The 43,211-nt window shown below is 57.4% G+C and carries 39 protein-coding genes; 29 read left to right on the plus strand and 10 right to left on the minus strand.

Translation table 11 applies throughout. The features are described 5' to 3' along the window. Positions 1-127: 127 nt before the first annotated feature. Positions 128-1,621, minus strand: coding sequence for an aldehyde dehydrogenase (locus AO068_RS20370; protein WP_058409295.1), 1,494 nt, complete (start codon positions 1,619-1,621; stop codon positions 128-130). A 239-nt stretch (positions 1,622-1,860) separates the two neighbouring features. Here AO068_RS20370 and AO068_RS20375 point away from each other — a divergent pair, with 239 nt between their 5' ends. After that, on the plus strand, positions 1,861-2,229 hold the full coding sequence (locus AO068_RS20375) for a cupin domain-containing protein (RefSeq protein ID WP_058402729.1): 369 nt from the start codon (positions 1,861-1,863) through the stop codon (positions 2,227-2,229). 81 nt (positions 2,230-2,310) lie between these two features. On the opposite strand, the gene rpmG is transcribed toward AO068_RS20375, so the two are convergent. Further along, a complete protein-coding gene (rpmG, locus tag AO068_RS20380) occupies positions 2,311-2,466 on the minus strand; it encodes a 50S ribosomal protein L33 (RefSeq protein ID WP_002551515.1) in 156 nt (51 codons plus the stop codon). An 11-nt stretch (positions 2,467-2,477) separates the two neighbouring features. Then, positions 2,478-2,711, minus strand: coding sequence for a 50S ribosomal protein L28 (gene rpmB / locus AO068_RS20385; RefSeq protein ID WP_002551514.1), 234 nt, complete (start codon positions 2,709-2,711; stop codon positions 2,478-2,480). Between the two features lie 364 nt (positions 2,712-3,075). Between rpmB and AO068_RS20390 the strand changes: the two genes are divergently transcribed. Then, the gene (locus tag AO068_RS20390) at positions 3,076-4,662 is read left to right on the plus strand and encodes an ABC transporter substrate-binding protein (protein ID WP_058409284.1); all 1,587 of its coding nucleotides are present in this window, start codon (positions 3,076-3,078) and stop codon (positions 4,660-4,662) included. Positions 4,663-4,819: 157 nt separating this feature from the next. Here AO068_RS20390 and radC read toward each other — a convergent pair whose 3' ends face one another. Beyond that, positions 4,820-5,494, minus strand: a complete 675-nt coding sequence (gene radC, locus AO068_RS20395; RefSeq protein WP_058402727.1) for a RadC family protein — start codon at positions 5,492-5,494, stop codon at positions 4,820-4,822. 135 nt (positions 5,495-5,629) lie between these two features. Here radC and coaBC point away from each other — a divergent pair, with 135 nt between their 5' ends. The 4 genes from coaBC to argB are packed head-to-tail and all read left to right on the plus strand — an operon-like array spanning position 5,630 to position 10,871. Next, positions 5,630-6,838 carry a bifunctional phosphopantothenoylcysteine decarboxylase/phosphopantothenate--cysteine ligase CoaBC gene (coaBC, locus tag AO068_RS20400; RefSeq protein ID WP_058402726.1) on the plus strand — a complete coding sequence of 403 codons (1,209 nt, stop codon included), beginning with the start codon at positions 5,630-5,632 and terminating at the stop codon, positions 6,836-6,838. A gap of 6 nt (positions 6,839-6,844) precedes the next feature. Beyond that, a complete protein-coding gene (gene dut / locus AO068_RS20405) occupies positions 6,845-7,300 on the plus strand; it encodes a dUTP diphosphatase (protein ID WP_005731629.1) in 456 nt (151 codons plus the stop codon). Between the two features lie 51 nt (positions 7,301-7,351). After that, entirely contained in the window at positions 7,352-9,937 is a 2,586-nt protein-coding gene (locus AO068_RS29520; RefSeq protein WP_058409285.1) for a phosphomannomutase/phosphoglucomutase, read from the plus strand. A 28-nt stretch (positions 9,938-9,965) separates the two neighbouring features. Further along, positions 9,966-10,871 (plus strand): acetylglutamate kinase, encoded by a 906-nt coding sequence (gene argB, locus AO068_RS20415; RefSeq protein WP_002551508.1) that lies wholly within the window; start codon positions 9,966-9,968, stop codon positions 10,869-10,871. Between the two features lie 313 nt (positions 10,872-11,184). Here the strand turns inward: argB and AO068_RS20420 are convergent, their stop codons facing one another. After that, a complete protein-coding gene (locus AO068_RS20420; protein ID WP_058402723.1) occupies positions 11,185-11,817 on the minus strand; it encodes a hypothetical protein in 633 nt (210 codons plus the stop codon). Positions 11,818-11,827: 10 nt separating this feature from the next. Next, positions 11,828-12,469, minus strand: a complete 642-nt coding sequence (gene pyrE, locus AO068_RS20425; protein ID WP_005744851.1) for an orotate phosphoribosyltransferase — start codon at positions 12,467-12,469, stop codon at positions 11,828-11,830. An 82-nt stretch (positions 12,470-12,551) separates the two neighbouring features. On the opposite strand from pyrE, the gene AO068_RS20430 reads away from it, so the two are divergent. Next, positions 12,552-13,331 carry an exodeoxyribonuclease III gene (locus AO068_RS20430; RefSeq protein WP_002551505.1) on the plus strand — a complete coding sequence of 260 codons (780 nt, stop codon included), beginning with the start codon at positions 12,552-12,554 and terminating at the stop codon, positions 13,329-13,331. A gap of 69 nt (positions 13,332-13,400) precedes the next feature. Here AO068_RS20430 and AO068_RS20435 read toward each other — a convergent pair whose 3' ends face one another. Together AO068_RS20435 and rph are read right to left on the minus strand one after the other, a co-directional pair. Then, positions 13,401-13,769, minus strand: coding sequence for a DUF4870 domain-containing protein (locus tag AO068_RS20435; RefSeq protein WP_044344530.1), 369 nt, complete (start codon positions 13,767-13,769; stop codon positions 13,401-13,403). Positions 13,770-13,789: 20 nt separating this feature from the next. After that, complete coding sequence (gene rph / locus AO068_RS20440) at positions 13,790-14,512, minus strand: ribonuclease PH (protein ID WP_002551503.1); 723 nt, start codon at positions 14,510-14,512, stop codon at positions 13,790-13,792. 311 nt (positions 14,513-14,823) lie between these two features. Between rph and AO068_RS20445 the strand changes: the two genes are divergently transcribed. The 6 genes from AO068_RS20445 (at position 14,824) to AO068_RS20470 (ending at position 20,120) form a co-directional block, all read left to right on the plus strand. After that, positions 14,824-15,687, plus strand: coding sequence for a YicC/YloC family endoribonuclease (locus AO068_RS20445; RefSeq protein WP_002551502.1), 864 nt, complete (start codon positions 14,824-14,826; stop codon positions 15,685-15,687). Between the two features lie 13 nt (positions 15,688-15,700). After that, on the plus strand, positions 15,701-16,345 hold the full coding sequence (gmk, locus tag AO068_RS20450; protein WP_002551501.1) for a guanylate kinase: 645 nt from the start codon (positions 15,701-15,703) through the stop codon (positions 16,343-16,345). 147 nt (positions 16,346-16,492) lie between these two features. Beyond that, positions 16,493-16,756, plus strand: coding sequence for a DNA-directed RNA polymerase subunit omega (gene rpoZ / locus AO068_RS20455; RefSeq protein WP_002551500.1), 264 nt, complete (start codon positions 16,493-16,495; stop codon positions 16,754-16,756). A gap of 60 nt (positions 16,757-16,816) precedes the next feature. Further along, positions 16,817-18,922, plus strand: a complete 2,106-nt coding sequence (gene spoT / locus AO068_RS20460; RefSeq protein ID WP_002551499.1) for a bifunctional GTP diphosphokinase/guanosine-3',5'-bis pyrophosphate 3'-pyrophosphohydrolase — start codon at positions 16,817-16,819, stop codon at positions 18,920-18,922. 24 nt (positions 18,923-18,946) lie between these two features. Continuing rightward, positions 18,947-19,327, plus strand: a complete 381-nt coding sequence (locus AO068_RS20465) for a RidA family protein (RefSeq protein ID WP_044319282.1) — start codon at positions 18,947-18,949, stop codon at positions 19,325-19,327. A 55-nt stretch (positions 19,328-19,382) separates the two neighbouring features. After that, on the plus strand, positions 19,383-20,120 hold the full coding sequence (locus tag AO068_RS20470) for a hypothetical protein (RefSeq protein WP_057402761.1): 738 nt from the start codon (positions 19,383-19,385) through the stop codon (positions 20,118-20,120). A 51-nt stretch (positions 20,121-20,171) separates the two neighbouring features. Here AO068_RS20470 and AO068_RS20475 read toward each other — a convergent pair whose 3' ends face one another. Further along, positions 20,172-21,017, minus strand: a complete 846-nt coding sequence (locus AO068_RS20475; protein ID WP_058409286.1) for an SDR family oxidoreductase — start codon at positions 21,015-21,017, stop codon at positions 20,172-20,174. Between the two features lie 272 nt (positions 21,018-21,289). Here AO068_RS20475 and AO068_RS20480 point away from each other — a divergent pair, with 272 nt between their 5' ends. The 14 genes from AO068_RS20480 (at position 21,290) to AO068_RS20545 (ending at position 39,742) form a co-directional block, all read left to right on the plus strand. Next, entirely contained in the window at positions 21,290-21,730 is a 441-nt protein-coding gene (locus AO068_RS20480; RefSeq protein WP_058409287.1) for a hypothetical protein, read from the plus strand. 471 nt (positions 21,731-22,201) lie between these two features. Next, complete coding sequence (gene exbB, locus AO068_RS20485) at positions 22,202-23,155, plus strand: tonB-system energizer ExbB (RefSeq protein ID WP_005731620.1); 954 nt, start codon at positions 22,202-22,204, stop codon at positions 23,153-23,155. Between the two features lie 3 nt (positions 23,156-23,158). After that, positions 23,159-23,584, plus strand: coding sequence for a TonB system transport protein ExbD (gene exbD / locus AO068_RS20490; RefSeq protein ID WP_002551495.1), 426 nt, complete (start codon positions 23,159-23,161; stop codon positions 23,582-23,584). Then, entirely contained in the window at positions 23,581-24,327 is a 747-nt protein-coding gene (locus AO068_RS20495) for an energy transducer TonB (protein ID WP_058402720.1), read from the plus strand. The genes exbD and AO068_RS20495 overlap by 4 nt, the downstream gene beginning before the upstream one ends. Positions 24,328-24,419: 92 nt before the next feature. Next, positions 24,420-25,343 (plus strand): hydrogen peroxide-inducible genes activator, encoded by a 924-nt coding sequence (locus tag AO068_RS20500; RefSeq protein WP_002551493.1) that lies wholly within the window; start codon positions 24,420-24,422, stop codon positions 25,341-25,343. An 11-nt stretch (positions 25,344-25,354) separates the two neighbouring features. Further along, positions 25,355-27,430 (plus strand): ATP-dependent DNA helicase RecG, encoded by a 2,076-nt coding sequence (recG, locus tag AO068_RS20505; RefSeq protein ID WP_058402719.1) that lies wholly within the window; start codon positions 25,355-25,357, stop codon positions 27,428-27,430. An 86-nt stretch (positions 27,431-27,516) separates the two neighbouring features. Further along, the gene (locus AO068_RS20510) at positions 27,517-28,914 is read left to right on the plus strand and encodes an aminoacyl-tRNA deacylase and HDOD domain-containing protein (protein ID WP_044324611.1); all 1,398 of its coding nucleotides are present in this window, start codon (positions 27,517-27,519) and stop codon (positions 28,912-28,914) included. Between the two features lie 423 nt (positions 28,915-29,337). Then, positions 29,338-30,645 (plus strand): CitMHS family transporter, encoded by a 1,308-nt coding sequence (locus tag AO068_RS20515; protein ID WP_057402756.1) that lies wholly within the window; start codon positions 29,338-29,340, stop codon positions 30,643-30,645. Positions 30,646-31,322: 677 nt separating this feature from the next. Continuing rightward, a complete protein-coding gene (locus AO068_RS20520) occupies positions 31,323-32,486 on the plus strand; it encodes an ATP-grasp domain-containing protein (protein ID WP_058409288.1) in 1,164 nt (387 codons plus the stop codon). 26 nt (positions 32,487-32,512) lie between these two features. Then, positions 32,513-33,598: a cupin domain-containing protein gene (locus AO068_RS20525; RefSeq protein WP_005744863.1), complete on the plus strand. Its 1,086-nt coding sequence runs from the start codon at positions 32,513-32,515 to the stop codon at positions 33,596-33,598. Between the two features lie 5 nt (positions 33,599-33,603). Further along, the gene (locus AO068_RS20530) at positions 33,604-36,972 is read left to right on the plus strand and encodes an ATP-binding cassette domain-containing protein (protein ID WP_058409289.1); all 3,369 of its coding nucleotides are present in this window, start codon (positions 33,604-33,606) and stop codon (positions 36,970-36,972) included. A gap of 37 nt (positions 36,973-37,009) precedes the next feature. Beyond that, positions 37,010-37,945 (plus strand): hypothetical protein, encoded by a 936-nt coding sequence (locus AO068_RS20535; protein ID WP_057402752.1) that lies wholly within the window; start codon positions 37,010-37,012, stop codon positions 37,943-37,945. A gap of 12 nt (positions 37,946-37,957) precedes the next feature. Next, on the plus strand, positions 37,958-38,845 hold the full coding sequence (locus AO068_RS20540; protein WP_058409290.1) for a hypothetical protein: 888 nt from the start codon (positions 37,958-37,960) through the stop codon (positions 38,843-38,845). 48 nt (positions 38,846-38,893) lie between these two features. After that, on the plus strand, positions 38,894-39,742 hold the full coding sequence (locus tag AO068_RS20545) for an aminotransferase class IV (RefSeq protein WP_058409291.1): 849 nt from the start codon (positions 38,894-38,896) through the stop codon (positions 39,740-39,742). A gap of 60 nt (positions 39,743-39,802) precedes the next feature. Here the strand turns inward: AO068_RS20545 and AO068_RS20550 are convergent, their stop codons facing one another. Next, complete coding sequence (locus AO068_RS20550) at positions 39,803-41,296, minus strand: YifB family Mg chelatase-like AAA ATPase (protein ID WP_058409292.1); 1,494 nt, start codon at positions 41,294-41,296, stop codon at positions 39,803-39,805. A 177-nt stretch (positions 41,297-41,473) separates the two neighbouring features. On the opposite strand from AO068_RS20550, the gene AO068_RS20555 reads away from it, so the two are divergent. Both AO068_RS20555 and AO068_RS20560 read left to right on the plus strand, forming a co-directional pair. Then, the gene (locus tag AO068_RS20555; protein WP_058409293.1) at positions 41,474-42,016 is read left to right on the plus strand and encodes a GNAT family N-acetyltransferase; all 543 of its coding nucleotides are present in this window, start codon (positions 41,474-41,476) and stop codon (positions 42,014-42,016) included. Between the two features lie 321 nt (positions 42,017-42,337). Beyond that, the coding region (locus AO068_RS20560; protein WP_058409294.1) for a toxin VasX at positions 42,338-43,211 on the plus strand (874 nt) is incomplete at its 3' end.

The following is a 43,211-nucleotide window of genomic DNA, read 5'->3' on the forward strand; positions in this document are numbered from 1 at the left end:
CCAGCGTGGGAATGCCGTGCGTGACGCTCCGCGTCACAAATCTGCGCCGCACTGCAAACGCAAGCCAGGACGCGGAGCGTCCCAGAACTACACGCCCACGCAGAGCGTGGGTGCGATAAGCAAATGACTACAGCTTGATCCAGGTGGATTTCAGCTCGGTATATTTGTCGAAGGCATGCAGCGATTTATCACGACCGTTGCCTGACTGCTTGAAGCCACCGAACGGGGCAGTCATATCGCCGCCGTCGTACTGATTGACCCATACGCTGCCTGCGCGCAGTGCTTTGGAGGTCAGGTGTGCTCTGGAGATATTTGCAGTCCACACGGCAGCAGCCAGGCCATAAGGCGTGTCGTTGGCTATCTGTATCGCTTCTTCGTCGCTGTCGAACGTCAGCACTGAAAGCACCGGGCCGAAGATTTCTTCCTGAGCGATTTTCATCGCGTTGTTCACACCGTCGAAAATGGTCGGCTCAACGTAGGTGCCGCCGGTCTCCTGCAGAATGCGCTTGCCACCCGCAACCAGCTTGGCACCATCGGCGTGGCCCGCTTCGATGTAGGACAACACGGTATTCATCTGCTGGGTATCGACCAGCGCGCCCACGTTGGTCGCAGGGTCCAGCGGGTTGCCGGGCTTCCAGGTGGCCAATGCCTCAATCACCATCGGCAGGAAGCGCTCCTTGATGGAGCGCTCGACCAGCAGCCGCGAGCCGGCAGTGCAGACCTCGCCCTGGTTGAAGGCAATTGCGCTGGCGGCTGCTTCGGCGGCGGCCTGCAAATCCGGCGCGTCGGCAAAGACGATATTCGGGCTCTTGCCACCGGCTTCCAGCCAGACGCGTTTCATATTCGACTCGCCTGCGTAAATCATCAGTTGCTTGGCGATTTTGCTCGAACCGGTAAACACCACGGTATCCACGTCCATATGCAGCGCCAGCGCCTTGCCGACGGTATGACCGTAACCCGGCAATACGTTGAGCACGCCCGCAGGAATGCCTGCCTCGATGGCCAGTTGCGCAATACGAATGGCAGTCAGCGGAGATTTCTCCGACGGCTTCAGGATCACTGAGTTGCCGGTGGACAATGCAGGACCAAGCTTCCAGCAAGCCATCATCAACGGGAAGTTCCACGGCACGATGGCGGCGACGACACCCACCGGCTCGCGCGTTACCAGACCCAGTTGGTCATGAGGCGTTGCCGCGACTTCGTCATACAGTTTATCGATGGCCTCGCCGCTCCAGCTCAGGGCTCTGGCGGCACCGGGAATGTCGACGCCGAACGAGTCGCCAATCGGCTTGCCCATGTCCAGAGTCTCAAGCAGGGCCAGCTCTTCGGCATTTTGCTTGAGCAGCCCGGCGAAACGGATCATGGTTTCCTTGCGTCTGGCCGGAGCCAGTCGCGACCAGGCACCCGAGTTGAAGGCGCTGCGCGCACTGTCGACAGCGCGTTGCGCGTCAGCGGTGTCGCAACTGGCGACCTTGGCAAGCATCCGGCCATCGACCGGGCTGATGCAATCAAACGTCTCGCCGGAGGAGGCTGCGGTGTATTCACCTTGAATGAAGGCACGGCCTTCGATCTTCAAATTCTGGGCGCGTTGCTCCCAGTCAGCACGAGTCAGGGTGGTCATTTGCATGTCCTCCTCTTGTTGAATGTGGGTGTGTCATGGTTGATTAAAGACACAATCTGAAATTTTTCAGGAAGGCCGTTACCCTAAACCAGCGGCCCGACAAAACCAATATATTTGACAAAAATAGCCGCTACGGCGCTTTTATGTTGATTTTATTAAACAGCTCCGCACGCGCGCCGAGGCACTAACGCACAGCACGCACGTCAAACCCTCAACGCATTCAGGACAAGGGGCCCATTATGAGCATCGAAAGCATCGTCGACTTCAGTGAAGCCAGCACCGCCGCCGAGCACTATCGCCCTGCACCGGAAAAGGTCTTCAAGGGTGATCCGGCACAAACCCTCTACAACCACTACAACAGCCCCTGCGGACAGATGAGCGCGGGCGTCTGGAATGGCGAGCCCGGGCAGTGGCAGGTCAGTTACTCGGAGCATGAGTATTGCGAGATTGTGCAGGGTGTTTCAGTCCTGCGCGACGAGCAGGGCAACGCGAAAACCCTGCGCGCAGGCGACCGCTTCGTGATTCCGGCCGGCTTCAAGGGCACCTGGGAGGTGCTGGAAACATGCCGCAAGATTTATGTGGTGTTTGAACCCACTGCAGATAAATAAGTACCGCCCTTGCAGCCGCGCCAAGAGCGCAGACACAAAAAAACCCGCCGAAGCGGGTTTTTTTGTAGCCGACAGAATCAATTACTTGATTTTGCCTTCTTTGTAGATCACGTGCTTGCGTACAACCGGATCGAATTTTTTGATTTCGATTTTATCCGGGGTAGTACGTTTGTTCTTGTCGGTGGTGTAGAAATGGCCTGTACCAGCGCTCGACACCAAACGGATCAATTCACGCATGATTCTCTCCCTTAAATTTTGCCGTCGCGACGCAGTTCAGCGAGCACAACTTCAATGCCACGCTTGTCGATGATACGCATGCCTTTAGCAGATACGCGCAGACGAACAAAACGCTTCTCGCCTTCAACCCAGAAGCGGTGATGCTGCAGGTTTGGCAGGAAACGACGACGGGTTTTGTTGTTTGCGTGGGAAATGTTATTCCCAGTCACCGGACCCTTACCGGTAACTTGACATACTCTCGACATGCCTCAGCCCTCTAAAACCACATGCCCAACCCGGCATGGGTTGGCCGCTTAATCTCTCAGTCATTTGGCGCCAGGCGCCGCGTTTCTTTAAGGGTCTTACCGGCTACACCTACAGTGAAGGAACCGGGCCCCTAGAAAAGAGCGCTGCTTTATACCAGAAACCCTTGGACGCAACAACAGGCAAAGCACTTTGACCCGAATGAATCCGCTCTGCGCGGCGGTATGCTCAAGCAATGCGGGGGCACAGGCAAATCGACCGCTCGTCGCACCGTGACGATTGTTCTACGCCAGTACATGGTCTAGGGTTAGTCCCTCACCAGACTGCGCCGGCAGATGGGGCCCTTTCTGAATAGGAAATAACGCCATGCGCCTAGCTGCACTCCCTTTTTTGCTTGTTCCGTTGCTGCTTCCGATTGCTGCCCAGGCATCGAGCCTTGTGGTCTGTACCGAAGCCAGCCCCGAAGGCTTCGACGTTGTGCAGTACAACTCCCTGACCACCACCAACGCATCGGCCGACGTGCTGATGAACCGTCTGGTGGACTTCGATGCCCAGAGCGGCAAGCTGGTACCGAGCCTGGCAGAAAGCTGGACGGTCTCCGCTGATGGCCTGACTTACGACTTCAAGCTGCGCTCCGGAGTGAAATTCCATACAACCGACTATTTCAAGCCGACCCGCGAGCTGAGCGCCGATGATGTGCTGTTCAGCTTCCAGCGCATGCTCGACCCGCAGAACCCGTGGCACAAGATCGCCCAGAGCGGCTTCCCGCATGCGCAATCGATGCAGTTGCCCGCGCTGATCAAGAGCATCGAAGCGCCCGATGCACACACCGTACGCTTTACGCTCAACCATGCGGACTCGACCTTCCTGGCCACGCTGAGCATGGGGTTTGCGTCGATCTACTCGGCCGAATATACCGCGCAACTCCTGAAAGCCGGCACACCGGAAAAACTCAACAGCCAGCCGATCGGCACCGGGCCGTTCGTATTCAAGCGCTTCCAGAAAGATGCCGTGGTGCGTTATGAGGCGTTCAAGGATTATTTCGCCGGCAAGTCTGATGTCGACACCTTGGTGTATGCCATCACAGCGGACGCCAATGTGCGTCTGCAGAAAGTCCGTCAGAACGAATGCCAGATAGCGCTTTCGCCCAAGCCTCTGGACATTAAAGCGGCTAGCGAGGATGACTCGCTCAAGGTCGAGAAGACTGAAGCATTCATGACCGCGTTTGTCGCGATCAACAGCCAGCACCCGCCGTTCGACAAGCCGGAAGTTCGCCAGGCCATCAACCTGGCGTTTGACAAGGACAACTACCTGAAAGCCGTGTTCGAAGGCACCGCTGAGGCGGCCAATGGCCCTTACCCGCCCAACACCTGGAGTTACGCCAAGGACCTGCCCGGCTATCAGCACGATGTCGCCAAGGCCAAGGCTTTGCTGGCTAAAGCCGGTGTGAAAGACGGCTTCAAGACCACTATCTGGACCCGGCCTTCCGGCAGCCTGCTGAACCCGAATCCGAGTCTGGGCGCTCAACTGCTGCAGTCTGACTTGAAACAGATAGGTATTGATGCCGAGATCAAGATCATTGAATGGGGCGAATTGATTCGCCGCGCCAAGGCCGGTGAACATGATCTGCTGTTCATGGGCTGGGCGGGCGACAATGGCGACCCGGATAACTTCCTGACCCCGCAGTTCTCGTGTGCAGCCGTGCAGTCGGGCACCAACTTCGCCCGTTATTGCGACAAGACACTGGACAAGCTGATCGCAGACGGTAAATCAGTCAGTGATCAGGCCGAGCGCAGCAAACTGTATCACCAGGCGCAGCAGCAGATTCAGCAGCAGGCACTGTGGATCCCCCTCGCCCACCCGACGGCCGCAGCCCTGGTACGCAAGGATGTCACGGGCTATCAAGTCAGCCCGTTTGGCAGGCAGGATTTCTACAAGGTGCAGGTCAAGTAAGTCGCCAGAGTGACCCAAGCCTGTCTGTGTGATGTCGTGCCAATGTTTGCATTGGCACGACCTCTCTGAAGACCGAACGCAGAGCGTCCCGAACGGCATTACCACGCAGAGCGTGGGAACGATAAGCCGAATCCCGCCCTATCGCTCCGCGTGAGCGCTACATCAACCCGCGCTCGACCATCGACAATGGCTCGCCGTCGCCCACGATCACGTGGTCCAGCACATGAACATCCACCAGCATCAGTGCTTCCTTGAGGCGCTTGGTCAGGTCGATGTCGGAACGGCTGGGCGTGGTGATACCCGAAGGATGGTTGTGGCAGAGGATCAGGCTGGCGGCGTTGTGAGCCATCGCTCGCTTCACCACCTGGCGCGGATGCACATAGGAGGCGTTGATCGTCCCGCGAAACAGTATCTCGAAGGTCATGACCCGGTGCTTGTTGTCCAGAAACAGGCAGGCGAAAACTTCATGTTGTTCATGTCTGAGCTGAGCCTTCAGGTAGTTGCGCACCTGAGTGGGGTTTTCCAGCGCCGAGTCACGGCGCAAGGACTCGGCCATGTGCCGGCGCGCCATCTCCATGACTGCCTGCAACTGAGCAAATTTGGCAGGCCCCAGCCCGAGCTGGGAGGTAAACGTGGGCAGGTCAGCATCCAGTAACGATCTGAGCCCGTCGAATTGATTCAGAAGATGACGGGCAAGGTCTACGGCGCTTTTTCCGGCCACCCCGGTGCGTAAAAAGATAGCCAGCAACTCTGCGTCGGAAAGGCTCCCCGCCCCCAACTCCAACAAGCGTTCCCGCGGGCGTTCGGCCGCGGGCCAACTGCGAATACTCATAGCACCTCCATGTGTTTGGGCACCGCTGTTGCGGTGCAGTCGCTGTGCTATCTTAGCCCATCTTTTTTGCGCGACGACCTGGCCTGGGGAGGCGTCATGGGCATCGCGTATTCACTCGACCAAAAAGGCAGGTCTATGCAGCGGCTGTATCGAAAACGCATCGTTCTTGGCGTCGGCGGCGGCATCGCGGCCTACAAGAGCGCCGAGCTGGTCCGCCGCCTGCGCGATCAGGGCGCTGAAGTGCGTGTTGTCATGACCAAAGGCGGAGCGGAGTTCATCACGCCGCTGACCATGCAGGCCCTGTCCGGGCACCCTGTGCATCTGGATCTTCTCGACCCGGCCGCAGAGGCTGCGATGGGCCATATCGAACTGGCCAAATGGGCCGACCTGATCCTGATCGCCCCGGCCACCGCCGACCTCATCGCGCGCCTGGCGCAAGGCATCGCCAACGACTTGCTGACCACCATCGTGCTGGCAACCGATGCCACCGTCGCCATCGCACCGGCGATGAATCAGGCAATGTGGCGTGACGCCTCAGTGCAAGCCAATACCCGGCTGCTTGAAGAGCGTGACTTTCGTGTGTTCGGGCCAGCGTCCGGCAGTCAGGCCTGCGGCGATGTCGGCTTCGGGCGCATGCTGGAGGCCGACGATCTGGCCCAGTGCGCAGCGGACTGTTTCCAGCGCCTGAGCCTGACCGGCAAGCATGTGTTGATCACCGCTGGCCCGACCCAGGAAAACATCGATCCGGTGCGCTACATCACCAACCACAGCTCCGGGAAAATGGGCTTTGCCCTGGCCGAAGCGGCTGTGGAAGCCGGTGCACGCGTCACGCTGATCACCGGGCCAGTCAACCTGCCAACGCCGGATCGCGTCTCGCGCATCGACGTGGTCAGTGCCCGCGACATGCTGGCGGCGTGCGAGGCTGCCATCCCTTGTGACCTGTTCATCGCCTCGGCAGCGGTGGCTGACTACCGTCCGGAAGTTGTCGCCCCGCACAAATTGAAGAAAGATCCTTCAAACGGTGACGGCTTGCTGCTGCAGATGGTCCGCAATCCGGATATTCTGGCGACCATCGCAACCCGCCCGGACCGTCCTTTCAGTGTCGGCTTCGCCGCCGAGACCGAACACCTGCTCGACTATGCTGCCCGCAAGCTCAAGGACAAGAACCTGGACCTGATTGTCGCCAACGATGTCGCCAACCCCAGCATCGGCTTCAACAGTGAAGAGAACGCTTGCAGCGTGATTGACCGGGCGTTGCACGCAACGCTTTTTGCCCAGACCAGCAAGGCCAAGATTGCCCGCCAGCTGATCACTTTTATCGCCGACCGCATGAATCAGGTTTAACTACGAATGCACGCTCTACAAGCCAAGATCCTCGACCCTCGCATTGGCAACGAATTTCCACTCCCGGCCTACGCCACTGTTGGTTCGGCAGGCCTGGACCTGCGTGCCATGCTCAAGGAAGATACCGTTCTCGAGCCCGGCCAGACCCTGCTGATCCCTACCGGCCTGTCGATTTACATCGGCGATCCGGGCCTTGCCGCGTTGATCCTGCCGCGCTCCGGCCTGGGTCACAAACATGGCATCGTGCTGGGTAACCTGGTGGGTCTGATCGACTCCGATTATCAGGGCGAGCTGATGGTGTCGTGCTGGAACCGTGGCCAGACTGCATTCAACATCGCGGTGGGCGAGCGTATTGCGCAACTGGTGTTGGTGCCTGTGGTGCAGGCGCACTTTGAACTGGTTGAAGCATTCGACGAAAGTCAGCGTGGCGCAGGCGGCTTCGGCCACTCCGGCAGCCATTAATCGTCATTCGGCAAATAATCCGGGTTTGGAAAAAGGCTCAGGGAGAGGTCGGTGAAAGGCAGTCAGCACAGCGCTTCACAGCACGCCATACCCGCCGATAACTCGCCTCCGGCTGCGAGCCTCAAAGGACTCGCGCCTGGCCTGGTGCCTGCCGCCATCGGCCTGCTGATTGCTGCGGTACTGGTCTGGACGGCTCTGGCCACAGGTCCGCAGCAACAGGACCAGCTTGTTCAGGCCTGGGGCGGCAGTCAGGCAGCAGCGGTGGGTCTGGCGCTGCATCAGATCAACGCCGACACTCAATCGGCTGCCACCAGCGCAGCACTTGCACAGACGCTTCAGAGCAATGATGCCTCCGCGTTGCTGGCAGCACAGGATCGCTTCACTCGCTGGGACGGCCTGGCAGGCGCGCGGCTTTACCCCAAAGGCCTGGTTGACGTCGATACACAGGGCGCGTTGCCGGTAAGCTTTGCCACGCTGGATATGCTCAACAAGGCTGCACAAGGCGAAGTCGTTGCCCCGGAGGCTCGCAAGGTGGGCGAGCGCTGGTTGATCTACAGTGCTGCACCGGTACGTGCCGCGGCAACTCAGCCGGTGGTGGGCACACTGCTGCTGGCCTTTGACCTGCAGCGCTTGCTCAATGCCTTGCCCGCACTGCCTGCCGAGGCCGGACAAGTGGTGCTCAGCCAGCAGTTCGGTAGCGGACCTGCACAGGTTTTCCTGCAGCGCGGTCAGGCAGACGGCGGCAAACCCCAGGTGTTCGATACCGGCTATTCCGGCTGGAAACTCGACTTCACGCCCGGTCCCGGCCTGAAAACTTCGCCTTCCGTCGTGCTTTTGCTGCTGGCGCTGGTTATTGCTGCAGCAGGCGTACTGCTTGGCTTGCATCGCAGCGAGAGAACTCTGCAACGGCGTATTTGCGCCGACGCACGACAACTGGATCAGTTGCTCCAAGAACTCTCACGCGGAAAAGCCGTCAAACCCTTCGGTTTGAGCCTCCCGGCCCTGAGTGGTCTGGCCCAGGCCCTTGCTCGTGTCTCGCTTCGCAGTCAACCCCAGGCAGTGCCTGTGCCGGTTGTCGGTGAGCAGCGCGATGCAGATATTGCCAAAGGCAGTGCTTCGTCCACAGTGGCTGCATCACGCACCGACTGGACCGATCCACTGTTTCAAGATACCGATATCCTTGATATCGACCTTCTCGACGAAAACCAGGACTTCCTGAGATCGGAGCATTCCCTCGCTATGAACAGCCCAGCATCCGTGGCACCCAACCTTCCCGAGACTATTTTCCGCGCCTACGACATCCGTGGCGTGGTAGGGGACACCCTCAACGCTGAAACGGCTTACTGGATCGGCCGCGCCATCGGCTCCGAAAGCCTGGCGCAGAACGAACCCAACGTCAGCGTCGGTCGCGATGGTCGCCTTTCCGGCCCGGAACTGGTGCAGCAACTGATTCAAGGCCTGCACGACAGCGGCTGCCATGTCAGCGATGTGGGCCTGGTGCCGACACCTGCGCTGTATTACGCCGCCAACGTGCTAGCAGGCAAGACCGGTGTGATGCTGACCGGCAGCCACAACCCCAAGGACTACAACGGCTTCAAGATCGTCATCGCGGGCGATACCCTGGCCAACGAGCAGATCCAGGCGCTGCATGAGCGTATCAAGACCAACAACCTGACTTCGCAGAAAGGCAGCATCACTAAAGTCGATATCCTCGATCGCTACTTCAAGCAGATCAAGGATGACATCGTCATGGCCCGCAAGCTGAAGGTCGTGGTCGACTGCGGCAACGGCGCGGCAGGCGTTATCGCCCCACAACTGATCGAAGCACTGGGCTGTGAAGTGATCTCGCTGTTCGCGGAAGTGGACGGCAATTTCCCCAACCACCACCCGGACCCGGGCAAGCTGGAAAACCTGCAGGACCTGATCGCCAAGGTCAAGGAAACCGGTGCCGATCTGGGTCTGGCGTTCGACGGTGACGGTGACCGTGTCGGTGTCGTGACCAACGAGGGTAATGTGGTTTACCCGGATCGCCTGTTGATGCTGTTCGCGCTGGACGTGCTCAAGCGCAACCCGGGTGCCGACATCATTTTCGACGTCAAATGCACACGTCGCCTGACTCCGCTGATTCGCGAGCATGGCGGTCGTCCGGTCATGTGGAAAACCGGCCACTCGCTGATCAAGAAAGAAATGAAAAAGAGCGGCGCGCTGCTCGCGGGTGAAATGAGCGGCCACATCTTCTTCAAGGAACGCTGGTTCGGTTTCGACGACGGTATCTACAGCGCGGCACGTCTGCTGGAGATCCTCAGCCAGGAGTCGGCCAATGCCGAAGACCTGTTCGAAACCTTCCCGAACGATATTTCGACGCCTGAAATCAACATCAAGGTGACGGATGTCACCAAGTTCAGCATCATCAAGGCCCTTGAAACCGATGCGCAGTGGGGCGACGCCAAACTGACCACCATCGACGGTGTCCGTGTGGACTATCCGAAGGGTTGGGGTCTGGTCCGTGCGTCCAATACCACGCCGGTACTGGTGCTACGCTTCGAGGCCGAAACCGAGGCTGAGTTGCAGCGCATCAAGGACGTGTTCCACGCTGAGCTGAAAAAAGTTGCACCGGATCTCGACCTGCCATTTTGATTGTTTTTCCTTTTGACTGGAGCCCTGAATGACCCTCGAACGTGATGCCGCCTCTAATGTAGCCAAGGTCCTTTCCGAAGCGCTGCCTTACATTCGCCGCTTTGTCGGCAAGACGCTGGTTATCAAGTACGGCGGCAACGCCATGGAGAGCGAAGAGCTGAAAACCGGCTTTGCGCGCGACATCGTGTTGATGAAAGCGGTGGGTATCAACCCGGTGGTGGTTCACGGCGGCGGGCCGCAGATCGGTGATCTGCTCAAGCGCCTGTCCATCGAGAGCCACTTCATCGATGGCATGCGCGTGACCGATGCGCAGACCATGGATGTGGTGGAGATGGTGCTGGGGGGCCAGGTCAACAAGGACATCGTCAACCTTATCAACCGTCACGGCGGCAGCGCCATTGGCCTGACCGGCAAGGACGCCGAGCTGATTCGTGCGAAGAAGCTCACCGTCACGCGCCAGACGCCGGAAATGACCAAGCCTGAAATCATCGACATCGGTCAGGTCGGTGAAGTGGTCGGAGTCAATACCGGGCTGCTCAACATGCTGGTCAAAGGGGATTTCATTCCGGTCATCGCGCCTATCGGCGTGGGCCCGGATGGCGAGTCGTATAACATCAACGCCGACCTGGTCGCAGGCAAGGTTGCCGAGGCCCTCAAGGCCGAGAAGCTGATCCTGCTGACCAACATTGCGGGTTTGATGAACAAGCAGGGCGAAGTCCTGACTGGCCTGACCACCGAACAGGTCGACGGCCTGATCGCCGACGGCACGATCTACGGCGGTATGCTGCCGAAGATCCGTTGCGCGCTGGAAGCGGTTCAGGGCGGGGTCAATAGCTCGCACATCATCGATGGACGAGTGCCTAATGCGGTCTTGCTGGAAATCTTCACCGACAGCGGTGTCGGCACCCAGATCACCAACCGCAAGCGGCACTGATTCAGACGCAACACCCAAAGGCCTCGTGAGCTAACCCTCACGGGGCCTTTTTGTAGGTTGATGATGATCGCTGACTATCGTTCCCACGCTCCAGCGTGGTAACGCCATTCTGGACGCTCTGCGTCCGCTCATGAATTAAGCGGCGCGGCGCAGATTTGTGACGCAGAGCGTCACGACAGGCATTCCCACGCTGGAGCGTGAGGAACGATAGGTGTCTGGCTTCGACCCCTTTCGCGAACAAGTTCGCTCCTACGGCCTTCGGCCAGAATCAAAAACAGGCGTGGGCATGAGCTTCTGGACGCTCTGCGTCCGGTCATTGAGTCAGGCGCTGGACGCGGGCGCGGTCGACGGCGAAATCTGCTTCAGCCTTTACGCGTGCGGCCTGATACCCGGCGATATCGGTTTGCAGCTTCTGCTGCTGATCGCGCAAGTCATTCAGCTGATCGACCAGCCCCTGCTGAACCGGACGTCCCGCGCGCTCCAGGTCGGCTGCCTGGCCTTGCAGGTTGCGCTGCTGAGCCGCCAACCCCTGAATATTGCCTTGGGCGACGCCAATCAGCGCATCCAGCTCGGCCAGTTTGCGGGCCTTGACGCGGTCCACCTCAGCGACGCTGCTGTAGAGGCTTAACAGCTGTGCATCGGCAGCGGCCTGGCGTTTTTCTGCTTCGGATTGGCGAATCTGCTCGGCCGTTGGCGCAGGCGGTACGACCTGAACCACCCGACCACGACTGTTGAGCACTTCATAGCCTTTGGCAACGTAGTCGGGCGGCACGCCTTGCGTATCGATCACGGTCACGCCACGGCTGTCGACGTAGCGATAAAGTCGAGCTTCAGGCGCATCAGCCGCTTGAGCGAGCAAGGGCGCAAGCATGCCAAGAGCCAGCCAGAACCCCAAAACGCTCAGTACGCCTGAAACCGAAGCCCGCTCCGTGCCGCTGACTGCCATAGGCTCGTCCTCAGATTCCGTATTGCGCGCGATAGGCTTCGACGGCAGGCAGATGCTGCTTGAGCTGCGGATCGTCGGCCAGGAACTCAAGCACTTGATTCAACGACACGATACTCACTACCGGGATGCCGAAGTCACGCTCGACCTCTTGAATCGCCGACAGCTCGCCATTGCCGCGCTCTTGGCGATTGAGGGCAATCAGGACACCTGCCGCAGTCGCGTTCTGGTCCTTGATGATCTGCATGACTTCACGAATCGCCGTACCCGCCGTGATCACGTCATCGATAATCAGCACATTGCCCGCCAGCGGCGAACCCACCAGGCTGCCGCCCTCGCCGTGCGCTTTGGCTTCCTTGCGGTTGAAACACCACGGCAGATCACGGTCATGATGCTCGGCCAGCGCCACGGCAGTGGCCGAGGCGAGCGGAATACCCTTGTAGGCCGGGCCGAACAGAACGTCGAAGGCAATACCGCTTTCAACCACCGCTGCTGCGTAGAAACGCCCCAGCTGTGCCAGTGCGGAACCGGTGTTGAACAGCCCGGCATTGAAGAAGTACGGGCTGGTGCGCCCGGACTTGAGAGTGAACTCACCGAAGCGCAGAACACCGCGATCGATGGCAAAACGAATGAAATCGCGCTGATACGCTTGCATGGAAAAAGCTCCGGATACCACGGATTTAGCTAATTAGGTAGAGCTCGGGTATCATACACGCACGTGATTTTTGGGGCCATTTATGCGGATCATCAGTGTGAACGTAAATGGCATTCAGGCTGCAGTCGAGCGTGGTTTGCTCAGCTGGCTGCAAGCTCAGAATGCCGACGTCATCTGCTTACAGGACACCCGCGCCTCCACCTTTGAACTGGATGATCCAGCCTTTCAGCTGGATGGTTACTTCCTCTATGCCTGCGAAGCCGAGGTTCCCGCTCAGGGTGGTGTGGCGCTTTATTCGCGGTTGCAGCCGAAGGCGGTAATCAGCGGCCTCGGTTTCGAGACAGCCGACCGCTACGGGCGCTACCTGCAAGCAGATTTCGACAAGGTCAGTATCGCTACCCTGCTCTTTCCGTCAGGGATGAATGGTGATGAAGACCTGAATCAGAAATTCAAGCTCATGGACGATTTCGGCAAGTACATGGACAAGCAACGCCGCAAGCGTCGCGAATACATCTATTGCGGATCGCTCTATGTCGCGCAGCAGAAGCTCGACATCAAGAACTGGCGTGACAGCCAGCAGTCTCCTGGCTTCCTGGCGCCCGAACGCGCCTGGATGGACGAGATTGTCGGCACTATGGGCTATGTAGATGCCCTGCGTGAAGTCAGCCGCGAAGGTGATCAGTACAGCTGGTGGCCGGATAACGAACAGGCCGAGATGCTGAATCTGGGCTGGCGCTTCGATTATCAGATCCTGACTCCAGGTCTGCGCCGCTTCGTGCGCAGCGCTCGTCTGCCGCGTCAGCCGCGCTTCTCGCAGCACGCGCCCTTGATCGTGGACTACGACTGGACCCTGACTATCTGATAGTCAGGCGAACAGCGCACACGAAAAAGCCGACTTCAAGTCGGCTTTTTGCGTTGCTCGCGCTATGCGTTATTTCAACAGGCGCCAGGTGAAGGGGTAACGATATTCCAGTCCGTTGTTTGCCTTCACCCCGGCGATAACCGTGAGTATGAAAGCACCAAGGCACACCAGCATGAACAGTGCGATGCCGATTACCACGAACATCAGCATTATGCATATCAGGCCTGCAATCGCGGCAGTGATCTGAAAGTTCAGCGCTTCTTTGCCCTGCGAATCAATGAACGGGTCTGTCTCCCTCTTCATTTGCCAGAGAATCAATGGCGCAAGGAGATTGCCAAAGGGGAAGACCAGTCCAATGAGAGCGGATAAATGACAGAACATCGCCCACTGACGGGCTTCCCGGCTGGGTTTGTACAAGGGCTGCGGACTGTCATTCATCATCAAACGCTCCTTATTTATCAATCGGCCAGTGCGGCACGCTGCAGTTCAAACAACTCGGTAATGCCCTTCTGTGCCAGCGCCAGCATCGCGTTCAGCTCTTCAGGCTGGAATGGCGCGCCTTCGGCAGTGCCCTGAACTTCAATGAAACCGCCTGCACTGGTCATGACCACGTTCAGGTCGGTTTCGGCAGCCGAGTCTTCGAGGTAGTCCAGGTCGAGCACTGGCTCACCCTGATACATGCCGACCGAAACGGCCGCGATCATCTGCTTGAGCGGGTCGCCGCCTTTCAGGCCGCCACGCTTCTTGATCACTTTCAGCGCATCTGCCAGAGCAACCATCGCACCGGTAATAGAAGCCGTACGAGTACCGCCGTCAGCCTGAATGACATCGCAATCGACGTACAGGGTAACGTCGCCCAGCTTGGACATGTCCAGCGCAGCGCGCAGCGAGCGACCGATCAGGCGCTGGATTTCGAGTGTACGACCACCCTGCTTGCCGCGGCTGGCTTCACGCTGGTTACGCTCGCCGGTCGCGCGCGGCAGCATGCCGTACTCGGCAGTCAGCCAACCCTGGCCCTGCCCCTTGAGGAAGCGTGGTACGCCGTTTTCGACGCTGACGGTGCAGATCACCTTGGTATCACCAAACTCGACCAGTACAGAACCCTCGGCGTGTTTGGTGTAGTTGCGGGTGATGCGGATCGAGCGGAGCTGATCGGCGGCGCGACCACTTGGACGTTTCATCTGGGATACCTGTACTGAGACGGAAAACTGCTGGGCATTATAGAGGTCACAGCTGCTACTGGGCATCTCTAAAAGCCACCAATGCCGATTTGCTCCGAACAGAAGGCTCTGGATCAATACTTTCGACGCTCTGGCGTGATCGCAAGGAACGCCTTGCGTCACTTGTCACGCTGCCGGATTGGGAGCCTGCGTCGCACTGCGCTACAATCCTGCGCCTCTGCAGCCAGTCGGCTTTCACGACACCCATGAACGCCGATCCTGTGCACTCATGGGTTGAATCACGCTCCTGAATCGATAAGAGGTACTTCCCCATGGTGCACAGCATGACTGCCTTTGCCCGCGTAGAGCGAGCCGGTGCCCAAGGCACACTGAGCTGGGAACTGCGCTCGGTCAATCACCGCTATCTGGAGCCGCACCTGCGCCTGCCTGAGTCATTCCGTGATCTGGAAGGTGCGATTCGCGAAGCGCTACGCCAGGGGCTGTCGCGTGGCAAAGTTGAATGCACACTGCGTTTTGTCGAGGAAACCGCCGGCAAACCGCTGCAAGTGGATCTTGAGCGTGCAGGCCAGTTGATCGCTGCAGCCGAATCGGTTGCCGGCCTGATCAAACAGCCTGCCGCGCTGAACCCCCTTGAAGTTCTGGCATGGCCCGGCGTACTTGTGGCTGATGCCAGCGATCCGCAGGTGTTGAACACCGAAGCACTGAAGCTGTTCAATGATGCGCTGACTGAATTGAAGAGCGGGCGCGGGCGCGAAGGTGCAGACCTGGCCAGACTGCTTGATGACCGGCTGTCTTCCATCGTCGAGGAGGTTGCCACCCTGCGCACCCTGGTGCCGCAGATGCTGGCAACTCAGCGCCAGAAAGTACTGGATCGCTTTGCTGACATGAAAGCCGAACTCGACCCTCAGCGTCTGGAGCAGGAAATGGTTCTGTTGGCACAGAAAAGCGATGTTGCCGAAGAACTGGACCGCCTCAGCACACACGTCACCGAAGTGCGTCGCGTACTCAAGGCTGGCGGTCAGGCAGGCCGGCGCCTTGATTTCCTGATGCAAGAGCTTAACCGCGAAGCGAATACACTGGGCTCCAAGGCCTTTGACCCACGCAGCACGCAGGCTGCCGTCAACCTTAAAGTGTTGATCGAGCAGATGCGCGAGCAAGTGCAGAATATTGAGTAAGGCTGAACCTGACATGACCCATATCACTGGCACCCTGTATATCATTTCCGCCCCGTCCGGCGCGGGCAAGACCAGCCTGGTCAAGGCCCTTATGGACGCCCAGCAAGAGCCTCAGCACGGCGCGCAGGCGAAGATCCGCGTCTCGGTCTCGCACACCACCCGGGCCATGCGCCCCGGCGAAGTGAACGGCGTGAACTACAACTTCGTCGATCGTGCCGAGTTCGTGCGCATGATCGAGCACGGCGACTTTCTTGAGCAGGCCGAAGTCTTCGGCAATCTGTATGGCACCTCGCAGAGCCACCTGCAGCAGACCCTGGACGAAGGCCACGACCTGATTCTGGAAATCGACTGGCAGGGTGCCCGGCAGGTTCGTGCGCAAATGCCGCAGGCCCGGTCGATCTTCATTCTGCCCCCTACCCAGCAGGCATTGCGTCAGCGCCTGACCAATCGCGGCCAGGACAGTGACGAGATCATTGAAGCGCGGATGCGTGAAGCGGTCAGCGAAATGAGCCACTACAACGAGTATGAATACGTTGTGGTCAATGACGATTTTGCCGGTGCACTGGAAGACCTCAAGGCGATATTCCGCGCCAATCGCCTGACCCAGCAGCATCAGCAAGAGCAATACAGCGAGCTTTTTCAGGAGTTGCTGGCTTGATCGAGTCGTTTCCAGACATCAGGCAACAGGTTAAAAGCATGCCGTTGGTGGCTTGCCGCTTGATGCCTGGTGCTGTCCGCTTGTAAACTACCGAGTCCGCTCGCCCATCCGGGCATCGCGCATCCGCATTTGCTACGAGGAATACCCATGGCCCGCGTAACCGTTGAAGACTGCCTAGAACACGTGGATAACCGCTTTGAGCTGGTCATGCTCTCTACCAAGCGTGCCCGTCAACTGGCAACCGGCGGCAAAGAACCAAAGCTGGCCTGGGAAAACGACAAGCCTACCGTTATGGCACTGCGTGAAATCGCGGCTGGCCTGATGGATTACGCTGTAATCGCAGAAGCCGAAATCGTTGAAGATGAACCATTGTTCGCAGCGTTCGAGGACGAGTCCAACGAGGCCGTCTAAGCCTATGCCAGGTCGACGTAGTACGGCGCAGGGTAAAAGCCATTGGCAAGGGGTAGCGCCTTGCCGAGCATAGACGCCCTCGCCGAAAGACTGTCGGCCTACCTCGGCAAGGACCAGGTCAACCTGGTTCGCCGAGCGTATTACTATGCCGAACAAGCCCACGATGGCCAGCGCCGTCGCAGTGGTGAAGCCTACGTTACGCACCCTCTTGCGGTAGCGAATATTCTTGCCGACATGCACATGGACCATCAGAGCCTGATGGCTGCGATGCTGCATGACGTCATCGAAGACACCGGGATTGCCAAGGAAGCGCTCAGCGCCCAATTTGGCGAAACCGTCGCCGAACTGGTCGACGGGGTCAGCAAACTGACCCAGATGAATTTCGAGACCAAGGCCGAAGCCCAGGCAGAAAACTTCCAGAAAATGGCCATGGCCATGGCGCGCGACATTCGCGTGATCCTGGTCAAGCTCGCCGATCGCCTGCATAACATGCGCACGCTGGAAGTGCTGTCGGGCGAAAAGCGTCGGCGCATCGCCAAGGAAACCCTCGAAATCTACGCACCCATCGCCAATCGGCTGGGTATGCACAGTGTGCGCATCGAATTCGAGGACCTGGGTTTCAAGGCGATGTACCCGATGCGCTCCTCGCGAATCAACCAGGCGGTCAAGCGCGCCAGGGGCAATCGCAAGGAACTGGTCAACAAGATCGAAGAGTCCCTTAGTCATTGCCTGGCCGTTGACGGCATCGAAGGCGACGTGAGCGGGCGGCAGAAGCATCTTTATGGCATCTACAAGAAGATGCGCGGCAAGCGTCGCGCCTTCAACGAGATCATGGATGTCTACGCATTCCGCATCATCGTCGACAAGGTCGATACCTGTTATCGCGTCCTGGGCGCTGTACATAATTTGTACAAGCCGCTGCCCGGCCGCTTCAAGGACTACATCGCGATCCCCAAGGCCAACGGCTACCAGTCCCTGCATACGACGTTGTTCGGTATGCATGGCGTACCGATCGAAATCCAGATTCGCACCCGCGAAATGGAGGAGATGGCCAACAACGGGATCGCTGCACACTGGCTGTACAAATCCAGCGACGACGAGCAGCCCAAGGGCACTCACGCCCGTGCAAGGCAGTGGGTCAAGGGCGTGCTGGAAATGCAGCAGCGTGCGGGTAACTCTCTGGAGTTCATTGAAAGCGTCAAGATCGACCTGTTTCCGGACGAAGTTTACGTTTTCACGCCCAAAGGCCGGATCATGGAGCTGCCCAAAGGCTCCACGGCGGTGGATTTCGCCTACGCGGTACACACCGACGTCGGCAACAGCTGCATCGCCTGCCGGATCAACCGCCGACTGGCGCCATTGTCCGAACCGCTGCAAAGCGGCTCGACCGTCGAGATTGTCAGCGCCCCAGGTGCACGCCCGAATCCGGCATGGCTGAACTTCGTCGTGACCGGCAAGGCGCGTACGCATATTCGCCACGCGCTCAAGCTGCAACGCCGCTCCGAGTCGATCAACCTTGGCGAGCGCCTGCTGAACAAGGTGCTCAACGGCTTCGAATGCAGTCTCGACAAGATCACTCAGGAACGCATTCAGCTGGTGCTCAACGAGTACCGGGTCGAAGTGCTGGAAGACCTGCTCGAAGACATCGGGCTGGGCAATCGCATGGCCTATGTCGTCGCTCGCCGCCTGCTGGGCGAGGGCGAGCAGTTGCCAAGCCCTGAAGGTCCGCTGGCGATTCGTGGTACCGAAGGCCTGGTGCTCAGCTACGCCAAATGCTGCACGCCAATCCCTGGCGACCCTATTGTCGGCCACCTGTCTGCAGGCAAGGGCATGGTTGTGCATCTGGATAACTGCCGCAACATCAGCGAAATCCGTCACAACCCGGAAAAATGCATCCAGTTGTCCTGGGCCAAGGATGTCACCGGCGAATTCAACGTCGAGCTGCGTGTCGAACTCGAGCATCAGCGCGGCCTGATCGCTCTGCTGGCCAGCAGCGTCAACGCGGCCGACGGCAATATCGAAAAAATCAGTATGGACGAACGCGATGGCCGCATCAGCGTGGTCCAACTGGTGGTCAGCGTGCACGACCGTGTGCACCTGGCTCGTGTGATCAAGAAACTGCGCGCCCTGACAGGTGTCACACGCATCACCCGGATGCGCGCGTAGGCCATCCCATCATCAGGAGTTCTCATGACCAAGACTGTCATCACCAGCGATAAAGCCCCTGCGGCCATCGGCCCATACTCTCAGGCCATCAAAGCTGGCAATACCGTCTACATGTCCGGACAGATCCCGCTGGACCCGAACAGCATGGAGCTGGTCGAAGGCATCGAAGCGCAGATCACCCAGGTCTTCGAAAACCTGAAGTCTGTTGCCGAAGCGGCGGGCGGATCCTTCAAGGACATCGTCAAACTGAACATCTTTCTGACCGATCTGGGCCACTTCGCCAAGGTCAACGAGATCATGGGCACCTATTTCACCCAGCCTTATCCGGCTCGCGCCGCCATCGGCGTTGCAGCATTGCCGCGTGGCGCCCAGGTTGAAATGGACGCGATTCTCGTCATCGAATAATCCCCCCGACGGAGCGTGCCTTGCGCTCCGTTCTCCCTGAAGGAAGGAATCCGTTATGCGCTCCGCGCTCGCCATCTCGCTGCTCGCCGTCATTCTGGGCGGCTGCGCCAGCCACGCCGACCGCAATCCGGACGGCACCTGGATCAACCAGACCGCCATCGACGCCGCCGTCAAACAAGGCAACTTGCGTCAGGCACTGCTCGCCAACGGCCCCAATCTGGAGTGGAAAATAAACTCCAAAGCCAATCAGGCCATTTACTCCAACGGTTTCGAGCTGGGTGAAGGCAAGATCGTCAGCGCTGCTGAAGGCAAGCTGCACATCGACTTCTACGGCAACTTCTTCGAAGACCTGAGCGTCAAGGGTGATGAACTGGTTCAAGCGGCCAGCGAGTCAGGCCCTGAACAGCACTTCCAGAAGCCGGAAAACCCGGCACCTGAAGGTGCTCAGCCTGGCACCAGCTTCGAGAAAGCGTTGTATAGCGCCTACATGGGCGGCAAATGGACTGTCGTGGAAGGCGATGGCCAAGGCAGCACCGTGCAGTTCATGCCTGACGGCAGTGTGCAGGGGCTTCCCGAAAACGATCGCTACGCACTATGCCTGGCGGGCGATTGCGCAGCCATGAGCGGCGAATACGACAGTATGTGGCTGGAGAAAGCCGAAAAAGGCAACCCGTGGATCTTTGCCCGCAAAGGCAAGCAACTGGAGATATTCCAGGCTATGAACAATGCCGGTGCTGACCAGATGCCCGAGCTGCGTCCAGGCCCACGTCGCTGGTTGCTCGAACAGCAATAAGCGACTCACGCTTCAGGAGCGCCCTTCAAGGCGCTCCTGACGGCGACTTGTTTACCCCAGCAATGCCGCATAGCCAGCCCGATAATCCGGGTACATTGGCACCCATCCCAGTGCGCGCGCCCTGGCATTGCTGCAACGCTTGCTGCCCACGCGCTGCACGCTGACCTCTTCCGACCATTCGGTCACCCCCAGATACTCACGTATCCACGCCACCACATCGGCCAGCGCAGCCGGATCGTCGTCAACGCCTAGATAGCAATTCTCCAGTGCCACACCTCGTTGATCCGCCTGAAGCAGATGCTCCAGCAAGCTGGCGGCATCGTCGGCATGAATGCGATTGGCATAGACCGAAGGATCAACTCTGACACTATGCCCCTGACGCACGCGATTCGACAGATCACTGCGTCCGGGCCCGTAGATACCGGTCAGCCTCACTGCCGTGGCTGGCAGTCCGCTGTTCAGCGCTAGCTGCTCGGCTTCCAGCATCACAGTGCCGGTGTAGTTGGTCGGTTCGGTGACGGAGTTTTCATCAACCCACTCCCCGTTCTGCTGACCGTAGACTCCGCTGCTTGAGACGAAGATCAACCGCTTTGGACGCTGCCCGGTCTGCTCAAGCCAGCTCAATACATTGCGCAGCCCCTCGACATAAGCCATCCGGTAACCCGCTTCGTCACGCTGCGAAGGCGTCGCGCAATACACCACATAGTCCACCGCAGTGGGCCACAGGGCAGGCTTGCGGGTATCGAACAAGTCACCCGCCACACCGTGAACACCGGCAGGCAGCTCGGAAACAGTGCGCCGCAGCCCATGCACGGTCCAGCCGTGAGGCAGCAGGCGGGTCGCAAGTCGCGAACCAATGTCACCGCAGCCGGCGATTAGAAGCGAAGGGGCAGTCATTCGGTATCTCCAGAGAAGGCGGTTTCAGTGTCGTAAAAAAGCTCATCGAGACGCGACACTCGAAACAAAGCTGTAAACAGATGTAAGCGTCCAGCGCTACTCCCCTATGCGATCACGCTGGTGACTCGTCGTTCCCAAACCTGGGGTTTGAGCATTTTCGGACGACCCCGTGTTAAGCGCAAATCACGCGACTACAATGCGCGCCTTCAACGGGATTGGCGAAGATTCACATGCGATGGAAAGACATAAAAATAGGAGATCGGACATTCTCCATGGCGCACCTTCAGCCTTTTGACCTGACGTTCGACGTTGCGCTGCAGCAGGTCACCGTCAAGTTCGAATTCGGGTTGCACTGCTTTACAGATGACAAGGGCAATGGCCATCTCATTCATTACAGAGGGGAGCGCCGTTACTTTTGCAGCGAGCGCTACGATTGCAGCACCCAGTTGGTGGAGTACATCCAGAAACGCTTTTTTCAGGGGCTGGCTGTCCCGTTTTATACGGAAAACAGCCAAAGGTATTTTTGCCTCGACCTGCATGACTATGCGATTTTTTTCTCGATCAGCAAGCCACAAGGCACCACGAACCTTTTGAAGCTTCGCGTTATATCAGCGTATGAAGTCGCTACGTGGGGCCGGCCTACCCTGCCGAAAGGGAAGCCTCATAACGTTCGCTACATCCTTGAGATGCGCAACGCCGGAAAACCCGTATAGCGAAAAGCAAAAAGCCCCGTTGCCGAGGCAACAGGGCTTTTTGTGAATCCCAATATCGGCCTGTCCTTTTGCAGTTACCTGCTTATCCCGCTCACTGGCTGGGAGTGGCCTGAGCCACCGAAATCCACACCCCTTGTCACCAAGGTTCCGGTCTGTGTCGACCGCGCAATGTTAACGCTCGCATCGAATTTGATCAATCGATGCTTTCGCGGCCTTCAATCCCTTGCTTCTTTTCGTAACCGAGCCATTCGTGAGCGCAGCGTGCTTTACCTGCTGAGATGACAGTTCCAGCGCCGTAAAAATGCTCATCGATAGGCAACCGTTCGGGCGAATATGTAAAAAAGATACTGTATTACTTTTGTTAACAAGAACGATTTGCAATAATGGCGACCCATTTGTTCCCTGTGAGCGTCGAGAGCACTGAGCGACGCACTGGAACCATCCCCTATTTTTCTCTCAGGTCCGGCCAGCATGACACGCATTCAATCAATCGCTTCGCCTACCCGGATGCCTCGCCTGCCTCGTGCATGGCGCGGTGTCGCAGCCCTCGTCTTGAGCCTGATGTTCGTACCCATGGCCCTTGCAGATCAATCGGCGCCGACTGCGGCCCCTGCAACCTCTGCCGCACCTGCGGCGACAGCTCCTGTCGCGCCTGATGCCGCAGCCCCCGTGCAGGCTCTGGAGCCTGCAGCCGAAGACAACAGCCTGGGCATGGCCCATGACCTGTCGCCATGGGGCATGTACCAGAACGCCGACGTCGTGGTCAAAGCGGTCATGATCGGTCTGGCCATCGCATCGATCATTACGTGGACCATCTGGATCTCCAAGGGTTTCGAACTGCTGGGCGCCAAGCGCCGGTTGCGTGGTGAAATCGTCAATCTGAAAAAAGCCCGCTCCCTGAACGAAGCGAGCTCGACCGCCAGCAAGGAAGGCACACTCGCCCATCTGCTGGTGCATGACGCCCTTGAAGAGATGCGCCTGTCGGCCAACAGCCGTGAACGCGAAGGGATCAAGGAGCGTGTCAGCTTCCGCCTCGAGCGCCTGGTTGCAGCCTGCGGCCGCAACATGAGCATGGGCACCGGCGTACTGGCGACCATCGGCTCTACCGCACCGTTCGTGGGTTTGTTTGGTACGGTATGGGGCATCATGAACAGCTTCATCGGCATCGCCAAGACCCAGACCACCAACCTCGCTGTAGTGGCACCGGGTATCGCCGAGGCCCTTCTGGCCACGGCACTGGGTCTGGTTGCCGCAATTCCTGCGGTAGTGATCTACAACGTCTTCGCCCGCTCCATCGCCGGTTACAAGGCTCAGGTTTCCGATGCTTCGGCGCACGTTCTGCTGCTGGTCAGCCGCGACCTGGATCATCTGCCAGAACCGACCGAGCGCAATCAACAGCAACCGCACATGGTCAAGGTGGGCTAACACGTGGGCCTGCATCTTAACGAAGGCGGCGATGATCTCGCCGAGAACCATGAAATCAACGTGACGCCGTTCATCGACGTCATGCTGGTGCTGTTGATCATCTTCATGGTGGCTGCGCCGCTGGCGACCGTAGACATCAAGGTTGATCTACCGGCGTCTACCGCCACACCGCAGCCCAGGCCCGAGAAGCCGATCTTTCTCAGCGTGAAAACCGACAAGAGCCTGTACCTGGGCGAAGAGAAGGTTGCCCGCGAGCAGATCGGTCAGGTGCTGGACGCCCGCACCAAGGGCAAGAAGGACACCACGATCTTCTTCCAGGCCGACAAGGGCGTGGACTACGGCGATCTGATGGAAGTCATGAATACGCTTCGGGGTGCGGGTTACCTGAAGGTCGGTCTGGTGGGTCTTGAGACGGCTGGTAAGAAATGATCAGTACGCGCCAAAAACTGACGCGCTATAGCGGTAGTCTGTTGTTGGTGCTGGCCGTGCACGCTATCGCGATCATCATCGCCGTTCGCTGGCCCGCCTCTCAGGCGATCGAGCTACCGCCAGCGGCCATGATGGTCGAGCTTGCGCCTCTGCCCGAGCCCGCACCGCCGCCACCACCAAAAGTCGTTCAGCCACCTCCGCCGCCAGCCCCTGAAGAGCCAGAGCCCATGCCGGAAGTCGCGCAAGCGCCGAAGCCGGAAATCGTGGTGCCCAAAAAGGTTGAAAAGCCCAAGCCAAAACCGCAGCCGCCAAAGCCGCAGAAGAAGCCTGAGCCACCTCAGGAAAAGCCTGCTGACGAAAAACCGGTCGACACGCCGCCTACGACTGCCAAACCGGAAAAAGCAGCTGCTCCGAAGCCCGCTCCTGCGCCTTCGCCGCCCAGCAATGCACTGCCAAGCTGGCAGGGTGACCTGTTAAGTCATCTGGGCAAGTACAAGAAGTATCCAGAGGATGCGCGTCGTCGTGGCATGCAGGGTGTTGCCCGCCTGCGCTTCGTTGTCGATGCTGACGGCAACGTCCTGTCTTACTCGATTGCCAACAGTTCAGGCAGCCCGGCGCTGGATCGAGCGACCATGGAAATGATCCGTCGCGCTCAGCCGCTACCCAAGCCGCCCAAGGAAATCCTCAACAACGGCACCATTGAAATCCTCGCACCGTTCGTTTATTCACTGGATAAACGCTGAATTGTACTTTTGTTACTTGTGAGTGCTTCTGATAACGTGCGTCTATCGATCGCACCCGCTATGCTGGGGTCGCAACTTCATGGACGCACGTTATGACTCTTACAGAATTACGCTACATCGTCACGCTTGCCCAGGAGCAGCACTTTGGCCATGCGGCTGAGCGCTGCCACGTCAGCCAGCCAACGCTGTCGGTGGGCGTCAAGAAACTAGAAGACGAACTCGGTGTGCTCATTTTCGAGCGCAGCAAGAGCGCCGTGCGCCTGACACCGGTCGGTGAAGGCATCGTTGCGCAAGCGCAGAAAGTGCTGGAGCAGGCTCAAGGTATTCGTGAGCTGGCCCAGGCAGGCAAGAATCAGCTGACCGCGCCGCTGAAAGTCGGCGCTATTTATACCGTCGGCCCTTACCTGTTCCCTCACCTGATTCCACAACTGCACCGGGTTGCGCCGCAGATGCCGTTGTACATCGAAGAAAACTTCACGCATGTGCTGCGCGACAAGCTGCGCAACGGTGAGCTGGATGCCGTCATCATTGCCTTGCCGTTCAACGAAGCCGACGTGCTGACCCTGCCACTTTACGACGAGCCGTTCTCCGTCCTGATGCCGGCCGATCACCCATGGACTCAGAAAGAGACCATCGACGCCTCGGCACTCAACGACAAGAGCCTGTTATTGCTGGGCGAAGGTCACTGCTTCCGTGATCAGGTTCTGGAAGCCTGCCCTACTCTGGGCAAAGGCAATGAAGGCGCCAAGCACACGACGGTGGAATCCAGCTCGCTGGAAACCATTCGGCACATGGTCGCTTCCGGGCTGGGTATTTCGATCCTGCCGCTTTCCGCCGTCGACAGTCACCACTACGCGCCCGGCGTGATCGAAGTCCGCCCGCTTACGCCGCCTGTGCCTTTCCGCACGGTCGCCATCGCCTGGCGCGCAAGCTTCCCGAGACCCAAAGCCATCGAAATTCTCGCTGACTCTGCACGCCTGTGCTCGGTGGCACGTCCGAAAACAGTCGCAAGTTAGGCAGAAAAGAAATGAGCGAGCTTTCCAGGGTCTCGGTCACGGCGCTCAAAGGCGTCGGTGAAGCGATGGCAGAAAAGCTGGCCAGGGTCGGGCTGGAAACCCTGCAGGACGTGCTGTTCCATCTGCCGCTGCGTTACCAGGACCGGACCCGAGTAGTACCGATTGGTGCATTGCGCCCCGGCCAGGATGCCGTGATCGAAGGCGTGGTCAGCGGTGCCGATGTGGTAATGGGCAAGCGCCGCAGCTTGCTGGTAAGGCTTGGCGACGGCACCGGTGTTGTCAGCCTGCGCTTCTACCACTTCAGTAACGCGCAGAAAGAAAGCATGAAGCGTGGCACGCATTTGCGCTGCTTCGGCGAAGCGCGTCCCGGTGCTTCCGGACTGGAAATCTATCATCCGGAATATCGGGCGATTACCGGTGATGAGCCCGCGCCCGTCGAACAGACCCTCACGCCGATCTATCCCACGACCGAAGGCCTCACCCAGCAGCGCCTGCGTCAGTTGTGTCAGCAAAGCCTGGCGATGCTTGGCCCCAAAAGCTTGCCGGACTGGCTGCCGGATGAGCTGGCCCGCGACTATCAGCTGGCCCCGCTGGGTGATGCGATCCGCTATCTGCATCACCCGCCCGCCGATGCCGATGTGGAGGAACTGGCCCTCGGGCATCACTGGGCGCAGCACCGGCTGGCTTTCGAGGAACTGCTTACCCACCAGCTTTCCCAGCAGCGTCTGCGCGAAAGTCTGCGCTCACAACGCGCACCGGCGTTGCCTGTTGCGAAAAAGCTGCCGAAACAATTTCTCGCCAACCTTGGCTTCGCGCCCACGGGTGCCCAGCAGCGGGTCGGCAAGGAAGTCGCCTATGACCTGAGCCAGCCTGAGCCGATGCTGCGGTTGATCCAGGGTGACGTCGGTTCGGGCAAGACCGTGGTCGCCGCGCTGGCTGCCTTGCAGGCGCTGGAAGCGGGTTATCAAGTGGCGCTGATGGCCCCCACCGAAATTCTCGCCGAGCAGCACTACATCAATTTCCAGCGCTGGCTTGAGCCGCTGGGCGTGGGCGTGGCCTGGCTGGCGGGCAAGCTCAAGGGCAAGGCGCGTGTCGCGTCTTTGGAGCAGATCGCCAGTGGCACGCCCATGGTGGTGGGCACCCATGCGCTGTTTCAGGACGAAGTGCAGTTCAAGAACCTCGCGCTGGTGATCATCGACGAGCAGCACCGGTTCGGTGTTCAGCAACGTCTGGCGCTGCGCAAAAAGGGCGTCGGCGGCCTGATGTGTCCGCATCAATTGATCATGACCGCCACACCGATTCCACGCACGCTGGCGATGAGCGCCTACGCCGATCTGGACACGTCGATTCTGGACGAACTGCCGCCCGGGCGGACGCCGGTCAATACCGTGCTGGTTGCCGACAGCCGCCGCCTGGAAGTCGTGGAGCGTGTACGCGCTGCTTGCGCCGAGGGTCGCCAGGCCTATTGGGTATGCACGCTGATCGAGGAATCCGAAGAACTGACGTGCAAAGCCGCTGAAACCACCTACGAAGAACTGAGCAGTGCCTTGGGTGAGGTTCGCGTCGGGTTGATACACGGACGCATGAAGCCCGCAGAAAAGGCCGCGATCATGGCCGAATTCAAGCAGGGTGCGCTGCAATTGCTGGTGGCAACCACAGTAATCGAAGTTGGGGTCGACGTGCCGAACTCCAGCCTGATGATCATCGAAAACCCCGAGCGCCTCGGTCTGGCTCAATTGCACCAGTTGCGCGGGCGCGTCGGGCGCGGCAGTGCGGTCAGCCATTGTGTGCTGCTCTACCACCCGCCGCTTTCACAGATCGGACGGCAGCGGCTGGGCATCATGCGCGAAACCAACGATGGCTTTGTCATCGCCGAAAAGGACCTTGAACTGCGTGGTCCCGGTGAAATGCTGGGAACCCGACAAACGGGCCTTCTGCAATTCAAGGTCGCCGACCTTATGCGTGACGCAGACCTGCTACCGGCCGTACGCGACGCGGCTCAGGCCCTGTTGGAGCGTTGGCCCCAACATGTCAGCCCACTGCTCGACAGATGGCTGCGTCATGGCCAGCAGTATGGCCAGGTGTGATGCAGGCTACGCTTTGAACACCACGTGCGACCGAAAACGAATAACGTGGTTATACTTCAAAAAATGTAGGAATTTGGACATAGCTCATGACAGAAGTCGCCCACGTCAATGATCCGCAGCATGCGCCGTCGGTAATCCGGCAGTTGCTTGAAAAATTGGCTATCAGCTACAACGAAGTCATGGACGACAAAAGCTTGCCCCCGGCGCGCAAGGTTCAGGCTGTGCTGGTCGAGGACGCTGTCGGTGCGCTGCTTATCCTGTTCCCGCAGAGCCAGTTGCTCGACCTCAGCCGAATCACCGAGCTGACCGGGCGCCAGCTGACCGCTGTGCCGCATGATCGCTTGCAGCGCATGCTCACCAAGCACAACCTGCAAGTGCTGCCGGGGCTCCCGGCACTGACCAGCTCACCGTGCCTTTACGATGATCGCCTGCTGCAAGAGCCGACACTGCTGGTGGGCTCGGGTGAAAAGGGCCTGTTGCTGGAAATCAGCAGTGACGACTTCAAAGGCATGCTGAGCAAGGCCAGTGCCGCGCACTTCGGCCAGTCGGTCGCAGCCATTCGTCCGAACCTGGATCGTCCTGACGACGATCCGGCAGAAATCACCCAGGCCATGCACGTTTTCACGGCGCGTCGTATCCAGCAGCGTCTGGAAGCGACCCTGGAAATACCACCGCTGGCCGGAACTGCACAGAAAATCATCAAGCTGCGGGTCGACCCCGATGCGACCATCGATGACATCACCGGCGTAGTCGAAACCGACCCTGCGCTGGCGGCACAGGTCGTGAGCTGGGCGGCATCGCCCTATTACGCGTCCACCGGCAAGATCCGCTCGGTAGAAGATGCAATCGTTCGCGTGCTGGGCTTTGATCTGGTGATCAATCTGGCGCTGGGCCTCGCACTGGGCAAAACCCTGAGCCTGCCCAAGGACCAGCCGCAACAGACCACGCCGTATTGGCAGCAATCGATCTACACCGCTGCAGTGATCGAAGGCCTGACCCGCGCCATTCCCCGCGCCAGTCGCCCGGAAGCTGGCCTGAGCTACCTCGCCGGTTTGCTGCACAACTTCGGGTACCTGCTGCTGGCCCATGTGTTTCCGCCACACTTCACGCTGATTTGCCGCCAGCTGGAAGTTAACCCGCACCTGCACCACAGCTTTATTGAGCAGCATTTGCTGGGTATCAGCCGCGAGCAGATCGGTGCCTGGCTGATGCGCTATTGGGACATGCCCGATGAACTCGCCATCGCGCTACGCTTCCAGCACGACCCCCACTACAAGGGCGAACATCACGTCTACGCCAACCTGGTTTATCTGGCCGTACGCCTGTTGCGGGTGAACGGCATCGGTGCCGGGCCAGAGCAGGAGATTCCTGACGAGTTGTTCGAACGCCTGGGCCTGTCCCGCGAAAAAGCCAACGAGTCAGTGAAAAAAGTGCTGGAGGCCGAGGTGCTTCTGCGCGAACTGGCTTCGCAGTTCAGCAAGTAATCAGTCGGCACAATTAATCTGTCGGTAATAGTGCCGACAGATTTGATGCCGGCGCTCAATTCTCAGCCTCATCCCCCAACAGGTGGTTGCCCAGGCGCAGCCAGCTAAGCCGCCTGTATCTCGCTCGTTCGCGCTTCTCCGTTTATGCGCCACAACCCTTGTGACAATAAATCTCCACAAAGGCTGATTGAAAGGTCGGTGAAAGCTTGGCCAATTAGCATCGCCTCACTTCCGGCAAAAAGACCGGCTAGCCAGGAACGGATTCCAACGTGTTTCAGGCCCAATTAACAACAATAATGGTGATTCCGATGCTTGCTGACTTCTCGTTCCATACCCTCCTTGCGCCTCCACTCCACGTACCGATCTGCTGAGCTGACTCGTTCATTTCACGTTCTGTAGCCGTATGACGTCTGGAGTATTCCCATGCTGACTTTCCTTGGCTTTGCCATGGTTATTGCGTTCATGTACCTGATCATGAGCAAGCGCCTGACTGCGCTGATCGCCCTGATACTGGTTCCGATCATCTTCGCCCTGTTCGGTGGCTTCGCAGCCCAGATCGGCCCGATGATGCTGGCGGGTATCACCAAGCTGGCGCCAACCGGCGTGATGCTGATGTTCGCCATCCTTTATTTTGCGCTGATGATCGACTCCGGCCTGTTCGACCCGGCCGTGCGCAAGATCCTGAAAATGGTCAAGGGCGACCCGATGCGCATTTCGGTCGGCACCGCCGTGCTGGCGCTGGTGGTGTCCCTCGACGGTGACGGCGCGACCACCTACATGATCTGCGTTGCCGCCATGCTGCCGCTGTACAGCCGCGTCGGCATGAGCCCGCGCATCATGGCCGGCCTGATCATTCTGGCCGGTGGCGTGATGAACATGACCCCGTGGGGTGGCCCGACCGCTCGTGCGGCCAGCGCCCTGCATGTCGACGCATCCGACATCTTCGTACCGATGATCCCGGCAATGCTGGCCGGTGTGGTTGCGATTCTGGCAATTGCCTACTTCTACGGCAAACGCGAACGCGCTCGTCTGGGTGAACTGCAACTTAAGGGTGATGAAGTCGATCACAGCGAAATCAGCGTCTCGCAGTTCCCGGATGCACGTCGTCCAAAGCTGATCTGGTTTAACGGCGCGCTGACCTTCGCACTGATGGTCGCCCTGATCATGGGCCTGCTGCCGCTGCCGGTACTGTTCATGATCGCGTTCAGTATCGCGATGATCATCAACTACCCGAACCTGCAGGACCAGAAGGACCGCGTATCAGCCCACGCAGGTAGCGTTCTGGCAGTGGTCGGCCTGATCTTCGCCGCAGGTATCTTCACCGGTATTCTGTCTGGTACCGGCATGGTCGACGCCATGTCGAAAAGCCTGCTGGCAGTGATCCCGGATGCGCTCGGCCCGTACCTCGCCGTCATCACCGCGCTGGTGAGCATGCCGTTCACCTTCTTCATGTCCAACGACGCGTTCTACTACGGCGTACTGCCGGTGCTCTCCGAAGCCGCTGCCCACTACGGCATCAGCCCGGTTGAAATGGCCCGCGCCTCCATCGTCGGTCAGCCGGTCCACTTGCTCAGTCCTCTTGTGCCATCGACCTACCTGCTGGTTGCCCTGGCCGGTATCGAGTTCGGCGACCATCAGCGCTTCACCCTGAAATGGGCGATTCTGGTCTGCATGTGCATCCTGGTTGCCGCGCTGCTGATGGGGATCTTCCCGTTCTATAGCAGCATGTAAAACGCAGTACCTGTCACAAAGGCTCGCCGTCGACTTGATCGTTGACGGCGAGTTTTTGCGTTTGGGCGGTCAATTGGTCGAAGGGCGATACTGCAACGCCTCGGCCAGATGGCTGATCTCGCGGTTGATTCTGATTACACTTCTGACGGGTGTAAAAGGCCCGCCGAGGATCGCAGGCCCGGCGCATCGATTGTCATTAGCCCATTTCTATACTTGCCGAGGGATAGCCCATTCAGTTGGCAGACAGCGTTGACATTCAAACTAAACAATGAAACCATAGAGGGCGCGTATGGAAAGCGCAAATAATTATAAATATCTAAAGGAATAGCATGCTTTATACCCTGCGTTCTCATTTGCACTCCCCTCAATTCAACTGGCCCTCGAAAGTATCTCGTATACTGTCGGGCTCTGTGCGTCTCTCTTTCAACGATTATTATCATTCCGCCACCGGGGCGGGTTGATTTTCGACTGACTGAAATCTACTCACTATACAAACTCTCTACCGCATAGCGTTCTGCTATTTGCACGGTCGTGCACGCTACGTTTCTGTCGCAGAAACGTACGGCAACCGGTATTGAAAAAATATCAATACCGCCGCGTATAAACCACGGCAGAGGCCCAATGCGTTATTCCCTATGCGTTAATTTATTGGTCGGTTCGACCGTGAAAGGTAGTGTATGAAGACTGTCGTAATGATCGGTGGCCATGATGAAACTTTTATGCATTATGATGGCTTGGGTTTTGACTTTACCGTGCTGCAATTGCCGGACTCGGTAGGTCCTAACCTCACCGCACTCACAGACAAAATTCATCTTGTCAGCGATTTCTCCGAAGCCACCGTACTCGGCAAAATCGATGAAATCCTTAAAAAGCAGACAGTCGATTTCATTTTTTCGTTCACCGAAGACGGACTGCTGGCAGCGGCACGAGCGAGCCAGCATTATGCTATTCCCGGCATGGACTTTGACGCATGCGAAGTCTGCATAAACAAGGCGCTGATGCGCACCAGGCTGGAAAATACAGAGTTTGCGGTCCATAGCGCAATCTGCAGAACACGCGCTGACGTTGAGCATTTTTTCAATTCCCGCAATGGCCCGATTGCCCTGAAAGACCCCAAAGGCTCCGGGAGCGAAAACGTATTCATCATCAAAGATGCTACGTCTTTGCAGAGCACGCTGGAGGGGTTTTCTCAGGAAAATTTCGTTATGTTGGCGGAGGAGTTTCTGAACGGTCGAGAGGTCAGTGTCGAAACGTTGACCATCGACTCACAACATCGTGTTCTTGCCGTCACCAACAAGCGACTGTACAAGACCTCCCTGGCGGAAGAGCAGCACATCATCTCGCCAGATAATCTGGAGGCCGCGGTGTTCGAGCAGTTAGCTGGCTATTGCGAGCGGTTGTTGACTGCCCTCAATCATACACACGGCCCCTGCCATATTGAGGTGACCATCGCGGATGGACAGTTTCATCTCATAGAGGTCAATAACCGGGTCGGCGGCGATTATATTGGCTTGCTGGTTGAACTGACTACAGGCGTTGACCTGTTCAGGGAGACTTTGCAGTTCCATAGCTGTGCGGTGGATAAAAACAGTTTCGAACAGCCGGCCCGTTACACGTTCGCGGGCTCTCATCTTTTTTATGAGCCGCTGGACACTGCACTTCTTAATGATGTTTTACAGGAAGTGGATATCATCAGGTTGATCATGGGCGAAGCCAATCCGCCATTGAACAGATCGCACACCAATGATGACAAGGTCGGCATGGTGGTCATCGCTAGTCATGACCGGGAAAAGTTCTACGCCGCCATCGAACGTCTCAACACACTGAGTTCCGCCAACTAAGTTTATTACGCAAAGGAATAGCAGATATGGAAGTCATCTCTCGTAACGATATTGAGACCCTCAACAGCGTAGTGGTTGATGGCGCCTTGCACGATTTAGGCGTTGTGAAGATATTCTCCCAGCACCCTGCGCTGGCTGAATTCATCCCGTCCAACAGTGAGCTTGCTATCAGTTGGGTCCGGCTCGAAAAGGATCAGGAACTGTCGGTTCATCAGCATCCCGAAGCAAGCCTGATACTGATTTGTGATGGTTCGGGGGAAACGTTGGGGGCGACCGAGCGTGCGATAGAAGCGGGTGACATGGTTTTAGTGCCACCTCATGCCCTGCATGGCTTCAAAGGCACCCAAAATGGTTTTTGGGCACTTTCCATTCAGTTCAATGGCAAGGCCCTGTACGAAGACACGTCGCGACCGAGCGTCGTCTTCAAATCACAGGAATCCGATACCGCGAAGCCTGCCGATGTGCTGTTACGAGACAATCAGGCTTACCTGGATAGCTTCAAGAATAGTCGGCTGTTGTCGCTCATCAATTCGCCATCCATTGATCAACCGCAAGTGCGCGAAAAACTCCTCGACTGCCTGCAGACCTGGTCAGATATGTTTCAGGATTTGCTGCATATCCGAGTGGCGATGACGCTTGATCAGGCTCACAAAAAAATTGCTCTTGAGCACTTGATAGAAGAGCTGGGTCATAACAATAACCTGCGTCTTCAGCGCAACACCAACCCTTCCCCGGTTTCGGATGCAGCCTTTCATTCCACTATGGAATGGTTCAGGCACCAGATGCTTTATAAAAGCGATATGGTCAAGACGCTCTTGATGCACGTCGTACTGGAAGGCAGCGGTGAAATTTTCCACAGCGAAGCCGCTCGGGTATTCGCTGGCATGCCGCACTTTCAGGAACATGGCGAAGACGATGGTCATCACGTCAGTATGGGCATAGCGCTGCTGAACGACGCGTCGCCAAGAGAAGTCGAGGATTTACGCGTAGCGTTAAGTGAAGGCTGGGAGATGATCACACTGCTTTGCGATCGATTTGCCGATATTGCCTGTCAAGACTCACTGGGACGTGAGACCGTCACGGATCTTCAATCTGTGCCGGTATATAACTGATTCCTATGAAGATTGCAGAAGTCTTGAAAACCGTCCTTTGCTTCCGTACGCCTGAAGGAGCTCGAGGAGCGCATTCGGTACACGCCTACCGCTGGCAACGCTGGTGCAAGGCCGCGATCGATGATGCAAGTAGAGCCGGAAACAGACGGCTTCATATCGAGATTTTTGCAGCCCTCAAACGGGATGTCATGTTAGCGCTGGTTGCAATCGGGGTGCATACCGCGGCGGCTTTTGGTGCCGCAGTCACCTTGAAATCATTGCTGATCCAACTGATGCGGGCTGACTCGTCCGTGCTCTCGAATATCACCCAAGGCACCACCTGTCTTCTGCTGATTTACTGTGCCTGGCTGGCGCTCAACCACACTTTCTTTCTGGCTGAGCTAGTCGGCGTAGGCAGTCGCTCCTATGTGGAACAAAGGGTATTAATCAAAAGGACTGTTGCGCAAAACGGCGTCTTTGCGCTCAGCCTGACAACGTTGCTCGACCGAGAGGCCGCGCGTGTCGAATCCTCATGGTCAGGATTGATTACGATAGCGCTTGCGCTGGCAACGGTGCTTTTCACATCCGCTTTTTTCTTTCTTGCTCTGGGCGCTAGTGCGGTGGCTGCCCTTGCGGTCATCGCTGGCAGTTCAATGATCGTGTTCTGGGTTGCTCAACGACTGGGCGCAACCTATGAACAGTTATCGTTGAGTGCGACTCAGCGCATAGAGGTGGGGGTATTCGCAACGAAAAATCGGCGTCAAGCCTGGCTGAGGAACTGGAATGCCGAACTGATCCGTGACTACGCCGCCAAACGAAACCTCGAAGAGGGCTCCTTGAAAAAAGCTGCTCGCCTGGTCGCGGCCATTAGTCTGATCTCGACCATGACGCCGATTACCGCACTGTTAAGCTCGGCGCTGCTACAACTAATTTATCTGGGCCAAGTCGATACACCAGGGGTGCTGGCCGCCATCGCGTTGATTGGGGGACTGAAGTCAGTCGCCAATAATATTCCAGACATTGTGCAAAGTATTTCCCAAGGCTTTGTAGGCCACCGTCATATCGAGCAATACCTTGACGCCCCTGAGCCCGTTAACCCCCCTTGCGCAACATCAATACCGCCCTCCACGAAGGCAAAGCATATTGCCATTGTCGGTGCCGCAGGCAGTGGCAAGACATCTATGCTGAGAAACTGTGCGCAACGCTTTCCCGGGGCTGACGATCAGGCGATTTTCATTCCGGACGAACCGTGGATATTCGCTGGCGGTCTTGGCGAAAATCTGAGTATCTATCGGCGGGAGTTTTCAGACGAAGAGGTACAGGAGGCGATTGCGCTCGCACGCCTGCCCGGGGACTTTTATCTCGACTACATCAGAGAGCGGGATTGCGGCGCAATCAAGCAATGGGACGTTTCCAGAGGCCAGGGAAAACGAATAGAACTGGTCCGCGCCCTAGTGGCACGCACAGACTGGATCTACATCGACCAACCGACCTCAGGGCTGGATGACGCGCTGGCTGCGGGATTGTTGAGAACACTGCTGGACGGCCCATGGCGTGATACAAACGTAATGTTCGTCACGGATAAGCCGGAGGAAAGAGACACTGCCGAAGAAATCTGGACTGTTTCTGGCGGTAGGATTATCGACATAAAAACTCACCACGCTTGCGCTTCTTCGCGATCTCTCGCTTCACCGGTGGCAAGCTCTTTCTCTGCGTCCTCGCCGCCAAAGGCAGTACACAGTAAAAATGATTCGACAGAACAGCCTGAGCGGGTTTCCAGATCAATCACCAGCAGCCTGATAGCGTTCGGCACGGGCACCATCACGTTGGTCGCATTCACCCTGATGGCACTCAAAGAAGTGCTCACTATTGCAGGCGACTACCTGATCGCTAGCGGTTATCTGGGTACGCATCTGAATGCATCTTTGCTCGGGCTGGCCGGCGTTTTGCTAGTGAGTGCTTTGCTGTCGATTTCCGGGGCGTTGGTCACGGCGAAGAAATGTATTGAGGCGGCGTCTGCACACTGCAATCGATACCTTTCTTATTTAATGAACCCGGGCCTTGATGAGCGCCTGACCCAGAAAATCAATCACGACAGCCAAAACAAGCTGACATGGGATCAGCGGCGCGTCGATGAAGTATTGCCCGTTCTGTTGCTGGAAACCATCGGCGCGGCAACCTTGCTGTCGGTCACGGCAGGGTATGTTGTGCTGAATAACATTTACGTACTGTTTCCGTTTGTTTTCATCAGCCTGTGTTATTGGCGGGGAGCACGACGCTCCGGCGAGTTGCTAAAAAAATCCAACACTCGGGAAATCGACACCACCGCCCTATTGTTCACACGCATTCAAGCACTGAGTTGGGACGGCGGTCGATTTGAAAGCATGGCCAGAAACTCCAGCATCCTGAACTGGTTGAGCGGCAACCTGGCCGCTCGAGCGTTTGCTTCTCTGGATAATGCTGCGATGCGTCGTTGGTATAGCTACAAACTGGATTTGATGGGTGTTTTCTTTCTTTCCGGCATCGTGGCATCAACCATTTACTTTCACGCCATCGGCGTAGCCACGATGGCGAACGTTCTGGCTGTGAGTCTTTCATACAGCCTGATTGCGATTTTCGCGCGCTTGGGAAGGTGCGTGGTGGAGTTGCGACAAGTCCTCGACAGTGCCGATCGCCTGGTCGTGGCTGGCCTCTTGCCAACGGCAGCGCCTAGATGCCAATACGTTCAAAATGGTGCGCCATTGGTATCGTTTTCAAACGTCACATTCGTTAACCCTCACAGCGGAATAACGGTGCTAGAAGATTTCGACCATGCGTTTCACGAGAATGATGTCGTGGTGATCATGGGGGCAAGCGGTGTCGGTAAATCAACCTTCGCCAGTCTGGTAGTGGGCAGCCTGCTGCCAAGTCAAGGTCAGGTATCGACGCTGGGTGACACTATCGGGTATCTGACACGGCCACATGCCGAAGACGTTCAGTTATTGACCTCCAGCCCGATATTCAAGCCGGGACCGCTGTTTGAACATTTCAATAGCACGTCTCAGGAAGAACTTTATCAGCAGGCCTCTTATCTGGGCCTCTCGAGCATTATCGAACGCCTGCCGGAGGGCTTCAATCAAGAGGTTGCCTGGAGTGGTGACGTTAACCTGAGCAAGTCAGAGCTTCAACGACTTGCGCTGCTTGATTTGACCATCAATGCACCGTCCATCGCCATCCTCGACGAGGCCACCTCCGAGCTGGACAGCGTCGAAGAACTTCAGCTCATCAGAAAGTTGATGGCAGCCCTGCCAAAAACCTTGTTTTTCATCATTACTCATAACGCTGAGCTTTCTGCGCTGGGAAACAGAAACTTTACCTTCAACTCTGAAAAGCGATTGGTTGAAAAAACGATATAAGCCTATTCTCACACATTGTTATACAAGGATCGTAAGTATGGAGTTGCCTGCGCAGCGGGAGGCGTTTTGCATCAGTTATGGCGTCTCTAACCCACAGCTGCCCTTGAGCGGTATTGCCCACTGGGAGTCAATGCTCAAAGGGCTCGCGGAGCAAGACGGTATCCTGCATGAAGAGCAGGCCTATGTCGCACCCGGCTTCTTTTATATGCCTGTTACTGCGCAGCCGGACCCACCGTTCCTGAAGCAATTGATACGTCAGGCACATACAGCCGACTGGCTGTTGGTTCCCTCCCTGAAGAAAACCGATCACTCGCTGCGCCAGCAATATGAAACAGACATAATAGTGGTTCCCTTCATGCAGGTTGCCTATCTGCATGTTGAAGGAGAACTTGACGCTTGTTTGCTGACTGCCATGGGCAGAAAAGCATACAAGGAGATGGTACGCCTTACCCGAAGGACTGAAGAACTGTGCCATACGCGACTCTATCGCTTGGACGAACTGGTTGAAAACAATCAAGTATTGGAAGCGTTTTCAACACTGCAGTCGTTAAACGTGGACAAATACCAGCACGTGAGGAACCTGTACGCTCTTGAAACACTGCAGGCACTGGCACGCTCAACTGAAGGTCCAAAATACTATATAAAAATGAATTATGAAAAATTGAATAATGTCGCTGTCTACGGCTCCCTAAGCTACGCTGATCAGCAACAGGGCGTTTTCTCTCAGCTGGTGCAAGGTCAAGACCGCAGCCAGGTACCCCCCGGGCTCAACTTGTACGTCAGCGATTACTATCAACTTTATAAAGTGGCTGATGAGCTTGGATTCAAGACAAGCTGTCTTGGCCGCGGCGCCATCGATATGAAAAAACGAATGGGTGCCAACCGGGTAGTCGACCTGGACAACTGGCTGATTCCTGTCAGAACGAATCGGCAAAAACAAATGCATGCATTTTCAGTCAGAGCATACGGTTAATAAGGAATTTTCGTGTCTTTCTTTGATCTCAATCGGCAACTTGATAGCCAGCACATAATAGAGAATGGTATCTCGATTATGGACTACTCGACATCGACCTTCGATTTGGCTGGTACACTTCAAAAAACGCTCGTCGGCCGCTATAAGCTCAGGGCTAACTTCCCGCTGGACAAGATTCACGAATGCCTCGAACACGAAGAAATCCAACGCCACCGAAAAGAGTCTGGCCACTGGTATGACCCGTTACAAACGCTGGGTGAGCCAATGATCAATGAATACTACACCTTTGTGAATGGGCTCAGTCAGCGTCTGGGTTTCGACTTTGTGTTCGAACATAACCCGCTGGTGCGCTACCACATTCCCACGACACTGGATGATCGTTACAGACTACCGGACGGCGAGTTGTTTACTCACCACTCGGATACCTTACTGGGCGACTATTTCCAGCAAATCAATATATGGTTACCGTTCTGCGACGTTAAAAATACCGCAGCACTCAGCGTTTGCTCGAAGCGTGCCAGTCTGCGCGCTCTAAAAACGTTCGCCCATGAGCAGAGTTATAGCTACGACGAATATAAGGACAGTCGAATCGATTTCTTCGATTATGCAAAGCAACGTCCGCAGTTCATATCGGACCTCAGGATGGATGCCATGCCGACCAACCTTCGCTACGGCCAGTGCCTGATGTTTGATCCACGTGTACTGCACGGGACGGCAGAGAACACGGAGAATGTAACGCGTGTGAGCATGGATTTCAGGATTATCCCGGTGGATGATTACGAGTCCATCATCAAGGAACTCCAGCTTCAAGGGGGTCGCCCTAATAGCTACGAAGGCGAAGGTTTGATCAAGGGCGAGTTCTACAACGCATTGACTGCACGTGAAGTCGTCAGCCGCTGATTCCTCTGCACTGTCATAACACCTCAATAATTAACCCGAGAACGGATCATGACGACGACAATCGCGTGGCTGGACGGCAAGTACCTCGAGATAGACAAAGTATCTTTTTCACCCGTCACTCACTCGCTTTCTTATGCGTCATCAGTTTACGAGGGCATGCGCAGTTACGGCTCAAGCATTTTCAAATGCGAGGAGCACTTGCAACGTCTGCAACGGTCAGCGCAGGTATTCAAACACGAAGTGAATTACAGCAACGCCATGCTGGCGGAAGCCTGTCATGAACTACTGAGACGAAATGAACTTGTAGACGCTTACATTAAAATCGTCGTGTTCTATGACGATGTCGACGTCAGTTTTATGGGCCGAAACTGTCGCAGCAAAGTGGTAATATTTGTCCTTCCATTCGCCCCCAAATCCGCGACCACACCTTACCGGCTGACGATAGCCAATTGGCGTCGAGCCCCTGCTGCTTGTCATCCCTACCAAGCAAAAACCTCATCTACCTATGCGCTCAGTTTTTTGAGTTTTCGTGACAAGGGCGAGTGTTTCGACGACGTGCTGTTTCTTTCTACGATGGACACGGTCTGTGAGTCCAGCGGCTCGAACGTCTTTTTTGTGAAAGAAAACCTACTCATCACGCCGACCACTGACATGGCATTGGCGGGAATAACGCGCCAGGTTGTCATCGACGAGCTGTCTCAGTTACTGAACTTGCAAGTTGTGCAGCGGGATATTTCAAGCTTGGAGCTGAACCAGTTTGACGGTGCCTTTCTGTGCGGAACCGCTATGGAGATCACAGAGGTCAGTTGTATTGATGACGTCATCTACAAGAAAAATTCATGGGTCGAGTTATTGGCTACCGCGTATAAAAAAATGGTGATGAGCGCGTCGGGTTGACCCACGCAGAAGCGAGTGCGCCCCTGTTGTTTATCCATGGTGGACTTACATTCTGCCGAGTCAATTATTCGAAGGCCGATATTGCAACGCCTCGGCCAGATGACTGCGGCTGATCGTGTCCACTTGCTCCAGATCCGCCAGCGTCCGTGCCACTTTCAGCAGTCGATGCGCCGAACGTAATGAGAGGGTCAGACGCTCGCAGGCCGTCTCCAGCCAGCTTTCATCGACACTGGACAGCGCGCAGTGCTCGCGCAGCCCCGGCAGGTCGAGAAAAGCATTGGCACAGCCCTGACGACGTTGCTGACGGTCTCTCGCCTCAGCGACCACGGCTGCGGCACTGGCAGTGTTTTCACTGGTGGTCGGGTCAGGGTTGAGGGCGGTGGCTTCGCGGGCGACGGTCAAGTGCAGATCGATCCGGTCCAGCAGCGGGCCGGACAGCTTGTTGCGATAGCGCTGCACCTGCTCGGTGGAGCAACGGCAGCGCCCGGTCGGCTCACCAAGATATCCACAGGGACATGGGTTCATCGCTGCCACCAGTTGGAACCGCGCCGGAAAGCGCACGCGATCCCGCGCCCGGGAAATCACGATATGCCCGGACTCCAGCGGCTCACGCAAAACCTCCAGCACGCGGCGATCGAACTCCGGCAGTTCATCAAGAAATAAAACGCCGTGATGCGCCAACGTGATCTCGCCAGGTTGCGGACGACTGCCACCGCCCACCAGCGCAGGCCCGGACGCCGAGTGATGTGGCTGGCGAAACGGCCGCTGCGGCCAGCTGGTCAGCGGCACCTGACTGGCAACCGACTGAATCGCCGCCACCTCCAGCGCTTCGTGCTCGTCCAGCGGCGGCAACAAACCCGGCAACCGACTGGCAAGCAGAGTCTTGCCGGTGCCAGGCGGCCCGCTGAACAGCAGGTTGTGCGCCCCGGCAGCGGCAATCACTAGCGCACGTTTTGCAGCCGTCTGGCCCTGCACTTCGCTGAGGTCCGGATACGGCTTGGGCTGATGCAGCAGGCCGCTGGACTGATACGGCGCAATCACCGTGCGCCCGTTGAAATGCGCGACCAGCTCCAGCAAGTGATTCACCGCAATCACCCGCAACCCCGAGGCCAGACACGCTTCCTCAGCGTTCACCGCAGGAATAATCAGCGTCCGCTCCGCCGCACGTGCCGCCAGTGCAGCAGGCAGCACACCCTGAATCGGCCGAATCGCCCCCGACAACGCCAACTCGCCCAGGCATTCAACATCCTGCAACGCAACCAACGGCACCTGCCCGCTGGCGGCCAGCAAACCCAGCGCAATCGCCAGATCGAACCGCCCGCCATCCTTGGGCAAATCAGCCGGCGCAAGGTTGAGCGTGATCCGTCGCGCCGGAAAATCCAGCCCGGAATTGAGAATGGCACTGCGCACCCGGTCCTTGCTCTCCTTGACCGCCCCCTCCGGCAACCCCACCAGCGTCAGGGCCGGCAGGCCGTTGGCCAGATGCGCTTCAACAGTAACCGCCGGGGCTTCCACCCCGACCTGGGCACGACTATGGACGATGGCCAGCGACATGGATCATTCCTTGATATGAGCGATGGGCGGGTATCGTGCTTTATTTGCGGGGTGGGGGTGAGTGGGGAATGGATACAGGGTGTGAGTGGGGCAAGAAAGACGGATATATGTTTGGTTGCGTAGAAATGCCATAAACATTGCTTTAAATGCTGAAACACACCGAGCAGGAGCATTGATATGAGCATCCGCCTTGCCCTTCCCAAGGACTCGTTGCAGATAGCGACGATTCATCTGGAGTCATGGAGAAGTGCCTATGAGGGCATCATTCCCGCTGCCTATATCAATCGGATAACGCTTGAGGCAAGGCTGTCCCACTGGACCAAGGAGATCGCTTCGGGCGAATCTGGCCTGTACGTTAAAGTCGACAGGTTAGATCGGGTCTTGGGCTGGGTGGCCACGGGGGCTGACAGGGAACATCCCGAAGACCGCAGCGTCGCAGAAATACAGGCCATCTATATCAGCCCGATGCACACACGCCAAGGTATTGGGCGAGAGCTATTCGACTATGTGATGCCTCTCTTTCAATCCGCTGGCCGCACCAGAGTTGTCGTCTGGGTGCTGGAGAACAATGCCCCTGCCATCGATTTCTACCATCAGCGAGGGTTCGCAAAAGAGCCGATCAAAACCAAGACGATCGAACGAGACAATGTCAGGTTGGTCGAGATCAAACTTGAACAGCTCATCACGACACCGCCCTCAACGTTGCCCTGCTCACCTTAGCTAAACCTGCCCCTCAATAAACACTCCGCTATCGCCGTCATGCAACGTATCGGATGCGCAGACTTTTGCGCATCCAAAGTCCGGGTGACACAGGCAGCGCTTTATATTCAAAGCGCCGCAACACACATGAAAGAATTCGCACGCATGCGCAGAAGCTTGCGCGCTTTTTCGCGGTTTCTCGATTAAACATTGACCAATCACTTCGTAGAAAATCTTTATCTATCTGTTTTTATTAGATAAAAAACTTCTCGGCACACATCTTGGAATGTACTTCTGCATACAGCGGGTGAATTGCCCGTTTCTGCGCAGAGAATTTCCCGCATGACCGATAAACACGGCACACACCAGCAACGACGCGCCGCACTGTTTCCCAAAACCCCGGCGACAGCCACCAGCCTTTGCCCGTTCAGAGGACCCAACGTCGCCATCGTGCCGGTGCGCTACGCGCTGGATCGCTCCCGCTACGACGTCACGCCGGAGCAACTGAAGCCGTTGCCGAAACAGGGCAAATGGGCGCTGATGCCGACACTGACAACACGCAGCTACACCCTTCGCCAGCTGTATGACGGCTACGTCTATGTGTTCGACGAAACCGCCGGGACGCTGCATGAATATGTCGTTTCAGCAAACAACGGCCATCTGAGCCGCATCGTCTGGACGGACGCGCAGATCGGCAGTGACCAGCGAAGCGGTGCCAGTGATGGCAAGCCCTTTCTGCTCTACCCGAGACGTAACACACTGCACATCGCCTTTTCCCCGCAGCAATGGACGTGGCGAATTTGCGAGCACATGCGTTCCAGCGCCCCAAGCCGCGCGCTGTGGATGAAAGCGCTGGATCTGGCCAGCTACTGCATCACCATGGCCGAGCCGGACACTCTGCCGTTGAACCGTATCGCCGAGGCGGTGGCGGACATCGACAAGGGCCATGTCACTGACGACGGCCGTTTCGCTGACTCGGCGATCCCCACTGCTCGCCCGCTGTCGGAAGACGCCGAAACACATCCGTTATGGGCACCACTGGGTGCTGATGTTTTTNGTTCCCTGCTCATCGCCCTTGATGACCCGCTGGCCGTTTTCAACGATCTGGGCATGCAACTGGCCGCTGATCAGGCGGCTTTTCGGGAATGGCAAAGCGCGCATGAACACAAGATCCAGATTGCCCCGACTGTCTCCGGACTGTGTGGTGCCGAGAGCG

Origin of the sequence: Pseudomonas sp. ICMP 3272 (assembly GCF_001466905.1) — a bacterium.
Lineage (GTDB): Bacteria > Pseudomonadota > Gammaproteobacteria > Pseudomonadales > Pseudomonadaceae > Aquipseudomonas > Aquipseudomonas amygdali.

Coding starts and splice junctions, on each gene's coding strand:
- AO068_RS20370 (WP_058409295.1), bottom strand. CDS start 1,621: ATGACCACCCTGACTCGTGCTGACTGGGAGCAACGCGCCCAGAATTTG.
- AO068_RS20375 (WP_058402729.1), top strand. CDS start 1,861: ATGAGCATCGAAAGCATCGTCGACTTCAGTGAAGCCAGCACCGCCGCC.
- rpmG (WP_002551515.1), bottom strand. CDS start 2,466: ATGCGTGAATTGATCCGTTTGGTGTCGAGCGCTGGTACAGGCCATTTC.
- rpmB (WP_002551514.1), bottom strand. CDS start 2,711: ATGTCGAGAGTATGTCAAGTTACCGGTAAGGGTCCGGTGACTGGGAAT.
- AO068_RS20390 (WP_058409284.1), top strand. CDS start 3,076: ATGCGCCTAGCTGCACTCCCTTTTTTGCTTGTTCCGTTGCTGCTTCCG.
- radC (WP_058402727.1), bottom strand. CDS start 5,494: ATGAGTATTCGCAGTTGGCCCGCGGCCGAACGCCCGCGGGAACGCTTG.
- coaBC (WP_058402726.1), top strand. CDS start 5,630: ATGCAGCGGCTGTATCGAAAACGCATCGTTCTTGGCGTCGGCGGCGGC.
- dut (WP_005731629.1), top strand. CDS start 6,845: ATGCACGCTCTACAAGCCAAGATCCTCGACCCTCGCATTGGCAACGAA.
- argB (WP_002551508.1), top strand. CDS start 9,966: ATGACCCTCGAACGTGATGCCGCCTCTAATGTAGCCAAGGTCCTTTCC.
- AO068_RS20420 (WP_058402723.1), bottom strand. CDS start 11,817: ATGGCAGTCAGCGGCACGGAGCGGGCTTCGGTTTCAGGCGTACTGAGC.
- pyrE (WP_005744851.1), bottom strand. CDS start 12,469: ATGCAAGCGTATCAGCGCGATTTCATTCGTTTTGCCATCGATCGCGGT.
- AO068_RS20430 (WP_002551505.1), top strand. CDS start 12,552: ATGCGGATCATCAGTGTGAACGTAAATGGCATTCAGGCTGCAGTCGAG.
- AO068_RS20435 (WP_044344530.1), bottom strand. CDS start 13,769: ATGAATGACAGTCCGCAGCCCTTGTACAAACCCAGCCGGGAAGCCCGT.
- rph (WP_002551503.1), bottom strand. CDS start 14,512: ATGAAACGTCCAAGTGGTCGCGCCGCCGATCAGCTCCGCTCGATCCGC.
- AO068_RS20445 (WP_002551502.1), top strand. CDS start 14,824: ATGGTGCACAGCATGACTGCCTTTGCCCGCGTAGAGCGAGCCGGTGCC.
- gmk (WP_002551501.1), top strand. CDS start 15,701: ATGACCCATATCACTGGCACCCTGTATATCATTTCCGCCCCGTCCGGC.
- rpoZ (WP_002551500.1), top strand. CDS start 16,493: ATGGCCCGCGTAACCGTTGAAGACTGCCTAGAACACGTGGATAACCGC.
- AO068_RS20465 (WP_044319282.1), top strand. CDS start 18,947: ATGACCAAGACTGTCATCACCAGCGATAAAGCCCCTGCGGCCATCGGC.
- AO068_RS20470 (WP_057402761.1), top strand. CDS start 19,383: ATGCGCTCCGCGCTCGCCATCTCGCTGCTCGCCGTCATTCTGGGCGGC.
- AO068_RS20475 (WP_058409286.1), bottom strand. CDS start 21,017: ATGACTGCCCCTTCGCTTCTAATCGCCGGCTGCGGTGACATTGGTTCG.
- AO068_RS20480 (WP_058409287.1), top strand. CDS start 21,290: ATGGCGCACCTTCAGCCTTTTGACCTGACGTTCGACGTTGCGCTGCAG.
- exbB (WP_005731620.1), top strand. CDS start 22,202: ATGACACGCATTCAATCAATCGCTTCGCCTACCCGGATGCCTCGCCTG.
- AO068_RS20495 (WP_058402720.1), top strand. CDS start 23,581: ATGATCAGTACGCGCCAAAAACTGACGCGCTATAGCGGTAGTCTGTTG.
- AO068_RS20500 (WP_002551493.1), top strand. CDS start 24,420: ATGACTCTTACAGAATTACGCTACATCGTCACGCTTGCCCAGGAGCAG.
- recG (WP_058402719.1), top strand. CDS start 25,355: ATGAGCGAGCTTTCCAGGGTCTCGGTCACGGCGCTCAAAGGCGTCGGT.
- AO068_RS20510 (WP_044324611.1), top strand. CDS start 27,517: ATGACAGAAGTCGCCCACGTCAATGATCCGCAGCATGCGCCGTCGGTA.
- AO068_RS20515 (WP_057402756.1), top strand. CDS start 29,338: ATGCTGACTTTCCTTGGCTTTGCCATGGTTATTGCGTTCATGTACCTG.
- AO068_RS20520 (WP_058409288.1), top strand. CDS start 31,323: ATGAAGACTGTCGTAATGATCGGTGGCCATGATGAAACTTTTATGCAT.
- AO068_RS20525 (WP_005744863.1), top strand. CDS start 32,513: ATGGAAGTCATCTCTCGTAACGATATTGAGACCCTCAACAGCGTAGTG.
- AO068_RS20530 (WP_058409289.1), top strand. CDS start 33,604: ATGAAGATTGCAGAAGTCTTGAAAACCGTCCTTTGCTTCCGTACGCCT.
- AO068_RS20535 (WP_057402752.1), top strand. CDS start 37,010: ATGGAGTTGCCTGCGCAGCGGGAGGCGTTTTGCATCAGTTATGGCGTC.
- AO068_RS20545 (WP_058409291.1), top strand. CDS start 38,894: ATGACGACGACAATCGCGTGGCTGGACGGCAAGTACCTCGAGATAGAC.
- AO068_RS20550 (WP_058409292.1), bottom strand. CDS start 41,296: ATGTCGCTGGCCATCGTCCATAGTCGTGCCCAGGTCGGGGTGGAAGCC.
- AO068_RS20555 (WP_058409293.1), top strand. CDS start 41,474: ATGAGCATCCGCCTTGCCCTTCCCAAGGACTCGTTGCAGATAGCGACG.